At 70.4% G+C, this 56,767-nt stretch carries 53 protein-coding genes and 2 pseudogenes (2 of these 55 cut by a window edge); 41 read left to right on the forward strand and 14 right to left on the reverse strand.

Features of this window, described 5'->3' with window-relative positions:
* The 4 genes from leuC to ACZ7OO_RS21870 form a co-directional block, all read left to right on the forward strand.
* Positions 1-1,045 carry the 3' portion of a 3-isopropylmalate dehydratase large subunit gene (gene leuC / locus ACZ7OO_RS21855; protein WP_471506700.1) on the forward strand. It extends 386 nt beyond the left edge of the window, so the window shows 1,045 of its 1,431 coding nt (coding positions 387-1,431); its start codon lies beyond the left edge, outside the window; the stop codon is at positions 1,043-1,045.
* Positions 1,046-1,051: 6 nt separating this feature from the next.
* Complete coding sequence (gene leuD, locus ACZ7OO_RS21860) at positions 1,052-1,645, forward strand: 3-isopropylmalate dehydratase small subunit (protein WP_471506702.1); 594 nt, start codon at positions 1,052-1,054, stop codon at positions 1,643-1,645.
* Positions 1,646-1,933: 288 nt separating this feature from the next.
* Entirely contained in the window at positions 1,934-2,164 is a 231-nt protein-coding gene (locus tag ACZ7OO_RS21865; protein WP_352219355.1) for an SCO5555 family protein, read from the forward strand.
* 140 nt (positions 2,165-2,304) lie between these two features.
* On the forward strand, positions 2,305-2,928 hold the full coding sequence (locus ACZ7OO_RS21870; protein WP_471506704.1) for an HU family DNA-binding protein: 624 nt from the start codon (positions 2,305-2,307) through the stop codon (positions 2,926-2,928).
* Between the two features lie 158 nt (positions 2,929-3,086).
* On the opposite strand, the gene ACZ7OO_RS21875 is transcribed toward ACZ7OO_RS21870, so the two are convergent.
* Both ACZ7OO_RS21875 and cofC read right to left on the reverse strand, forming a co-directional pair.
* A complete protein-coding gene (locus tag ACZ7OO_RS21875) occupies positions 3,087-3,290 on the reverse strand; it encodes a hypothetical protein (protein WP_352219357.1) in 204 nt (67 codons plus the stop codon).
* A gap of 9 nt (positions 3,291-3,299) precedes the next feature.
* Complete coding sequence (gene cofC / locus ACZ7OO_RS21880) at positions 3,300-3,938, reverse strand: 2-phospho-L-lactate guanylyltransferase (protein WP_471506706.1); 639 nt, start codon at positions 3,936-3,938, stop codon at positions 3,300-3,302.
* Positions 3,939-4,115: 177 nt separating this feature from the next.
* Between cofC and ACZ7OO_RS21885 the strand changes: the two genes are divergently transcribed.
* The 3 genes from ACZ7OO_RS21885 to ACZ7OO_RS21895 are packed head-to-tail and all read left to right on the forward strand — an operon-like array spanning position 4,116 to position 7,104.
* Positions 4,116-4,880, forward strand: coding sequence for a lysophospholipid acyltransferase family protein (locus ACZ7OO_RS21885; RefSeq protein WP_471506708.1), 765 nt, complete (start codon positions 4,116-4,118; stop codon positions 4,878-4,880).
* Positions 4,877-5,887 carry an NAD(P)H-dependent glycerol-3-phosphate dehydrogenase gene (locus ACZ7OO_RS21890; RefSeq protein WP_471506710.1) on the forward strand — a complete coding sequence of 337 codons (1,011 nt, stop codon included), beginning with the start codon at positions 4,877-4,879 and terminating at the stop codon, positions 5,885-5,887. The genes ACZ7OO_RS21885 and ACZ7OO_RS21890 overlap by 4 nt, the downstream gene beginning before the upstream one ends.
* A 59-nt stretch (positions 5,888-5,946) precedes the next feature.
* Entirely contained in the window at positions 5,947-7,104 is a 1,158-nt protein-coding gene (locus ACZ7OO_RS21895; RefSeq protein WP_471506712.1) for a D-alanine--D-alanine ligase family protein, read from the forward strand.
* Between the two features lie 21 nt (positions 7,105-7,125).
* Here ACZ7OO_RS21895 and ACZ7OO_RS21900 read toward each other — a convergent pair whose 3' ends face one another.
* Both ACZ7OO_RS21900 and ACZ7OO_RS21905 read right to left on the reverse strand, forming a co-directional pair.
* Positions 7,126-7,611, reverse strand: coding sequence for a DUF3515 domain-containing protein (locus tag ACZ7OO_RS21900; protein ID WP_471506714.1), 486 nt, complete (start codon positions 7,609-7,611; stop codon positions 7,126-7,128).
* Between the two features lie 20 nt (positions 7,612-7,631).
* A complete protein-coding gene (locus tag ACZ7OO_RS21905) occupies positions 7,632-7,865 on the reverse strand; it encodes an Lrp/AsnC family transcriptional regulator (RefSeq protein WP_352219363.1) in 234 nt (77 codons plus the stop codon).
* Between the two features lie 205 nt (positions 7,866-8,070).
* Here ACZ7OO_RS21905 and ACZ7OO_RS21910 point away from each other — a divergent pair, with 205 nt between their 5' ends.
* Complete coding sequence (locus tag ACZ7OO_RS21910; protein WP_358922591.1) at positions 8,071-9,036, forward strand: thiamine-phosphate kinase; 966 nt, start codon at positions 8,071-8,073, stop codon at positions 9,034-9,036.
* Positions 9,033-9,830 carry a bifunctional hydroxymethylpyrimidine kinase/phosphomethylpyrimidine kinase gene (thiD, locus tag ACZ7OO_RS21915; RefSeq protein WP_471506716.1) on the forward strand — a complete coding sequence of 266 codons (798 nt, stop codon included), beginning with the start codon at positions 9,033-9,035 and terminating at the stop codon, positions 9,828-9,830. Before ACZ7OO_RS21910 ends, thiD begins: the two co-directional genes overlap by 4 nt.
* On the opposite strand, the pseudogene ACZ7OO_RS21920 reads toward thiD, so the two are convergent.
* Positions 9,771-10,186, reverse strand: a pseudogene (locus ACZ7OO_RS21920) (AfsR/SARP family transcriptional regulator); the annotation flags it as partial. The gene thiD and the pseudogene ACZ7OO_RS21920 sit on opposite strands and share 60 nt — an antisense overlap.
* A 116-nt stretch (positions 10,187-10,302) precedes the next feature.
* A complete protein-coding gene (rpmB, locus tag ACZ7OO_RS21925) occupies positions 10,303-10,488 on the reverse strand; it encodes a 50S ribosomal protein L28 (RefSeq protein WP_003993230.1) in 186 nt (61 codons plus the stop codon).
* A 260-nt stretch (positions 10,489-10,748) separates the two neighbouring features.
* On the opposite strand from rpmB, the gene ACZ7OO_RS21930 reads away from it, so the two are divergent.
* Positions 10,749-12,422 (forward strand): DAK2 domain-containing protein, encoded by a 1,674-nt coding sequence (locus ACZ7OO_RS21930; RefSeq protein ID WP_471506718.1) that lies wholly within the window; start codon positions 10,749-10,751, stop codon positions 12,420-12,422.
* A 19-nt stretch (positions 12,423-12,441) separates the two neighbouring features.
* Here the strand turns inward: ACZ7OO_RS21930 and ACZ7OO_RS21935 are convergent, their stop codons facing one another.
* Together ACZ7OO_RS21935 and ACZ7OO_RS21940 are read right to left on the reverse strand one after the other, a co-directional pair.
* The gene (locus ACZ7OO_RS21935) at positions 12,442-15,351 is read right to left on the reverse strand and encodes a tetratricopeptide repeat protein (protein ID WP_471506720.1); all 2,910 of its coding nucleotides are present in this window, start codon (positions 15,349-15,351) and stop codon (positions 12,442-12,444) included.
* A complete protein-coding gene (locus ACZ7OO_RS21940) occupies positions 15,351-17,198 on the reverse strand; it encodes an HSP90 family protein (protein WP_471506722.1) in 1,848 nt (615 codons plus the stop codon). The genes ACZ7OO_RS21935 and ACZ7OO_RS21940 overlap by 1 nt, the downstream gene beginning before the upstream one ends.
* A 169-nt stretch (positions 17,199-17,367) precedes the next feature.
* Between ACZ7OO_RS21940 and recG the strand changes: the two genes are divergently transcribed.
* From recG to mutM, 8 genes are all read left to right on the forward strand, one after another.
* A complete protein-coding gene (gene recG, locus ACZ7OO_RS21945) occupies positions 17,368-19,572 on the forward strand; it encodes an ATP-dependent DNA helicase RecG (RefSeq protein ID WP_471506724.1) in 2,205 nt (734 codons plus the stop codon).
* Positions 19,573-19,713: 141 nt separating this feature from the next.
* Entirely contained in the window at positions 19,714-20,301 is a 588-nt protein-coding gene (rsmD, locus tag ACZ7OO_RS21950) for a 16S rRNA (guanine(966)-N(2))-methyltransferase RsmD (protein ID WP_471506726.1), read from the forward strand.
* A gap of 26 nt (positions 20,302-20,327) precedes the next feature.
* Positions 20,328-20,807, forward strand: coding sequence for a pantetheine-phosphate adenylyltransferase (gene coaD, locus ACZ7OO_RS21955; RefSeq protein ID WP_352219372.1), 480 nt, complete (start codon positions 20,328-20,330; stop codon positions 20,805-20,807).
* A gap of 58 nt (positions 20,808-20,865) precedes the next feature.
* Entirely contained in the window at positions 20,866-21,963 is a 1,098-nt protein-coding gene (locus ACZ7OO_RS21960) for an ATP synthase F0 subunit B (RefSeq protein WP_471506728.1), read from the forward strand.
* Positions 21,964-22,125: 162 nt separating this feature from the next.
* Positions 22,126-22,776 (forward strand): YceD family protein, encoded by a 651-nt coding sequence (locus tag ACZ7OO_RS21965; RefSeq protein WP_471506729.1) that lies wholly within the window; start codon positions 22,126-22,128, stop codon positions 22,774-22,776.
* Between the two features lie 2 nt (positions 22,777-22,778).
* On the forward strand, positions 22,779-22,952 hold the full coding sequence (gene rpmF / locus ACZ7OO_RS21970; protein ID WP_003951102.1) for a 50S ribosomal protein L32: 174 nt from the start codon (positions 22,779-22,781) through the stop codon (positions 22,950-22,952).
* 8 nt (positions 22,953-22,960) lie between these two features.
* Positions 22,961-23,827, forward strand: a complete 867-nt coding sequence (rnc, locus tag ACZ7OO_RS21975) for a ribonuclease III (protein WP_471506731.1) — start codon at positions 22,961-22,963, stop codon at positions 23,825-23,827.
* 82 nt (positions 23,828-23,909) lie between these two features.
* Positions 23,910-24,770: a bifunctional DNA-formamidopyrimidine glycosylase/DNA-(apurinic or apyrimidinic site) lyase gene (gene mutM / locus ACZ7OO_RS21980; protein ID WP_352219376.1), complete on the forward strand. Its 861-nt coding sequence runs from the start codon at positions 23,910-23,912 to the stop codon at positions 24,768-24,770.
* On the opposite strand, the gene ACZ7OO_RS21985 is transcribed toward mutM, so the two are convergent.
* Complete coding sequence (locus ACZ7OO_RS21985; RefSeq protein WP_471506734.1) at positions 24,743-25,147, reverse strand: winged helix-turn-helix transcriptional regulator; 405 nt, start codon at positions 25,145-25,147, stop codon at positions 24,743-24,745. The genes mutM and ACZ7OO_RS21985 overlap by 28 nt on opposite strands.
* 83 nt (positions 25,148-25,230) lie before the next feature.
* Entirely contained in the window at positions 25,231-26,376 is a 1,146-nt protein-coding gene (locus tag ACZ7OO_RS21990; protein WP_471506736.1) for a CAP domain-containing protein, read from the reverse strand.
* 189 nt (positions 26,377-26,565) lie between these two features.
* Here ACZ7OO_RS21990 and ACZ7OO_RS21995 point away from each other — a divergent pair, with 189 nt between their 5' ends.
* The 4 genes from ACZ7OO_RS21995 to ACZ7OO_RS22010 all read left to right on the forward strand — a co-directional run bounded on the left by ACZ7OO_RS21995 (position 26,566) and on the right by ACZ7OO_RS22010 (position 32,983).
* Positions 26,566-26,847: an acylphosphatase gene (locus ACZ7OO_RS21995; RefSeq protein ID WP_352219379.1), complete on the forward strand. Its 282-nt coding sequence runs from the start codon at positions 26,566-26,568 to the stop codon at positions 26,845-26,847.
* Between the two features lie 383 nt (positions 26,848-27,230).
* A complete protein-coding gene (locus ACZ7OO_RS22000) occupies positions 27,231-27,434 on the forward strand; it encodes a hypothetical protein (RefSeq protein ID WP_390040801.1) in 204 nt (67 codons plus the stop codon).
* A 248-nt stretch (positions 27,435-27,682) separates the two neighbouring features.
* A complete protein-coding gene (smc, locus tag ACZ7OO_RS22005) occupies positions 27,683-31,306 on the forward strand; it encodes a chromosome segregation protein SMC (RefSeq protein WP_471506738.1) in 3,624 nt (1,207 codons plus the stop codon).
* A gap of 258 nt (positions 31,307-31,564) precedes the next feature.
* Positions 31,565-32,983: a sugar porter family MFS transporter gene (locus ACZ7OO_RS22010; protein WP_471506740.1), complete on the forward strand. Its 1,419-nt coding sequence runs from the start codon at positions 31,565-31,567 to the stop codon at positions 32,981-32,983.
* A gap of 333 nt (positions 32,984-33,316) precedes the next feature.
* Here ACZ7OO_RS22010 and ACZ7OO_RS22015 read toward each other — a convergent pair whose 3' ends face one another.
* Both ACZ7OO_RS22015 and ACZ7OO_RS22020 read right to left on the reverse strand, forming a co-directional pair.
* Entirely contained in the window at positions 33,317-34,288 is a 972-nt protein-coding gene (locus ACZ7OO_RS22015; RefSeq protein WP_471506742.1) for an LLM class flavin-dependent oxidoreductase, read from the reverse strand.
* 55 nt (positions 34,289-34,343) lie between these two features.
* Complete coding sequence (locus ACZ7OO_RS22020; RefSeq protein WP_471506744.1) at positions 34,344-35,816, reverse strand: cytosine permease; 1,473 nt, start codon at positions 35,814-35,816, stop codon at positions 34,344-34,346.
* Between the two features lie 131 nt (positions 35,817-35,947).
* Between ACZ7OO_RS22020 and ftsY the strand changes: the two genes are divergently transcribed.
* Positions 35,948-37,141 (forward strand): signal recognition particle-docking protein FtsY, encoded by a 1,194-nt coding sequence (ftsY, locus tag ACZ7OO_RS22025; RefSeq protein ID WP_471506745.1) that lies wholly within the window; start codon positions 35,948-35,950, stop codon positions 37,139-37,141.
* A 236-nt stretch (positions 37,142-37,377) separates the two neighbouring features.
* Here ftsY and ACZ7OO_RS22030 read toward each other — a convergent pair whose 3' ends face one another.
* Positions 37,378-38,034 (reverse strand): bifunctional DNA primase/polymerase, encoded by a 657-nt coding sequence (locus ACZ7OO_RS22030; RefSeq protein ID WP_471506747.1) that lies wholly within the window; start codon positions 38,032-38,034, stop codon positions 37,378-37,380.
* Positions 38,035-38,491: 457 nt separating this feature from the next.
* On the opposite strand from ACZ7OO_RS22030, the gene nsdA reads away from it, so the two are divergent.
* From nsdA to ACZ7OO_RS22060, 6 genes and pseudogenes are all read left to right on the forward strand, one after another.
* Positions 38,492-39,976, forward strand: a complete 1,485-nt coding sequence (nsdA, locus tag ACZ7OO_RS22035) for a transcriptional repressor NsdA (RefSeq protein WP_471506749.1) — start codon at positions 38,492-38,494, stop codon at positions 39,974-39,976.
* 333 nt (positions 39,977-40,309) lie between these two features.
* The gene (locus tag ACZ7OO_RS22040; RefSeq protein WP_352219387.1) at positions 40,310-41,647 is read left to right on the forward strand and encodes an ammonium transporter; all 1,338 of its coding nucleotides are present in this window, start codon (positions 40,310-40,312) and stop codon (positions 41,645-41,647) included.
* The gene (locus ACZ7OO_RS22045; RefSeq protein WP_471506751.1) at positions 41,644-41,982 is read left to right on the forward strand and encodes a P-II family nitrogen regulator; all 339 of its coding nucleotides are present in this window, start codon (positions 41,644-41,646) and stop codon (positions 41,980-41,982) included. Before ACZ7OO_RS22040 ends, ACZ7OO_RS22045 begins: the two co-directional genes overlap by 4 nt.
* Positions 41,983-42,017: 35 nt before the next feature.
* Entirely contained in the window at positions 42,018-44,474 is a 2,457-nt protein-coding gene (locus ACZ7OO_RS22050; protein ID WP_471506753.1) for a [protein-PII] uridylyltransferase, read from the forward strand.
* Positions 44,475-44,567: 93 nt separating this feature from the next.
* Entirely contained in the window at positions 44,568-46,115 is a 1,548-nt protein-coding gene (gene ffh, locus ACZ7OO_RS22055; RefSeq protein ID WP_471506755.1) for a signal recognition particle protein, read from the forward strand.
* Positions 46,116-46,333: 218 nt separating this feature from the next.
* Positions 46,334-47,208 (forward strand): annotated as a pseudogene (locus ACZ7OO_RS22060) (ATP-dependent metallopeptidase FtsH/Yme1/Tma family protein); the annotation flags it as partial.
* Between the two features lie 24 nt (positions 47,209-47,232).
* Here ACZ7OO_RS22060 and ACZ7OO_RS22065 read toward each other — a convergent pair.
* Positions 47,233-48,093, reverse strand: a complete 861-nt coding sequence (locus ACZ7OO_RS22065; RefSeq protein ID WP_471506757.1) for an SAM-dependent methyltransferase — start codon at positions 48,091-48,093, stop codon at positions 47,233-47,235.
* Between the two features lie 586 nt (positions 48,094-48,679).
* Here ACZ7OO_RS22065 and ACZ7OO_RS22070 point away from each other — a divergent pair.
* The 12 genes from ACZ7OO_RS22070 to ACZ7OO_RS22125 form a co-directional block, all read left to right on the forward strand.
* The gene (locus ACZ7OO_RS22070; RefSeq protein ID WP_352219393.1) at positions 48,680-49,282 is read left to right on the forward strand and encodes a hypothetical protein; all 603 of its coding nucleotides are present in this window, start codon (positions 48,680-48,682) and stop codon (positions 49,280-49,282) included.
* Between the two features lie 303 nt (positions 49,283-49,585).
* The gene (rpsP, locus tag ACZ7OO_RS22075; protein WP_471506759.1) at positions 49,586-50,005 is read left to right on the forward strand and encodes a 30S ribosomal protein S16; all 420 of its coding nucleotides are present in this window, start codon (positions 49,586-49,588) and stop codon (positions 50,003-50,005) included.
* 5 nt (positions 50,006-50,010) lie between these two features.
* A complete protein-coding gene (locus ACZ7OO_RS22080; protein WP_003973401.1) occupies positions 50,011-50,250 on the forward strand; it encodes an RNA-binding protein in 240 nt (79 codons plus the stop codon).
* Between the two features lie 107 nt (positions 50,251-50,357).
* On the forward strand, positions 50,358-50,900 hold the full coding sequence (gene rimM, locus ACZ7OO_RS22085; protein ID WP_471506761.1) for a ribosome maturation factor RimM: 543 nt from the start codon (positions 50,358-50,360) through the stop codon (positions 50,898-50,900).
* Between the two features lie 3 nt (positions 50,901-50,903).
* Positions 50,904-51,737, forward strand: coding sequence for a tRNA (guanosine(37)-N1)-methyltransferase TrmD (gene trmD / locus ACZ7OO_RS22090; RefSeq protein ID WP_471506763.1), 834 nt, complete (start codon positions 50,904-50,906; stop codon positions 51,735-51,737).
* Between the two features lie 140 nt (positions 51,738-51,877).
* Positions 51,878-52,228 carry a 50S ribosomal protein L19 gene (rplS, locus tag ACZ7OO_RS22095; RefSeq protein WP_352219397.1) on the forward strand — a complete coding sequence of 117 codons (351 nt, stop codon included), beginning with the start codon at positions 51,878-51,880 and terminating at the stop codon, positions 52,226-52,228.
* A gap of 47 nt (positions 52,229-52,275) precedes the next feature.
* A complete protein-coding gene (gene lepB / locus ACZ7OO_RS22100) occupies positions 52,276-52,971 on the forward strand; it encodes a signal peptidase I (protein WP_471506766.1) in 696 nt (231 codons plus the stop codon).
* Entirely contained in the window at positions 52,964-54,052 is a 1,089-nt protein-coding gene (lepB, locus tag ACZ7OO_RS22105; protein WP_471506768.1) for a signal peptidase I, read from the forward strand. The genes lepB (ACZ7OO_RS22100) and lepB (ACZ7OO_RS22105) overlap by 8 nt, the downstream gene beginning before the upstream one ends.
* Positions 53,943-54,974, forward strand: a complete 1,032-nt coding sequence (lepB, locus tag ACZ7OO_RS22110; protein ID WP_471506770.1) for a signal peptidase I — start codon at positions 53,943-53,945, stop codon at positions 54,972-54,974. The genes lepB (ACZ7OO_RS22105) and lepB (ACZ7OO_RS22110) overlap by 110 nt, the downstream gene beginning before the upstream one ends.
* 138 nt (positions 54,975-55,112) lie before the next feature.
* Complete coding sequence (gene lepB, locus ACZ7OO_RS22115; protein WP_471506772.1) at positions 55,113-55,898, forward strand: signal peptidase I; 786 nt, start codon at positions 55,113-55,115, stop codon at positions 55,896-55,898.
* Positions 55,888-56,415 carry an NUDIX hydrolase gene (locus ACZ7OO_RS22120; protein WP_471506774.1) on the forward strand — a complete coding sequence of 176 codons (528 nt, stop codon included), beginning with the start codon at positions 55,888-55,890 and terminating at the stop codon, positions 56,413-56,415. Before lepB (ACZ7OO_RS22115) ends, ACZ7OO_RS22120 begins: the two co-directional genes overlap by 11 nt.
* A gap of 56 nt (positions 56,416-56,471) precedes the next feature.
* A protein-coding gene (locus ACZ7OO_RS22125) for a DUF2469 domain-containing protein (RefSeq protein ID WP_043444228.1) crosses the window boundary here: on the forward strand, positions 56,472-56,767 show its 5' portion. 13 nt of this gene lie beyond the right edge of the window; the window shows 296 of its 309 coding nt (coding positions 1-296); it begins with the start codon at positions 56,472-56,474; its stop codon lies beyond the right edge, outside the window.

Below are 56,767 nucleotides of genomic sequence, written 5' to 3' on the forward strand. Positions count from 1 at the left end.
GCACACCTCCACGCACGGCGCCTTCGGCGCGCTCGCGTTCGGCATCGGCACCTCCCAGGTGGAGCATGTGCTGGCCACCCAGACGCTGCCGCTGGCCCGCCCGAAGACCATGGCCATCACGGTCGACGGCGAGCTGCCCGAGGGCGTCACCGCCAAGGACCTGATCCTGGCGATCATCGCCAAGATCGGTACCGGCGGCGGCCAGGGCTACATCCTGGAGTACCGCGGCTCCGCCATCGAGAAGCTCTCGATGGAGGCCCGCATGACCATCTGCAACATGTCGATCGAGGCCGGCGCCCGCGCGGGCATGATCGCCCCCGACGAGACCACCTTCGCGTACATCAAGGGCCGCGCCCACGCCCCCGAGGGCGCCGACTGGGACGCGGCGGTCGAGTACTGGAAGACCCTGCGGACGGACGAGGACGCGGTCTTCGACGCCGAGGTGCACATCGACGCCGCCGCCCTCTCGCCGTTCGTCACCTGGGGCACCAACCCCGGCCAGGGCGCACCGCTTTCGTCGCACGTCCCCGACCCGGCTTCGTACGAAGACGCTTCGGAGCGCCTCGCCGCCGAAAAGGCCCTGGAGTACATGGGGTTGGAGGCCGGCCAGGCACTGAGCTCCATCAAGGTGGACACCGTCTTCGTAGGCTCCTGCACCAACGGCCGTATCGAGGACCTGCGCGCCGCCGCCGCCGTGGTCGAGGGCCGCAAAGTCGCCGACGGCGTACGGATGCTGGTCGTCCCCGGCTCCGCGCGGGTCGGTCTGCAGGCCGTCTCCGAGGGCCTGGACGTCGTCTTCAAGGACGCCGGCGCCGAATGGCGGCACGCGGGCTGCTCGATGTGCCTGGGCATGAACCCCGACCAGCTGGCCCCGGGCGAGCGCTCCGCGTCCACCTCCAACCGCAACTTCGAGGGCCGGCAGGGCAAGGGGGGCCGTACCCACCTGGTGTCGCCGCAGGTCGCGGCCGCCACGGCCGTCCTGGGCCACCTGGCCTCGCCCGCCGACCTGTCCGACGCCGACGTTCGTACGCCCGCTGGAGTCTGATCAGCCATGGAAGCATTCACCACGCACACCGGCCGGGCCGTCCCGCTGCGCCGCTCCAACGTCGACACCGACCAGATCATCCCTGCTCACTGGCTCAAGAAGGTCACCAGGGACGGTTTCGAGGACGGGCTGTTCGAGGCCTGGCGCAAAGATCCCGAGTTCGTGCTCAACCGGCCCGAGCGGCAGGGGGCGACCGTGCTCGTCGCCGGCCCCGACTTCGGCACCGGCTCCTCCCGTGAGCACGCCGTCTGGGCACTGCAGAACTACGGCTTCAAGACCGTCATCTCGTCCCGCTTCGCCGACATCTTCCGGGGCAACTCGCTTAAGAACGGCCTGCTCACGGTGGTTCTGGAGCAGAAAATCGTGGACGCGCTCCAGGAGCTCACCGAGAACGACCCGCAGGCCGAGATCACGGTCGACCTCCAGGCCCGCGAGGTGCGCGCCGAGGGGATCACCGCCTCCTTCGAGCTGGACGAGAACTCCCGCTGGCGGCTGCTGAACGGGCTGGACGACATCTCCATCACCCTCCAGAACGAGGCCGACATCTCCGCGTACGAGGCCAAGCGGCCGTCGTACAAGCCGCAGACGCTCCAGGCCTGATCCGGAGCCCGCTTCCGGCCTGATCGACCACATCTGAATACGGCTGGTTTCAGCCACCGCCACACCCCGCCTGTACCCCCGATCGCCACGATTGGGGGTACAGCCATGTCTGCACCCGAACGGGCGCTCGCGTTGTCGCAGGTCTTGCCAACTTCCCACGTTAGGACGGATGTTGGATGGGTACGTGAGTGCTGTGTCCGTGCCTTCCGCAAGTGCCCGGAAGGCCATTTGAGGCGGCAGTTGCCCCCTGCGCAGGCGACAACTCGCCCCAGATGGCACAATCTGTGCATGGAACACGACGGCCAACTCCAGCTCTATGCGGCGGTCGCGGGCCAACTGAAGGAAGCGCACACAAGAGTGCGCGCACTGCAAGTCCCGGAGGGCGTACGGATGGCGCTGACCCGGAAGCTGCTGGTCATTACGGCCGCGGCCAAACACGACCTCGCCGACGCGGCAAGGCGGCTGGAACGGTTCAACACGGACCTCGAAGCGGGCCGATTCCCCGAAGAGGAACGCTGACTGGACCGTCCTGGACGACCGAGTCCGTTGCGGCACAAGGGTGATAAGCCCGTTTCGTGTTTGATTTGCGGTATATATCTGCCTAACGTGCGAAAAAGCTTGAACACTTTCGTTCTGGCGATGTCTCCGAAGGGGAAGACGTGAACAAGGCGCAGCTCGTAGAAGCGATTGCCGACAAGATGGGCGGCCGCCAGCAGGCCGCCGAAGCGGTCGATGCGGTTCTGGACGCCATCGTCCGCGCGACCGTCGGGGGGGACCGGGTCTCGGTCACGGGCTTCGGTTCCTTCGAGAAGGTGGACCGTCCGGCCCGTTACGCCCGCAATCCCCAGACGGGCGAGCGGGTTCGGGTCAAGAAGACCTCCGTGCCGCGCTTCCGTGCCGGTCAGGGCTTCAAGGACCTGGTGAGCGGCTCGAAGAAGCTCCCGCGGGGCGGCGAGGTCGCGGTCAAGAAGGCGCCCAAGGGCAGCCTGACCGGCGGTGCTTCGGCGACGGTCAAGAAGGCGGCGGCGAAGAAGAGCACCGCCAAGAAGGCGACCGCGGCGGCGAAGAAGACCACCGCGAAGAAGACGACGGCGAAGAAGACGACCGCCGCCGCCAAGAAGACCTCGGCGGCGGCGAAGAAGACCACCGCCAAGAAGACCTCTGCGACGGCGAAGAAGACGGCCGCCAAGAAGGCTCCGGCCCAGAAGGCCACCGCCAAGAAGGCGCCGGCCAAGAAGTCGACGGCTCGCAAGGCCACCGCGAAGAAGACCGCCGCTCGCTGAGAAGCGGGGGCGTCGGGGTACTCACGCGACGGGCCGGACTCCTGAGGGAGTCCGGCCCGCGGTGTGTCCTGGGTGAATTTCTGAGGCGGTTGAGTTCAAAGAGACCGCTGGTGGGGGCTTATCGCGCAGTTTCCGCGCCCCTTGCAGGCGCCTGACCCTCAGAACGTCTGCAGGGTCACCAGGGTGACGCGGAGATCGTCTCCGGTCCCCTCCGTCTCGATGCGTACCCGTTGCCCGGGGCGCAGCAGCCGTAGGCCCCCCGCCTCGAAAGCCGCCCCGTCGAAAGGCACCGGAGTCCCGTCGTCCAGGAGTACCTGGCCGCTTCTGCTGTCGGGGTCGTACGTGTATGCGGTCGCCTGCATGACGGCAGCCTACTGGTCCGGGATCAGCAGGCGGGCTGCCACCGCCGCCGTCCGCGGGCCCACGCCCAGGGCCAGTGCCGTTCGCAGGTCCGCGCCGGTGTCCACGTCCTGGCGTACCGACTCCACGCCGGCCAGCCGCAGTTCCGCGGCGCCCGAGGCGGTGTGGCGGGCGCGGGAATCCGGGCCGAATGCGGGCGCCAATTCATTGCCGGGGGACGCGGCCAGCAGGGTGGTGCCGATTGCCGCCGCGTCCGGGAGAAAAGCGCGCTGGAATTCCGCGGCCGCGTCGAGCACCCGGGACAATTCCAGCGGACGCAACGCCGGCAGGTCCGCGTTCAGGGCCGCCACCGCGCTTTCCGGACGCGATGCGCGTGCGACCGCCGTGCCGTGCCGCAGAGCGGCGTTCAGGCCGCTTTGGGGCGTGTCCGGGACGATGCGCGCGCCCAGCGCCGAAAGTTCGCGTCCGGCCAGCGTGTCGTCCGTGACGACCACCACATCCTTCACCGCCAGGCAGGCCAGGGCCGCGGCCACCGTGTCCTGGGCGAAGGCGAGGGCCAGTCCCGGACGCAAACCGTCCGTCGCGGTGTCCGCGAGCCTGCTCTTGGCTCGCGCCAGGGGCTTGAGGGGTATCACCAAGGTCCACTGCACCGACGTACCGTCCCTCCCTTGTTGCCTCATTGTCACCCGGGCCCCGAGGCGCGCGCGGCAGCGAGGCGTACGGTGTTCCTCGACAGACCGGCGGACCGGGGACACACTTCTCCCGGCCCCCGGTCCGGGAGAAGAAGTCCCGGAGACCGGGAAGATGTCCTAGAGGAAGGTGTGCGCGTGCCCCGCCGGAGAATCGGCTTCTGGTACCGCTTCGCTGCGGTGCTGTGCAAACCGCCGCTGGTGGTCATGATCAAGCGGGACTGGCGCGGAATGGAGAACATTCCGGCCGAGGGCGGATTTATCACCGCGGTGAACCACAATTCCCACATCGACCCCTTCGCCTACGCCCACTATCAGTACAACACCGGGCGCGTTCCGCGATTCCTGGCGAAGAGCGGGCTTTTCAAGAAGGGATTCGTCGGCGCCGCCATGCGGGGCACCGGACAGATCCCCGTCTACCGCGAGTCCACCGACGCGCTCAGCGCCTTCCGGGCCGCGATCGACGCCGTGGAACGCGGCGAGTGCGTCGCCTTCTACCCTGAGGGAACGATCACCCGCGACCCCGACCAGTGGCCCATGACCGCCAAGACCGGCGCCGCCCGGGTCGCGCTGCAGACCAAGTGCCCGGTGATCCCGGTCGCCCAGTGGGGCGCCAACGAACTGCTGCCGCCGTACGCGAAGAAGCTCAGGCTGCTGCCCCGCAAGACCCACCACGTCCTGGCCGGCCCGCCGGTCGACCTCTCGCGCTTCTACGACAAGGACATGACCCAGGACGTCCTGAAGGAGGCGACCGAGGTCATCATGGCCGCCATCACCCGCCAGCTGGAGGAGATCCGCGGCGAGAAGGCCCCCGAGACCCCCTACGATCCACGCCAGGTGCGGATCGAGCAGCGGCGCCGGACGCGTGCGCAGAGCGGTCTGGAAGAGGAGAGCGGCAAGTGAGCAAGCCTGCCAAGGCGGCGGTCTTCAGCGCGGGTTCGTGGGGTACGGCCTTCGGGATGGTGCTCGCCGACGCCGGGTGCGAGGTCACCCTGTGGGCGCGGCGGGCGGAGGTGGCCGAGGCCGTCAACTCCGGCCGTACCAACCCCGACTACCTGCCCGGCGTGGAACTCCCCGAGAACCTGCGGGCCACGACCGACCCCGCCGAGGCCGCGGCCGGCGCCGACTTCACGTTCCTGTCGGTGCCGTCCCAGACCATGCGGGCCAATCTCGCCGACTGGACGCCGCTGCTCGCGCCCGGCACGGTCCTCGTCTCCCTCATGAAGGGGGTCGAACTCGGCACCGCCATGCGGATGAGCGAGGTCATCGAGGACGTCACCAAGGTCGGCCAGGACCGCATCGCCGTCGTCACCGGCCCCAACCTCGCCCGCGAGATCGCCGCCCGAATGCCGGCCGCCGCCGTGGTCGCCTGCACCGACGAGACGGTCGCCCAGCGCCTCCAGACCGCCTGCCACACCCCGTACCTCCGGCCGTACACCGAGACCGACGTGGTCGGGTGCGAGCTGGGCGGTGCCGTGAAGAACGTCATCGGCCTCGCCGTGGGCATCGCGGACGGCATGGGCCTCGGCGACAACGCCAAGGGCTCGCTCATCACGCGCGGTCTCGCGGAGACCGCGCGGCTCGGCATGGCGCTCGGCGCCGACCCGCTGACCTTCTCCGGTCTCGCCGGCCTCGGCGACCTGGTGGCCACCTGTTCCTCGCCGCTGTCTCGCAACCACACCTTCGGCACCAACCTCGGCAAGGGCATGACCCTGGAGGAGACCATCGCGGTCACCCGGCAGACCGCCGAGGGCGTCAAGTCCTGCGAGTCCGTGGCCGATCTGGCCCGCCGGCACGGCGTGGAGATGCCGATCACCGAGACGGTGGTCGACATCGTGCACGAGGGCAAGCCGCCCGTGGTCGCCCTCAAGGAGCTCATGTCGCGCAGCGCGAAGCCCGAGCGACGCTGAGCGAACGCGCCCCGCGGACGCTGTCTCGGGGCCCTACCACCGGGTACTCTCAACGCGATATGAGCACCGAGAACCTCCCCCAGAGCCCTGAGCAGCCCGCTCGCAAGCCGCGTGTGGCCGTCGTGTTCGGCGGTCGCAGCTCCGAGCACGGGATCTCCATGGTCACCGCCGGAGCCGTCCTGAGCGCCATCGACCGGACGAAGTACGACGTCCTCCCGATCGGCATCACGAGGGAAGGCCGCTGGGTGCTCACGGCCGACGAACCCGAACGCATGGCGATCAGCGAGCGCCGTACGCCCGAGGTCGGCGACCTCGCCGAGTCAACCGAGGGCGGCGTGGTGCTCTCCGTCGACCCGGCCAACCGCGAGGTCGTCTACAGCGAGCCCGGCTCCGTGCCCAAGGCGCTCGGCGAGGTCGACGTCGTCTTCCCGATGCTGCACGGCCCCTACGGCGAGGACGGCACCCTCCAGGGCCTCCTGGAACTCTCCGGCGTCCCGTACGTCGGCTCCGGTGTGCTCGCCTCGGCCGTCGGCCAGGACAAGGAGTACATGAAGCGGGTGTTCACCTCGTTCGGGCTCAAGGTCGGCCCGTACCTGGTGATCCGTCCCCGCGAGTGGAAGCAGGACGAGTCCGCCGCCCGCAAGAGGATCGTCGACTTCGCGGGCGAGCACGGCTGGCCGCTGTTCGTGAAGCCCGCGCGGGCCGGCTCGTCGATCGGCATCACCAAGGTCGACGACCTCTCCGGCCTGGACGAGGCGATCGCCACCGCCCAGGCCCACGACCCGAAGATCCTGGTCGAGGCGGCGCTGCGCGGCCGCGAGATCGAGGTCGGCGTCCTGGAGTTCGAGGACGGCCCGCGCGCCTCGGTCCCGGCCGAGATCCCGCCCGCCGCCTCGCACGCGTACTACGACTTCGAGGCCAAGTACATCGACTCCACCCCCGGCATCGTCCCGGCCCCGCTGACCCCCCGGGAGACCGCCGAGATCCAGGCGCTCGCGGTGGACGCCTTCGAGGCCGCGTCCTGCGAGGGCCTGGTCCGCGCGGACTTCTTCCTCACCGAGGACGGCGATTTCGTCATCAACGAGATCAACACGATGCCGGGCTTCACCCCGATCTCGATGTATCCCCAGATGTGGCAGGCGACGGGAGTCGCCTACCCCGAGCTGATCGACCGCCTGATCCAGGCGGCGCTGAACCGTTCGACCGGCCTGCGCTGAAGCGCCCCGTCAGGGGCGCGCCTAGTCGGCGATCCCCTCCGGAATCGCCTTCTTGACGGCAGGCGCCAAACTCACCAGTGGCGCCACGCCGTCCCCCGTCCGCTCCTTCGGAATCGTCACCTCCACATACGCCTTCCGGAGCGTCGTCGTGAACCGGAACACCCCGCCGGCCTGCTGCTCCAGCAGCCACCCGACCCCGTTCACCTCCACCCCGTCGGCCTCCGGATCGGCCATCTTCGCAGGCCGTCCGACACCGCAGCGCAGTATGATCGCCGGGTCCCCCCAGCCCGCCGTCAGCGCGGACGAGGGCTCGGGGTCACGGCGGGTGAGTCCGTCCACCTTCTTCGGCAGCACCCCGTCGAGGCGGTCGCACAGTCTGGCAACGGTCGCGCCCGGGCTGGGAACCGCCGCCGACGGGGCGTCGTCTGCCGATGAGCAGCCCGCCGCCGCGATCATCAGCACGGCGAGCGCGGGCAGACCGAATGGCCGGTGACGGAAAATGTTCACCGGCCAAGCGTAGACGGGGGCTACAGATGGACGACCGGGCAGGTCAGGGTGCGCGTGATGCCCTCCACTTGCTGGACTCTCGCGACCACGAGGCGGCCGAGTTCGTCGACCGTCTCCGCTTGTGCGCGCACGATGACGTCGTACGGTCCTGTCACATCCTCGGCCTGGATGACTCCAGGGATCTTGCTGATGATCTCGGCGACGGTCGACGCTTTGCCGACCTCCGTCTGGATCAGGATGTACGCCTGTACCACGGAACCTCCAGGGCGGCCACGAGGATCATGTGGGGAAAAGGAACGCCACGGTATCGCGTCGCCGCTCACCGCGGGGAGACCTGCGCGGACAGGGGCTTGCGCGCCATGGTGCAGGCACGACAGAAGTTGACGGTCACCTCGACCGTAACCAGGACGAGAATGACGCGCGAGCGGGCACGGCAAGGCAGAGAAGGGGCGTAGGGCAATGAAGGGCACTGTTGGTGAGCTGGGGGAGTTCGGGCTCATCAGGGAGCTCACCTCCCGTCTCACCACCACTCCGGCGGTCCGGGTCGGCCCCGGCGACGACGCCGCGGTGGTCGCCGCCCCCGACCGCAGGGTCGTGGCGAGCACCGACATCCTGCTGGAGGGCCGGCACTTCCGCCGCGACTGGTCCACGGCCTACGACGTGGGCCGTAAGGCGGCCGCACAGAACCTCGCGGACATCGCCGCCATGGGCGCCGTGCCGACCGCGCTGCTGCTCGGCCTGGTCGTCCCCGCCGAACTGCCGGTGACGTGGCCCAGCGAGCTGATGGACGGCATCCGCGACGAGTGCCAGGTGGCCGGCGCCTCAGTGGTCGGCGGCGATGTGGTCCGCGGCGACACGATCATGGTCTCCATCACCGCGCTCGGCGATCTGCGCAACCAGGAGCCGGTCACCCGGGGCGGCGCCCAGCCCGGCGACCTGGTGGCCGTCACGGGCTGGCTGGGCTGGTCGGCGGCCGGCTACGCGGTGCTCTCCCGCGGCTTCCGTTCGCCGCGCGCCTTCGTGGAGGCGCACCGCCGCCCCGAGCCGCCGTACCACGCGGGCCCGGCCGCCGCGGGGCTCGGCGCGACCGCGATGTGCGATGTGAGCGACGGGCTGATCGCCGACCTCGGGCACATCGCGGAGGCCAGCAAGGTGCGGATCGACATCCGCTCCGGTGCGATCGACATCCCGTCCCAGATGAACGACATCGGGCAGGCCGTCGGCGTGGACCCGCTGCAGTGGGTGCTGAGCGGCGGCGAGGACCACGCGATCGTGGCGACCTTCCCGCCGGACGTGAAGCTGCCCGCCCGCTGGAAGGTGATCGGCGAGGTTCTCAACCCGTCCGCGCTGCCCCAGGTGACCGTCGACGGGGCGCCCTGGACCAGCAAGGGCGGCTGGGACCACTTCGGGGACATCGAGTCATGAGCCTCCCGCGCGTGCTGACGGTCGCGGGCTCCGACTCCGGCGGCGGGGCCGGGATCCAGGCCGACCTGAAGACCATGCTGGCGCTCGGCGCGCACGGCATGAGCGTGATCACGGCGGTGACCGCGCAGAACTCCGTGGGCGTGCAGGGCGCTTGGGAGCTGCCGGTGGCGGCGGTGCGCGCCCAGTACCACAGCGTCGTCGACGACATCGGCGTGGACGCGGTGAAGACCGGGATGCTCGCCTCGGCCGAACTCGTCGAGACCGTCGCGGAGTTGATCGCCGGGACCGACGCGCCCGTGGTCGTCGACCCGGTGGGCGTCTCCAAGCACGGCGATTCCCTGCTCGCCGCCTCCGCCCTGGACTCGGTCCGCACCCGGCTGCTCCCGCTGGCCACCGTGGCCACGCCCAACCTGGACGAGGTGGCCCAACTGACCGGCGTGCACGTCGAGTCGGAGGCGGATCTGCGCCGGGCCGCGGCGGCCGTACTGTCGTACGGGCCGAAGTGGGTGCTGGTCAAGGGCGGGCATCTGCCTGGCGAGGCCGTGGACCTGCTCACGGACGGCACGGACGAGTTCCGGCTGCGCGCCCCCCGCCACGACAACCGGCACACGCACGGCACGGGCTGCACCCTCGCGTCTGCGATCGCGTCGCAGCTCGCGAAGGGGCAGTCCGTGCCGGAGGCGGTGGCGGCGGCCAAGGAGTACGTCACCGGCGCGATCGCGGCCGGGTTCGCACTCGGCGCGGGGATCGGGCCGGTGGACCACGGCTGGGCCCTGAGCAGGGGCCCTCAGTAGGGGTACTCCCGCAGCTTGATGTCGGTGGCCGCCTTCTCCGTCATCTTCTCGAAGAAGCGGGCCAGCAGGCGCGAGCTGGGGGCGACGGCGGCTCGTCAACCGGCGGCAGTGGCCTCGATCTCGGCGTGCGGCGCCAGGCGTCTGCGCAGCCGGGAGATCTGGGACTGGAGGGCGTTGGCCGCCCCGGCGGGCGGCTCGGCGCCGTACAGGCCGTCGGTGCGGCGCTGTGCGGAGACCGCGCGGCCGGCGTCCAGGAGCAGCAGGGTGAGCAGCGCGCGGGGGCGGGGGCCGCCGGGGTCGACGGGGGTGCCGTCGTCGGTGCGTATGTCCAGGGAGCCCAGAATGCCGAAGCGCATGGTCGGGATTCTGACAGGTAGGCCAGGAAGCAGGCACGGCAAAAAGCCGGCCCACCCTTCGGTGGACCGGCTCTGTGCAGCGAACCAGCAGTGGCCGCGCGCTCAGCAGCAGTGCGTCAGCGCGAGACCTTGCCGGCCTTGATGCACGAGGTGCAGGCGTTCACGCGCTTCGGCGTCCCGCCGACCACGGTACGCACACGCTGGATGTTCGGGTTCCAGCGACGGGACGTACGGCGGTGCGAGTGCGAGATGTTGTTGCCGAAGCCCGGCCCCTTGCCGCAGACGTCGCAGTTGGCAGCCACCGGTCACTCCAAAGACTTCAGATGCACTTACGGTTGGATCCCGGCGTGCCGGGATCGAGATCCAGGGGATCCGAGATCTTGAGTGGCGTTGCCAGGGGTAGTGGCCCGATGAGATCGGGCAACCGGAGCAGCATACAACGGCTGCGTCGGTTAGACGAAACTAGCATGGCAGCTCAGGGGCCGGCTCCCGGCCCGCTTCCGGTGGACACCCTCCCGGGGTCTACGCTGCGACCACGTCGGGCCAGCTCAAGGAGGCGCAGGTGGCGCAGGTGCCGCAGACATTCCTCGATGCTCTCGCGGTGCGCACCTGGTGCGGTCTCGCGCTCGGGGCGATCGGCCGGGCGCGCGAGGAGATCGACGCGATCAATGTCTACCCGGTGGCCGACGGCGACACGGGCACGAACCTCTATCTGACGGTGGAGTCGGCCACGGGGGCCGTGGAGGCCGTCTTCGCCGGTTATGAGCTGGGTGAAGAGGTCCCCACGCTGGCCGACGCCGTGCGCGCGATGGCGCACGGGGCCCTCATAGGCGCGCGCGGCAACTCCGGCACGATCCTGGCGCAGCTGTTGCGCGGCATGGCCCATGTCCTCACCGAGGGTGAGGCCACTCACATCGACGGCGAGGGGCTGCGGCTCGCCCTGCGGCACGCCGCCGACGCCGCCCGCCGGGCCGTGGCCCACCCCGTCGAGGGCACGGTGCTGTCGGTCGCGGCGGCAGCGGCCGACGCCGCCGAAGCGGCCGAGGGCGACTGCGGGACGATCGCGCGGGCCGCCTACGAAGGCTCGTGCAAGGCGCTCGCGGAGACCCCGGGACAGCTGGCCGCCCTGGAGCGGGCCGGGGTGGTCGACGCCGGCGGGCTGGGCCTGGTCGCGGTGCTCGGGGCGCTGGTGGAGGCGTTCACCGGGGAGACACCGACGGCTTTCGACGTGCACGCCTACGGGGCGGTCCCGATCGTGCACGCGCGCGTGGACGCCGTTTCCGACGCTCGCGCGGAGGCCTGCGCCGAGTCGGCCGGGGGCCCCGCCTTCGAGGTCATCTACCTCCTGGAGGCCGAGGACGCCGCCGTGGACCGGCTGCGGGCCCGGCTCGACGCCCTCGGCGACTCCCTGGTCGTGGTCGGCGGCGACGGCCTGTGGAACGTCCATGTGCACGTCGACGACGCCGGCGCCGCCGTGGAGGCGGGCGTCGAGGCGGGGCGGCCGTACCGGATCCGGATCACGCACTTCGGCGCGGGGGACGTGCACACCGGCGGGGAGCCGCCGCGCGAGCGGGTACAGCGCGCCGTGGTGGCCGTGGTGCCGGGGGAGGGGCTGGTCGGGCTGTACACCGAGTCCGGCGCGACCACCGTGCTCGCGCGCCCCGGGGAGCCGCCCGCCAGCGGGGAGCTGGTGGACGCCGTACGGCGCGCCCACGCGCGCGAGGTGGTGCTGCTGCCCAACGACGCCGACCTGCGGCACACGGCGGCCGCGGCGGCCGAGCAGGTCCGCGCGGAGGGTATCCGGGTCGCCCTCATCCCGACCCGCTCGGCGGTCCAGGGCATCGCCGCGCTCGCGGTGCATCAGCCGGACCGCCGCTTCGACGAGGACGTCGTCCAGATGACCTCGGCTGCGGGCGCCACCCGCTACGCCGAGGTCGTGGTCGCGGAACGGCAGTCCTGGACCATGGCCGGCATCTGCCAGGCCGGGGACGTGCTGGGCCTGATCGACGGTGATGTGGCGGTGATCGGCTCGGACGTGACGGCCACCGCCGAGACAATCCTCGACCGCATGCTCCAGGCCGGTGGCGAGCTGGTCACTCTCGTCCTCGGCGACGAGGCGCCCGAAGGCGTCGCCGAACGCCTGGAGGCACGGGTGCGCGAGACGTACCTGGCCGTCGACACGGTGGTCTACGACGGCGGCCGGCAGGGGGCCCCGCTCCTCATCGGCGTCGAGTGAGCCCCCTGCGCACGCCCCTTCACGCCTCCGTGGGCTCCAGCAGCTGACGTGCCTCCGCCCGCCGGGCCCGGACCGTGTCGTCGTCCGGGTCGGCGCCCTCGTAGGCGTCCAGTACGGCACGCGCGCGTGCGGCCGCGTCCGCCGGCCGGCTCAGGTCGGCCTCCAGCCAGCCCGCCGCGAGTTCGGCGCCGGTACGGCTGTGCAGCCCGTCCTCGCCCAGCCCGGCGAAGAGGGCGATCGCCGCCGTCATCTCGGCCAGCGCCGCCTCGAACGCGTCCTGGATCGCCGCGTCCTCCGCGTCCTCGGGCACGGACCGTGCCAGCAGATCACCGAACTGCCGGTGAGTGTGGCCGAGTTCACCGGTGAGCCGCTCCCGGTCCGCCGGATTGGCGAGCGCCGCCAGCGCCGTCTCGCACTCCGCCACCGCGGCCGCCATCAGCCTCCGCGCACCCTCCGTCCCCGCCTCCGTGCGCAGCGCCAGCCACGCGCGGGCCCGCAGCGAGCGGACCAGGAAGTGCACGTTGCCCATCGCCCGCCACAACTCGCCCGCGCGCGTGTACGCCTGGTCCGCCTCGGCGGGCAGCCCCGCGTTGCCCAGCGACTCCGCGGCCAGGTGCGCGAGGGTGGCGTGGTCGTGCTGCTCGGGCCAGTGCCGGGCGATCTCGGCGGCTTTCAGCCGCCGTTCGGCCGCCGCGTGGTGCTCGCCGAGCTCGCTCAGGCAGTCCCCGAGCCACCACTGGGTCTGGACGACCGCGCCGTCGCCGTGCGTCTCGGCGCTCAGGTCGGCCAGCGCCGACTCCAGCACCTCGGCGGCCTCCGCGAACCGCCTCTGCCGCAGCAGGAAGCCGCCCAGCTGGTGCCGCGCCCAGGCGCCCAGGGTGCCGCTCTCCCCGGCCTCGTCGGCCCAGTGGGCGGCCTCCAGGGCGTGCTCGGCGGCCTCCTCGGCCTTGCCCCGGCCGCCGAGGACCTCGGCGAGCTGGAGATGCAGCTGGGCCCGCCCGACCGGCTCCACATACGGGCCGCCGTGCTCCAGGGCCGCGCGCAGCGCCCGCTCCGCCTCGGCCATGTCGCCCTGCTCATGGGCGAGCGCGGCCACCCGCACCTCGTACTCCACCGCGAACCACGGCAGCTCCGCACCGACGAACTGCGCCGACGCCTGCCGGAACAGCTCGCCCGCCCGCTCCCCGTCCCCGGCGTGCTCGGCCAGTTCGGCGAGCATCGCCCGCCCCTCGGCCGCCCGGGACACCAGCCGGACATCGGAGCCACCGCGCCCACCGACGAGCGCCAGCAGCTCCCGTACGGCCTGCTCGGCGTCGGCGGCGCCCTCGGACCGCTCGTGCACCCACCGCATCAGGATCCGCGCCCGGCTCATCAGCACGGACGCCGTCTGCCGCACGCCGGTGGCGTCGTCGGCGTACAGCGCGAGGATCCGGTCGTACGGCTCGACGATCGCGTCCGTCGCCTCGTCGAGCTCCCCGGACAGGGCGCGTACGTAGGCGGCACGCGCGCGTGCCGCGATCGCCTCCCCCTCGTCGCCCGCCTCCGCGTACAGTTCCGCGGCCCGCTCGAACAGCTCGACGCCCTCCGGGCCACGGCCCATCGCCGTGTGGTCGGCGATCTCCGCGTGGACATAGGTGTCCACCTCGGCGCTCTCGGCGGCCTCCGCGACCGCCGCCCAGGCCTCCAGGGCGTGCGGCTGGAGTGTGTCCGACAGCCGGCGCGCCTCGGCGAGCAGCGCGGGCAGCGAAGGCTGCTCCGGCGCGGGCGCCTGCACGACCGGCGCGACCGGCCCGGCGGGCGCCGTCCGCACCGCCCGCACGCCCAGCGGCAGCCGGTCCACCAGCGGCCGCTGCGCCATGCGCTCGCGCAACTGGTCGCCGACATAGGAGGTGCCGTTGCGGGCGTCGAACCGCGCGGCCAGCTCCAGGGCCTCCGCGCGCGCGTGGCCGGCGAGTTCCCCGGCGTTCCACACCCGCCCGGCCGGGCCCGGTACCCGCTGGTCACCGAGGCCCAGCTCGGTCAGCCGCTCCATCAGCAGCGTCACCACCGCCATGAAGTCCATCCGGCTGCGCGGCTGCCCGGTGTCCGTGAAATAGGCGGGACGTTCCGCCAGCAGCTCAAGACCGCGCGCCTCGTTGCCGGTCAGCGCGCAGAACTCCACATGGTCCGCGTAAGCGCCCCGCATGCTCTCCATGGGGCGGACCAGCCGGAAGCCGCGCAGATGGTGGGCGCGGGCCTCGTCGGCCCGGCCGAGCCGCAGCAGCGGGGCCAGGGAGGAGGCGAGGACCGTGTGCGGCTCATGGGCGCAGCTGTACTCGCCCTCCAGGACCGGCCCCCACAGCTCCAGCGCCTCGGCGTCCCGGCCGTTCCGCAGCTGCCAGCCGCCCTGCCCGTGCAGCTCGCACGCATGGCAGTCGGCCATCCGGTCCCGGTCCGCCGCCAGCCAGGCCGTGTACGCCCGCTCCGCGCGCGGGAAGTCGCCGATGTGCCCGGCGACACTGAACTCGGCGCTGCGCACCGCCCGCTCGGAGTGCCCGGCGAGCCGGTAGCGGTGCTCCATCTCGCCCAGCCACTTCTCGATCGAGGCGAGCGGAATGTGCGGCTGGTCGAGCATGCCGGCCGTCATCCACTTGAAGACCCAGTACAGCGAATGCGTCTCGTACTCGTCGAAGTCCCCGGGCCGCTCGTCCCACAGGCGCAACAGCCGCGCGAACGGGACGAACATCTTGTCCTTCTCGGAGCTGTAGTTGTAGACCTTCAGCTGGTGCCCGAGCGCCTCGATCACGGCGAGCGGGATGTTCAGCTTCTCGGCCTCCACCAGCAGCTGCTCCGCGCGCGCGTTGCGGGCGGGCCCCTCCGGCTCCTCGGAGTTCTCGGCCATCGCGCGGCGCAGCGAGTCGAAGTCCGCGATCCCGCCGGTTTCGCCCATCAGCGGTCACCCTCTCCGTGCTCTCGTCCGTGCTCTCGATAAGTCGCCCATTCCAGGAGGCCGATGAACGAGCGGTTGATCAGCGCCGAGTCGGCGGGCCGCAGCGGGCGCTGGGCCATGAGCAGCGCCTGCCCGTAGAGCGATTCGCTCGCGGTGCCGATCAGCTCCGGGTCCTTCAGGGAACTGATCCGCCGGATCAGCGGGTTGAGGTGGTTGAGCACCAGACGCGCCCGGGGTGCGCTGCCGCGCAGCGAGCCCAGGATGCCCGCCCACAGGTCGTCGGCCTGTTCCTCGGCCTTCGCGCGGGCCTGCTCGTGCCGGGCCGCGCGGTCGTCCAGGTGCAGCGCGGGCACGGAGAGGGGGTGGAAGGCGCGCAGGACGACATCACAGCCCAGCGGGTCCAGCTTCGCCCGCGCGGCCGCGAGAAAGCCCGCCAGCGCCAGCTCCTCCGCGGGATCCACCGCGTCCAGATGCGCGGTCACGGTGTCGGCGTCCAGCTCCGCGACCACCGTCCCGGGCCGCACCGACGGCAGCGCCTCGACCAGCTCACTGTCGTACGTGTAACCGCCGTTGATCACCCCGACGCCCTGCGCGGAGGCGATCGGCGCGACCTGCCGGTACTCCTCGACCGTCCGCGTGAAGTGCACCACCGGGTGGCGCTGTGCGAACTCCTCCAAGGACAACTGCCCGTCGGTGGTCTCGAAGGGGAGCCACGGCAGCATCGTGCGCAGCATCTCCTGGTCGTGCCGGGCGAGGGACTTCACACCCAGGTGGTGCACGGACAGGAAGGCGGAGAGCCGTTCCGGATCACCGGCCGCCAGTCCGGTCAGCCAGGACCGGATCCTTTCGCCGAGCGCCTCCCGTACGGCTGCCAGCGTCTCGTCCTCGTACAGCGACTCGCGCGAGGCGGTCGGCCGCAGGCTGTCCGTGTCCAGGACACAGCGCACGAAGAACGCCCAGTCGGGCAGCAGCTGTTCGGCCCGCTCGGTCAGCAGCATGCCCTTGAGGTGCACACGATGGGTGGCCCGCTGGGCGGGACTGACCGCCGACGGCAGCACATACGCCACCCCCCGGATCCCGGCCAGCGGCACGTCAAGGGCGATCGAGTCCAACGGCGTGAACCCGAACAGCTCGTGACAGTGCCTGGCCAGCGCCACCCGGCGGGTACTGGGGGAGGGGTACGGCCGGTCCCAGGGCGCGGGCAGATCGGTGACCGCCTCGTCGCCCACCCGGACGTCGTACGGCAGCAGCGAACCGAAGTCCCGCGCCAGCGCGAGCACCCGCCGCTCGTCCAGCCACTCCGCCGCACCCGCCCGCGCCACCAGATGCACGGTGGTGCCGGGCTCGGGACGGGCCTCGGGCGCCAACGTCCTTACGGTGTACGACCCGTCGTCGCGTGCCGTCCACTCCACGGGCGGCGCGTCCGGGGTGCGGGCACTGCGGCTGACCACCCGGATCCGCTCGGCGACCACGAAACAGGCCAGCAGTCCGATGCCGAACTGGCCCAGGAAGTCGGAGCGGGCCTCCTGCAGCCCCTCCGCCCGCTTGGAGCTGCGCCCGATGGTCGCGAGCAGGCTGTGCACGTCCGACTCGGTGAGCCCGACGCCGCTGTCCTCCACCCGAAGGGCACCGCCGTCGGCGTACAGCCGCACCCGCGCGGGTGCGTCGGGCTGCTCGGCCCGTCTGGCGGTGATGGCGTCCACCGCGTTCTGCAGCAGCTCGCGGAGATAGACCTTGGGGCTGGAGTACAGATGATGGGAGAGCAGGTCCACCAGACCACGCAGGTCGACCTGGAACGTATGAGGTGACTGTGATGCCTGTGATGACTGTGAGGTCTGGGAGTCCATCGTCGCTACGCCGGAGGGGGGAAGAGGTGGTCGGCGCGGGGTCGGGCGGTCCCTGGTGGGGTGGTGACCGCGGAAGGATGGCCGGAGCGCGCCATCCTATGACTCAAAACGGCCGTCTGACCAGGGGTTTCCCGAGACGTATACGGCATTGTCAGTGGGGTGGTGTGCAATGGATCTCGTGCCCGCACTGGAAGAACCACTGAAGAAGGTGCTCGGCCCAGCCACCGCGAAGGTGATGGCCGAGCATCTCGGCCTGCACACCGTCGGCGATCTGCTGCACCACTACCCCCGCAGGTACGAGGAGCGTGGCCAGCTCACCCACCTCGCCGACCTGCCCATGGACGAACACGTCACGGTGGTCGCCATGGTCGCCGACGCCCGACTGCACACGTTCGCCTCCTCCAAGGCGCCCCGCGGCAAGGGCCAGCGGCTGGAGGTCACGATCACCGACGGCAGCGGCCGGCTCCAACTGGTCTTCTTCGGCAACGGCGTCCACAAGCCCCACAAGGAACTCCTGCCGGGCACCCGCGCGATGTTCGCCGGCAAGGTCTCGGTCTTCAACCGCCGCCTCCAACTGGCCCACCCCGCCTACGAACTGCTCCGCGGCGACGACCCGGCCGAATCGGTGGAGACCTGGGCCGGAGCCCTCATCCCCCTCTACCCGGCCACCGCCAAGCTGGAGTCCTGGAAGATCGGCAAGGCGGTCCAGACGGTGCTGCCGAGCGTCCAGGAGGCCCTGGATCCCCTCCCTCCCACCCTCCGTGAGGGCCGCGGCCTCGTCCCCCTCCCCGAGGCCCTCCTCAAGATCCACCGCCCACACACCAAGGCGGACATCGCGCAGGCCCGCGACCGCCTCAAGTGGGACGAGGCCTTCGTCCTCCAGGTCGCCCTGGCCCGCCGCCGCCACACCGACGCCCAACTCCCCGCGGTGGCTCGCAGGCCCAGCCCCGACGGTCTCCTCGCGGCCTTCGACGACCGTCTCCCGTTCACCCTCACGGACGGCCAGCAGAAGGTCTCGAAGGAGATCTTCGACGACCTGGCGACGGAGCATCCGATGCACCGCCTTCTGCAGGGCGAGGTCGGCAGCGGGAAGACGCTCGTCGCCCTGCGCGCCATGCTCGCCGTGGTCGACGCGGGCGGCCAGGCTGCCATGCTCGCGCCCACCGAGGTGCTGGCCCAGCAGCACCATCGCTCGATCACCGAGATGATGGGGGAGCTGGCGGAAGGCGGCATGCTGGGCGGCGCCGAGCATGCCACCAAGGTCGTCCTGCTCACCGGCTCGATGGGCACGGCCGCCCGCCGCCAGGCGATGCTGGACCTCGTCACCGGGGACGCCGGCCTGGTGATCGGCACGCACGCGCTGATCGAGGACAAGGTCCAGTTCCACGACCTGGGCCTGGTGGTGGTGGACGAACAGCACCGCTTCGGAGTCGAGCAGCGCGACGCCCTGCGCGGCAAGGGAAAGCAGCCGCCCCACCTCCTCGTCATGACCGCGACCCCCATCCCGCGCACGGTCGCGATGACGGTCTTCGGCGACCTGGAGACCTCGGTCCTGGACCAGCTCCCGGCCGGCCGCTCCCCGATCGCCACCCATGTCGTCCCCGCTGCCGACAAGCCCCACTTCCTGGCCCGCGCCTGGGAACGGGTCCGCGAGGAAGTCGCCAAGGGCCACCAGGCTTATGTGGTCTGCCCCCGCATCGGCGACGAGGAGGAGGACCCGAAGAAGGCGAAGAAGACGGCCGAGGACGAAGCCGAGAAACGCCCCCCGCTGGCCGTCCTGGACGTGGCCGACCACCTCACCAAGGGCCCGCTCAGCGGCCTGCGGGTGGAGGTCCTGCACGGCAGGATGCACCCGGACGACAAGGACGCGGTGATGCGCCGCTTCGCGGCGGGAGACACGGACGTCCTGGTGGCCACGACGGTCATCGAGGTCGGCGTGAACGTCCCGAACGCCACCGCCATGGTGATCATGGATGCCGACCGCTTCGGCGTCTCCCAGCTCCACCAGCTGCGCGGCCGAGTGGGCCGAGGCTCCGCCGCCGGTCTCTGCCTCCTGGTCACCGAGATGCCCGAGGCGAGCGCGGCCCGCCAGCGTCTGACGGCGGTGGCCTCGACCCTGGACGGCTTCGAGCTGTCGAGGATCGACCTGGAGCAGCGGAGAGAGGGCGACGTCCTGGGCCAGGCCCAGTCGGGAGCCCGCTCCAGCCTCCGCGTCCTGGCGGTGATCGAGGACGAGGAGATCATCGCGGAGGCGAGGGAGGAGGCGACGGCCTTGGTGGCCCGCGACCCCGAGCTGACGGACCTCCCGGGCCTACGAACGGCCCTGGACGCCCTCTTGGACGAGGAAAGAGAACAGTTCCTGGAAAAGGGCTGAGGCGCATCGCCCCTGAAGGGGCGCGGGGAACCGCGCCACCAGCCACATCACACCCGCAGCCGCCGGCTTCGGCCAGGCACCCACCCCCCGTAGGCCTGCCAGACTGAACGGGTAAAGCCGTCCACGACGAAGGACCCTCGAATGACCCGCGTGATCGCCGGCGCAGCCGGTGGACGTCGGCTGACCGTGCCGCCCGGCACGGGAACCCGGCCAACATCCGACCGCGCACGCGAGGGCCTGTTCTCCACCTGGCAGTCCCTCCTCGACGGCCCCCTGGACGGCGAACGCGTCCTCGACCTCTACGCCGGTTCCGGCGCCGTGGGCCTGGAGGCCCTCTCCCGGGGCGCCGGCCACACCCTCCTCGTGGAGGCCGACCCCAGAGCCGCCCGTGTCGTACGTGAAAACGTGAGGAACCTGGGCCTGCCCGGCGCCGAAGTGCGGGCGGGCAAAGCCGAACAGATCATCCGGACACCGGCGCCGGCTCAGCCGTACGACATCGTCTTCCTGGACCCCCCGTACGCCGTCTCGGACGACGATCTTCGGGAGATTCTCCTCACACTCCACTCGGGGGGCTGGCTAGCGCCGGATGCCCTCGTCACCGTGGAGCGCAGCACCAGAGGCGGCGTCTTCCACTGGCCGACCGGTTTCGAGGCCCTCCGGTCCCGTCGCTACGGCGAGGGAACGTTTTGGTACGGTCGCGCCGCCTCTACGTGCGAAGACGCACGATGACCGGACCGGAGAGCGAGGGATCACAAGTGCGCCGCGCCGTCTGTCCCGGGTCGTTCGACCCGATCACCAACGGACATCTCGACATCATTGCCCGGGCGTCCCGTCTCTACGACGAGGTCTACGTCGCGGTGATGATCAACAAGTCCAAGAAGGGCCTGTTCGAGATCGACGAGCGGATCGACCTGATCCGCCAGGTCACCGCCGACTACGGAAACGTCCGCGTCGAGGCGTTCCACGGCCTCCTCGTCGACTTCTGTAAGCAGCGCGACATCCCGGCCATCGTGAAGGGCCTGCGGGCCGTCAGCGACTTCGACTACGAGCTGCAGATGGCCCAGATGAACATCGGCCTGTCGGGCGTGGAGACGCTCTTCGTGCCGACCAACCCCACCTACAGCTTCCTCTCGTCCTCCCTGGTCAAGGAGGTCGCCCAGTGGGGCGGGGACGTCTCCCACCTGGTTCCGGAGGCCGTTTTCGAGGCCCTCAACAAGCGTATTCGCGGGGACTGATGGGGCTACAGTCGTCCCGTCCGTCTCCAACACAGCTGTAGAGAGTGGCGAGCGCAGGGTGGACGTACAGAAGAAGCTCGACGAGATCGTGGCCACGGTCGCCGGTGCCCGGTCCATGCCCATGTCGGCGTCGTGCGTGGTCAACCGTGCCGACCTGCTCGCGATGCTCGAAGACCTGCGCCAGGCGCTGCCCGGCTCCCTCGCCCAGGCCCAGGAGCTGATCGGCGACCGCGAGCAGATGGTCGAGCAGGCCCGCATGGAGGCCGAGCGGATCATCGAGACCGCGCACGCCGAGCGCGGCTCGCTGATCTCCGGCACCGAGGTGGCCCGCCGCTCCCAGGCGGAGGCCGACCGGATCATCGCCGAGGCCCGCAGGGAGGCCGAGGAGGTCCGCGCCGACGCCGACGACTACGTCGACTCCAAGCTCGCCAACTTCGAGGTCGTCCTCACCAAGACCCTCGGCTCTGTCGGCCGTGGCCGCGAGAAGCTCCTGGGCACCGGCCCCGGCCTGGACGAGCAGGGCTACGAGGACGAGGACGCCCCCGAGCGCAGCCACGACCCCGAGACCCTGCGCCGGGACGCCGACGCCTATGTCGACGTCAAGCTCGGCGCGTTCGAGGCGGTCCTCGCCAAGACCCTGGAGGCCGTCGGCAAGGGCCGCGCCAAGCTGCACGGCCGGATCGCCTCCGACGACCTCGGCGCCCTGGCCGACGACACCACGACGTTCCAGCACTCCAGCGACGCCGACTACCTCGCCGACCTCGCGGCCCTCGCCGACCAGGACGCCCAGACGGCCCAGGCGGCGCAGGCCGAGCAGCAGCAGGCCGTCGCCGCCCAGCAGCAGCCGCAGTACGACCAGCAGCCGATGCAGCAGCCCGTCGTACCGCAGCAGGATCCGTACGGGTATCCGCAGCAGCAGCAGCAGCCCGCCTACGCCCAGCAGGACGCGTACGGCTACCAGCAGGACCCCTACGGCTATCAGCAGGCCGACCCCTACGCCTACCAGGGCTACGACACCGGCCAGCAGCCCGTCTACGACCCCCAGCAGCAGCCGGCCCAGCACCAGTCGTACGCCCTCGACGAGACCAGCCTCTTCGACACCGGCATGATCACGCCGGAGCAGCTGAGGGCGTACGAGCAGGGCCGGGGCCTCTAGACCGGGCCGCAGGCCTGGGAAAGCGGCCGCAGGCCAGCGGATTGGGCCGACAGCGAAAGGTCCAGTATCCTGACTGTTCGGTCGCGTCTACGTCTGCGATCAACGCTGCCCGGAGGAAAACTCCGGACGGCGGCCCTCTGAACTCGAAGATCGAAAGCAGGAATGGCTCCTCACGCACGCCTCGACCACCGCAACCCGTTCGTGTTCGACACACACGAGCTGGGGCGGCGTCCTGGCGCGCTGCAGCGCCTGACCCGCACGATCGACGCTCCCAAGGATCTCGGTATCCAGGGGGTCATCGGAGTGCCGGAAGGCGCCCCGGTGGAGCTCGACCTCCGGCTCGAGTCGGTCATGGAAGGGGTGCTCGTCACAGGCACCGCCCGTGCACAGGCCGAGGGGGAGTGCGTAAGGTGTCTGGAGCCGGTCGAGCAGGAGCTCGAAGCGGACCTCCAGGAACTGTTCTCGTACCCTGACGCCGACGACCGGGGCCGCGTGATCGCGGAACCGGGCGACGACGCCGAGGACGACGAGGACAGGTACTTCATCGAGGACGGCTTGTTCGACCTCGAACCCGTGCTGCGTGATGCGGTGGTGCTCGCACTGCCGATGCAGCCGGTGTGCCAGGACGACTGTCCAGGGCTGTGCTCCGAGTGTGGAGTTCGCCTTGCGGACGACCCTGGCCACCACCATGACGCCGTCGACATCCGTTGGGCGGCTTTGCAGGGACTCGCCGGATCCACGAAGGACGGCGAGAAGGACGAGATGAGCGGCGCTGACGCGGAAGCGGGCGTCGACGAGAAGCAGGAGAAGTAGCCGTGGCTGTTCCGAAGCGGAAGATGTCGCGCAGCAACACGCGCCACCGCCGGTCGCAGTGGAAGGCTGCGGTCCCCACCCTGGTTGCGTGCGAGCGCTGCCACGAGCCCAAGCAGCAGCACATCGCGTGCCCGTCTTGCGGCACCTACAACAAGCGCCAGGTCCTCGAAGTCTGAGCGGCCAGGTGAGAGGCACTGTGTCCAGTCCCAAGAAGGCGGATGACGCCAAGGCGGACCCATCCGCCAAGAAGAAAACGGACAACACGGCCTCGTCCCACACGCTTCTGGAAGGGCGGCTCGGCTACAAGCTCGAGTCCGCCCTTCTGGTGCGTGCTCTGACCCACCGTTCCTACGCGTACGAGAACGGCGGCCTGCCGACGAACGAGCGGCTGGAGTTCCTCGGTGACTCCGTCCTCGGCCTCGTCGTCACGGACACGCTGTACAAGACCCATCCGGACCTGCCCGAAGGCCAACTGGCCAAGCTCCGGGCAGCGGTGGTGAACTCGCGTGCGCTCGCGGAAGTGGGCCGCGGTCTCGACCTGGGTTCCTTCATCCGGCTCGGCCGCGGTGAAGAGGGCACGGGCGGCCGGGACAAGGCGTCCATCCTCGCCGACACCCTGGAAGCGGTGATCGGCGCGGTCTATCTCGACCAGGGCCTCGACTCGGCGTCCGAGCTGGTGCACCGGCTCTTCGACCCGCTGATCGAGAAGTCCTCGAACCTCGGAGCCGGCCTGGACTGGAAGACCAGTCTCCAGGAGCTCACCGCGACGGAGGGGCTCGGCGTGCCCGAGTACCTGGTCACGGAGACCGGCCCCGACCACGAGAAGACCTTCACTGCTGCCGCCCGCGTCGGAGGCGTCTCGTACGGCACCGGCACCGGCCGCAGCAAGAAGGAGGCGGAACAGCAGGCCGCCGAGTCCGCCTGGCGCGCCATCCGCGCCGCGGCGGACGAGCGAGCCAAGGCAGCCAAGGCAGCCAAGGCGGCAGCGGCAGCCGAACAGGCCGCCGCGGCCGAAGAGGACGACGGCTCGTCGTCCGCCGCCTCCGCCTGAAGAACAGCGCGATGATCCGAGCGCCCGGCCCCTTCCCAGGGCCGGGCGCTCGAATCGTCCAGGGTCCTGCACGGGAGACGCGATGCCCGAATTGCCCGAGGTCGAGGTCGTACGGCGTGGCCTGGAGCGATGGGTCGCCCATCGGGTCGTAGCCGAGACCGAAGTGCTGCATCCGCGTGCCGTACGACGGCACCTCGCCGGCGCGGACGACTTCGCGCACCGGCTCAAGGGCCACCGTGTGGGGGTCCCGAGCCGGCGGGGAAAGTACCTGTGGCTGCCGCTGGAGGACACCAACCAGTCGATCCTCGCCCACCTCGGCATGAGCGGTCAGCTGCTGGTGCAACCGCACGAGACACCGGACGAGAAGCACCTCAGAATCCGCGTCAGATTCGCCGACGGCCTGGGTACCGAACTCCGTTTCGTCGACCAACGCACCTTCGGCGGGCTGTCGTTGCACGACAACACCCTTGAGGGACTGCCGGACGTCATCGCGCACATCGCCCGCGACCCCCTTGACCCGCTCTTCGACGACGAGGCCTTCCACCAGGCGCTCCGCCGGAAGCGGACCACCATCAAAAGGGCGCTGCTCGACCAGTCGTTGATCAGCGGAGTCGGCAACATCTACGCGGACGAGGCCCTTTGGCGGGCCCGTGTCCACTACGAACGCCCGACCGCCGGCCTCACCCGACCGCGCACCGCCGAACTCCTCGGCCATGTACGGGACGTGATGAACGCGGCGCTCGCCGTCGGCGGCACCAGCTTCGACAGCCTCTACGTCAACGTCAACGGCGAGTCGGGGTACTTCGACCGCTCACTGGACGCGTACGGCAGGGAGGGGCTGCCCTGCCGGCGGTGCGGTACGCCGATGCGCAGACGGCCCTGGATGAACCGGTCCAGCTACTTCTGCCCGAAGTGTCAGCGGGCGCCGCGGGTCTCGTCGTAACGTTCGCGGGCGGCCAGCACCTCGTCCATCCGGCTCTCCACGAAGTGGACGACGGACAGCAGGCGCTCGGCGACCTCGCGGCCGAGCGGGGTGAGTTCGTAGTCGACGCGCGGCGGGTTGGTCGGCTGGGCCTCGCGGCGCACCAGGCCGTCGCGCTCCAGCGCCTGGAGGGTCTGGGAGAGCATCTTCTCGCTGACGCCGTCCACGCGCCGGCGCAGCTCGTTGAAACGGAACGACCCCTCGTGCAGCGCGCTCAGCGTCAGCCCGCCCCAGCGGCCCATGACATGTTCGAGCGTGGTGCGCGAGGGACAGGCCCGGGCGAAGACGTCGTACGGAGGATGCGTCTCCTCGGGACGGTCCTGGATGCTGGTGGTCATGCGTCAAGAGTAAGGGAGCACAGCGCTAACCGACAGGGGGCGCTAACTGTTGGTTAGCGTCCCTCCGGGGGGGCCGGGACGGCTCAGTACCCGAAGTCCTGCGTCCACCAGGGGCCGCCCGAGCCGAAGTGGACCCCGACCCCGAGGGTCTTGAAGTCGCAGTTCAGTATGTTGGCGCGGTGGCCCTCGCTGTTCATCCAGGCGTCCATGACGGCCTGGGCGGTTGCCTGGCCCCGGGCTATGTTCTCGCCCCCCAGGTTGGCTATGCCGTCGGCCGCGGCCCGGTCCCACGGCGTCTTGCCGTCCGGGTCGGTGTGGTCGAAGAAGCCCCGTGCGGCCATGTCCTCGCTGAACGACTCGGCCAGCTTGGTCAGCGAGGAGTTCGCTGACAGCGCGCTGCAGCCGACCTTGGCCCGCTCCTCGTTCACCAGCTTGAGCACCTCGGCCTCGGCGGCGGCCGCCTCGGACACGGTGATCGGCGCGGACGTCCTCACCGGCGCGTTGGTGGCCGTCTTGGTCGGAGTGGGCGTCGCCTTCCTGGAGGGCGTCGCCCTGGGCGTCGGCTTCTTGGTCGCCGTCTTCGTCGGGGTGGGCGACGCGGAGGCGGAGGTGGAGGCCGAGGCGGACGCGGAAGCGGATGCCGTCGCCGTCGGCGAGGTGGAACGCCGGGTGCCACGGCCGGCCGAGGAGCCGGTGTCCTGGCTCTCGGCGCTGCCGGAGGTGCCGCCCTGCTCGGCGGCCGTGTTGCTGGGCACCCCGTCGGCCTGTACCTGGTCGCCGCCGGTGGTGCTGGTGCTGCCGCCGAGCTTGTAGTTCTCCAGGCCCGGCACCACACCGGTGGCGACCGCGACGGTGCCGATGGCGACGGCGGCCGAGACCCCGAGCAGACCCGTGCGCACGGGCCGTCCGGCCTTCTTCCTGCGCCGGTGCCCGCTGCCGCCCGACGGGGAGCCGCCGACGACCGGGGCGAACTCCTCGGTGGAGAAGACGGCCGTGTCGTCGGCCCGGGCGTAAGGGTCTTCGGTCGCGTACAGGTAGGCGGAGCTGCGCGCGTTGGCGTCGGCGTACTCCTCCTGGTGCAGGTAGGCCGCAGTGCCCGTACCGAAGCGGAGGCCCGCGAAGGAGTCCTGCGGGTCGTGGCCGCCCATGTACGGGCCGTCGTTCTCCGTGACCCCCGTGGCGCGGCCCGTGGCGGCGCGGCCGGCGGCGGAGCGTCGGTGGCGTCCCATGTCCTTGCCTTCTTCCCTCGTCCTCGCGGTCAGGGTCGACCAGGGGCCGGTGTGGCCAATGACTCCTTCTGGTCAACCAGACTCACTCGATCGAGTGAGTTTCAGATGAGATTCATTGGGTCGGGACGGTACCGCATGGCGGTGAAGGCGGAAGTGTTCCGAGTGACATTGGCCGGTTAGGTTGCACCCATGAGCGAGGATGTACGACTGGTCGCCTGGGTCCGTGGACGCGTACAGGGCGTGGGATTCCGCTGGTTCACGCGGGCCAAGGCACTGGAGATCGGCGGCCTGAGTGGTTTTGCTCTCAATTTGGGCGACGGCCGCGTGCAGGTGGTCGCGGAGGGCTCACGGGCGGGCTGCGAAGGGCTGCTCGACTGGCTCCAGGGCGATGACACGCCCGGGCGGGTGGAGGGTGTCACCGAGATCTGGGACACACCCCGCGGCGGTTACGACGGCTTCGCCATCCGCTGACCCCGTTGCGCAAAGCCCCGCAGGTGGAGGTGGAGCGAACTGCCACCGGCATGTGCCCGAAGTAGAAATGTCCTGGTGGTTGCCAAGAATCGCTTGTCGTGGCAGGCTCCGCAGACAAAGGTGATCGCCAAGCCCCGAGGGCCCCGCAGGAGTCGCAGCGCCGCCGGTCCTGAGCCGCGCACGCCCGGGTTCGCCCGCCAATACAGGGCGTGATCGTGTTGACCGTCAAACTTTTTGGTGAGACGCTGAAAGCCCCGCGCACCTTAGCTGTTTGGCATGGAGCAACAGGCGAGTAACACTCGGATGTGTCAAGCACAGCGGGTGCGAATCCCTCACGACCCACACCGCTTCGGTCGGTCACTCAATGTGGAGGACCATCCATCATGGCAAAGGCGCTTCTCGGTTACGTCGGCGGCTCCGACCCGCGACTCCTCGCCGAGATGCGACGGCTCCAGCAGCGTGTCCAGGACCTCGAATCCGAGCTGGTACGGATTCAGGCCGAGAACGACGCGCTGACGGCTGCCGCTTCTCCCGACAGGATCATGGAGAGCATCGACGCAAACCAGGCGGAGCCTGCGTTCACCTGATCGCTGCATCGCTCCACAACAGCACATGCGGCGGTTGGGCAGCTCTTTCAACCGCTAAGTTCTCAAGATTTGCAAGGGACGCCTCGGCGTCCCTTCTTTCTTGCCTGCCCCCCGCGCCCGGCCCTTTCAGCCCCGCGCATCCTTTCACCTTCTTTAACGTCTGGTGTGCCCTGCATGTTCATGCGCGAAACCGCGAGGTTGCGAGGGTTCGTGGAGTGCGGTAGCGCCGCCGGGTAAAGTCCGACGGCGTGCATCTCAAGGCCCTGACCCTTCGGGGGTTCAAGTCGTTCGCCTCGGCGACCACGCTCCGGTTCGAGCCGGGGATCACGTGTGTCGTCGGTCCGAACGGCTCGGGCAAGTCCAACGTGGTGGACGCGCTCAGCTGGGTCATGGGCGAACAGGGTGCCAAGTCGCTGCGCGGCGGCAAGATGGAGGACGTCATCTTCGCCGGCACCACCGGCCGGCCGCCGCTGGGCCGCGCCGAGGTGTCCCTGACCATCGACAACTCCGACGGCGCGCTGCCCATCGAGTACGCCGAGGTCACCATCACGCGGATCATGTTCCGCAACGGCGGCAGCGAGTACCAGATCAACGGCGACACCTGCCGACTCCTCGACATCCAGGAGCTGCTCTCCGACTCCGGTATCGGCCGTGAGATGCATGTCATCGTCGGCCAGGGCCAGCTCGACTCCGTCCTGCACGCGGACCCGATGGGCCGCAGGGCCTTCATCGAAGAGGCGGCCGGCGTCCTCAAGCACCGCAAGCGCAAGGAGAAGGCGCTCAGGAAACTGGACGCGATGCAGGCCAACCTCGCGCGCGTGCAGGACCTCACCGACGAACTCCGCCGCCAGCTCAAGCCCCTCGGCCGCCAGGCGGCGGTGGCTCGCAGGGCAGCCGTCATCCAGGCCGACCTGCGCGACGCGCGCCTGCGCCTGCTGGCCGACGACCTCGTACGGCTGCGCCAGGCGCTGCAGACCGAGATCGCGGACGAGGCCGCCCTCAAGGAACGCAGGGAAGCCGCCGAGCAGGAGCTGAAAAAGGCACTCCAGCGGGAGGCGCTCCTGGAGGACGAGGTACGGCAGCTCACCCCGCGCCTCCAGCGCGCACAGCAGACCTGGTACGAGCTGTCCCAGTTGGCCGAGCGGGTGCGCGGCACCATCTCGCTGGCTGACGCCCGGGTGAAGAGCGCCACCTCCGCGCCGCCCGAGGAGCGGCGCGGCCGCGACCCCGAGGACATGGAGCGGGAGGCCCACCGGATCCGTGAGCAGGAGGCCGAGCTGGAGGCGGCCCTGGAGGCGGCCCAGCACGCCCTCGACGACACCGTCGCGCACCGCGCCGAACTGGAGCGCGAACTGGCCCAGGAGGAGCGCCGCCTGAAGGACGTGGCCCGCTCCATCGCCGACCGCCGTGAGAGCCTGGCCCGACTGAACGGCCAGGTCAACGCGGCCCGTTCGCGCGCCGGTTCCGCCCAGGCCGAGATCGACCGCCTCGCCGCCGCCCGTGACGAGGCCCAGGAACGGGCGGTCTCGGCGCAGGAGGAGTACGAGGCACTCAAGGCGGAGGTCGACGGCCTCGACGCCGGCGACGAGGAACTGGGCGACCAGCACGAGAAGGCCAAGCTGCGGCTCGCCGAGGCGGAGGCGGCCCTGACCGCGGCCCGTGAGGCGACCACCGCGGCGGAACGCAGCCGCGCCGCGACCCAGGCCCGCCACGAGGCGCTGGCACTGGGCCTGCGCCGCAAGGACGGCACCGGCATACTGCTCGGCGCCCGGGACCGCCTCACCGGGATCCTGGGTCCGGCGGCGGAACTGCTGACGGTGACCCCGGGCCATGAGGTCGCCCTGGCGGCGGCCTTCGGCACGGCAGCGGACGCGATCGCCGTCACCACGCCGTCCGCGGCAACCGACGCGATCCGCCTCCTACGCAAACAGGACGGAGGCCGAGCAGCTCTGCTCCTGTCGGGGGCCCCCGAGGCGCCCCGAGCTGAGGCGCCCCCATGGGGCGCGGGGAACGGCGCGCTCAGCCACGACGGCGGGGCACCCGACCGACGACCCACCACGGCACCCCTTTCAGGGGCCTACGCCGCCGACCTCGTCCGCGGCCCCGCCGACCTCATGCCCGCCGTCCGCCGCCTCCTGCACGGCATCGTCGTGGTCGACACCCTCGAAGCCGCCGAGGAACTCGTCCACCGCCACCCCCACCTCACGGCCGTCACCGCCGAAGGCGACCTCCTCGGCGCGCACTTCGCCCACGGCGGCTCCGCCGGCGCCCCCAGCCTCCTCGAAGTACAGGCCTCCGTCGACGAGGCCGCCGCCGAGCTGGAAGAGCTGGCGGTCCGCTGCGAGGCGCTGACCGAGGCCCAGCGGACGGCCCAGGAACACCGCAAGGCGTGCACGGCACACGTCGAGGAGCTGGCGGAACGCCGCCGCGCCGCCGATCGGGAGAAGTCGGCCGTGGCCCAGCAGCTCGGCCGGCTCGCCGGACAGGCACGCGGCGCCGCCGGCGAGGCGGAACGTTCCACGGCGGCCGCCGCCCGCGCCCAGGAGTCCCTCGACAAGGCCCTGGAAGAGGTCGAGGAGCTGGCGGAGCGGCTCGCCGTGGCCGAGGAGATGCCGGTCGAGGAGGAGCCGGACACCTCCGTGCGGGACCGTCTGGCCGCCGACGGCGCCAACGCCCGCCAGACCGAGATGGAGGCCCGCCTCCAGGTCCGTACCCACGAGGAGCGGGTCAAGGGACTCGCCGGCCGCGCCGACTCCCTCGACCGCGCCGCCCGCGCGGAACGCGAGGCACGCGCGCGTGCGGAGCAGCGCCGGGCCCGGCTGCGCCACGAGGCGGCCGTCGCGGAGGCCGTCGCCGCCGGCGCCCGCCAGCTGCTCGCGCACGTCGAGGTCTCGGTCGGCCGGGCCGACCGGGAACGGGCCGCCGCCGAGGCCGCGAAGGCCCGGCGCGAGCAGGAACTGACCGCCGCCCGCAAAACCGGCCGCGACCTCAAGGGAGAACTCGACAAACTCACGGATTCAGTTCACCGGGGTGAGGTACTCGGCGCCGAGAAACGGCTGCGGATCGAGCAGCTGGAGACCAAGGCGCTGGAGGAGCTCGGTGTGGAACCGGCGGGGCTCGTGGAGGAGTACGGTCCGCACCAGCCGGTGCCGCCCTCGCCCCCCGCCGAGGGCGAGCTGCTGCCGGAGGACCCCGAGCACCCGCGCAACCAGCCCAAGTCCTTCCACCGGGCCGAACAGGAACGCCGGCTCAAGGCGGCCGAGCGTGCCTACCAGCAGCTCGGCAAGGTCAACCCGCTAGCCCTGGAGGAGTTCGCGGCCCTCGAGGAACGGCACAAGTTCCTCAGTGAGCAGCTGGAGGACCTGAAGAAGACCCGCGCCGACCTGCTTCAGGTGGTGAAGGAGGTCGACGAACGTGTCGAACAGGTCTTCACGGAGGCGTTCAGGGACACGGCGAGGGAGTTCGAGGGCGTCTTCAGCCGTCTCTTCCCGGGCGGCGACGGGCGGCTGATCCTGACCGACCCCGACAACATGCTCACCACGGGCGTGGACGTCGAGGCCCGTCCGCCGGGCAAGAAGGTCAAGCGGCTCTCCCTGCTGTCGGGTGGCGAACGCTCGCTGACGGCCGTCGCGATGCTGGTGTCGATCTTCAAGGCGCGGCCCAGCCCGTTCTATGTCATGGACGAGGTCGAGGCGGCCCTGGACGACACCAACCTCCAGCGGCTGATCCGCATCATGCAGGAGCTCCAGGAGTCCTCCCAGCTCATCGTGATCACCCATCAGAAGCGCACGATGGAGGTTGCGGACGCGCTGTACGGCGTCTCCATGCAGGGCGATGGTGTGTCGAAGGTCATCAGCCAGCGGCTCCGCTGACCTTGCGTGCGCCGTACATCAGCCAGCCCTGCCTGACCTGCGCAACCCCTTCATGACTTCAACTACTGAACACAAAGACCTTCACTGTGCCTTCAAGCTCACAGTGAAATGCGTATTGACTTAGAAACTTGAAGGCATAGTCTCTGCAACGTTGCTTTTGCCTTCAGGTGTGAGTGGCGTGAAGTCGTGCGCCACTTGAACCTGAGAGGGCTCACCCCCACCCCCGGCAGCGCTGCCGGGTGGCCCGAGGAGTTTCTTGTGACCAGCACTGCGCAGGCACCCAATTCAGGAGCCGGGACGGCTCACCCCGATCATCTCGGGCATGTCATCTTCATCGCGGCGGCCGCCGCGATGGGCGGTTTCCTCTTCGGCTACGACAGCTCCGTCATCAACGGCGCCGTCGAGGCCATCCGAAGCCGCTATGACGTCGGGTCCGCCGCCCTGGCCCAGGTCATCGCCGTCGCCCTGATCGGCTGTGCCATCGGCGCCGCGACCGCCGGCCGGATAGCCGACCGGATCGGCCGTATCCGCTGTATGCAGATCGCAGCCGTGCTGTTCACGATCAGCGCCGTCGGTTCGGCGCTGCCCTTCGCCCTGTGGGACCTCGCCTTCTGGCGGATCATCGGCGGCTTCGCCATCGGTATGGCCTCCGTGATCGGCCCCGCCTACATCGCCGAGGTCGCCCCGCCCGCCTACCGCGGCCGCCTCGGCTCCTTCCAGCAGGCCGCGATCGTCGTCGGTATCGCCATCTCGCAGCTGGTCAACTGGGGTCTGCTCAACGCCGCCGGCGGCGACCAGCGCGGCAAGCTGATGGGCCTGGAGGCCTGGCAGGTCATGCTGGGCGTCATGGTGATCCCGGCCGTCCTCTACGGCCTGCTCTCCTTCGCCATCCCCGAGTCCCCGCGCTTCCTGATCTCCGTGGGCAAGCGCGACCGTGCCCGCGAGATCCTCGAAGAGGTCGAGGGCGACAAGATCGACCTGGACGCCCGCGTCGCCGAGATCGAGCACGCGATGAAGAGCGAGCGCAAGTCGACGTTCAAGGACCTGCTCGGCGGCTCCTTCTTCTTCAAGCCGATCGTCTGGATCGGTATCGGCCTCTCGGTCTTCCAGCAGTTCGTCGGCATCAACGTCGCGTTCTACTACTCCTCGACGCTGTGGCAGTCGGTCGGTGTCGACCCGACGGACTCGTTCCTCTACTCCTTCACGACGTCGATCATCAACATCATCGGCACCGTGATCGCCATGATCTTCGTGGACCGTATCGGCCGTAAGCCGCTGGCCCTCATCGGCTCGGTCGGCATGGTCGTCGGCCTCGCCCTGGAGGCATGGGCCTTCTCCTACGACTTGGTCGACGGCAAGCTCCCGGCCGCACAGGGCTGGACCGCGCTGATCGCCGCCCACGTCTTCGTCCTCTTCTTCGCCCTGTCCTGGGGTGTGGTCGTCTGGGTCTTCCTCGGTGAGATGTTCCCGAACAAGATCCGCGCCGCCGCGCTGGGCGTGGCCGCCTCCGCACAGTGGATCGCCAACTGGGCCATCACCGCGAGCTTCCCGTCGCTGGCCGACTGGAACCTCTCCGCGACCTACGTGATCTACACGATCTTCGCGGCCCTCTCCATCCCGTTCGTCCTCAAGTTCGTCAAGGAGACGAAGGGCAAGTCCCTGGAAGAGATGGGCTGACCCTCCCAACGAGGCCCCCGAACTCGAGGAGAAGGGCCAAGTCCCCGCTGCCCTTCTCCTCGTACCCCCCCCGCCGCCCCGCCCGGTCACTGCCCGGGCGGGGCGGCGGTTCACAGCCACCCGACTGCTCGACCGACTCGCAGAACACCCCGACGTCTCGACCGCCCGCCGAGTCTCCCTGCCGCAACGGCGCTTCTGCGCCTCCCTGATCGCGACTTCCGCTGCCCCATGTGACCTCCGCCGCCCCATGTTCGTCCGCCGCCACGGCGCTCAGCCACGACGGCGGTGGCCGGCGGTGTCCGCTTTCCGTGCGCCCCCGCGGGCAGCCCCCCACTACGCCGCCAGCGCCGGAAGCACCGCCTCCGCGAACAGCCGCAGGCTTCGCCAGCCCTCCTCCAGGGGCATGCCGCCCGCCAGGGGGTGCAGGACCAGGTTGTCCAGACCGGCCGCCACGCACTCCTCCGGCGTGAGAATGCGGTAGACGCCCTCCGCGCGAAGTTCCTCCACCGTCGTGGCCGACGAGCGCACCGCCGAGTGGATGTCGCCGGACTGCCAGGACGCGTAGGTCCGGGCCTCGTGCAGGAAATGCTCGCCGTACTGTGCCCACGCCCGGGTCGGATCCTCGGCGATGTGCAGCAGCGGCGTCTCCGCCGTGGGCATCATCGTCCAGCCCTCGGTGCCGTACTCGGTGAGCTTCTCCTTGTAGTACGCCTCCAGCTTGGGGAGATGCGCGCTGGGGAAGAACGGCAGGCCGAGGCGGGCGGCGCGGCGGGCGGCGGCCTTGGAGGAGCCGCCGACCAGCAGCAGGGGGTGCGGATCGGTGAAGGGGCGCGGTGTGACCCGTACCGTACGGCCCCGGTACTCGAACTCCTCCCCGGTCCACGCCTTGAGTACCGTCTCCAGTACCTCGTCCTGCAGCCGCCCCCGCCGCTTCCACTCCACGCCGAACAGGGCGTACTCCTCCGGCCGGTAGCCGATCCCGGCCACCGTCACCAGCCGCCCTCCGCCGAGCAGGTCCAGCACCGCGATGTCCTCGGCCAGTCGCAGCGGGTCGTGCAGCGGGCCGATCACCGCCGACACGGTCACCGCGATGTTCCGCGTCGCCCCGAACACGGCGCCCGCGAAGGCGAACGGCGACGGCAGCCAGTTGTTGTCGACCCCGTGGTGTTCCTCGGTCTGGACCGTGGTGACCCCGTGCTCGTCGGCGTACGCGGCCATCTCCACGGCGGCCCGGTAACGGGCGCCCAGGGAAGCTGAGTCGGCCCCGGGCTCGACGAGGTTGAAGCGAACGACCGAGACGGGCATGAGAGTCCCCTTCACCTTGGCAGGGCGGCTGTCGGGGACAGTAGCTGACGGTACGTCAGACAGCCAGGGCTGTGCGCTCCTCGGCCGCCGTCGGCACCACCGCCGGCTTCGGCAGCACCGCATACAGCAGACCCGCGACGACGATCGTCGCGATCCACCCCAGCCCGTACCTGCCGACGGGGTTGTTCGCGGCGAGCGGGCCGGTGAACCAGTCGGACGCGGTGAACAGGAGCCCGGCCAGCAGTCCGAGCACCCAGGCCGTCACGGCGGCGGGGGAGAAGCCCGCCCGGTACCAGTAGGCGCTGGTGCGGGTGGTGTCGAGGAGTGCCGTGGCGTCGTACTCCCGACGCCGGAGCATGTCGACGCCGAACACGCCCACCCACGCCGAGAACGCCACCGCCAGCAGGGACAGGAAGGCGATGAACGAGCCCATGAACGAGGTCACCGCCAGCATCAGGATCCCGCCGAGGACCAGCGAGATCGCCGCGTTGACGGAGACCGCCCAGTGGCGGGGGAGCCGGAAACCGAGCGTCTGTGCGGTGAAGCCCGCCGAGTACATCGACATCGCGTTGATCAGGAGCATGCCGACCAGGGCGATGAGCAGATAGGGGGCCGCGAGCCACAGCGGGAGGATCTCGCCGAGGAAGGAGACCGGGTCGCTCGCCTTGGCGAGTTCAGGCGTCCCGGACGCCATCACCGCGCCCATCAGGACCATGGGGAGTACGACGATCCCGGCACCGCCGACCGTGTTGCGTACGATCGCCGCCGAGGACGCCGTGCCCGGCAGATACCGCGTGAAGTCCGGCGAGGCCGGCGCCCAGCTCATCCCGCCCGCCGCGATCAGCCCGACACCGGTGACCATCGCGGCCGTGGGCCCGGCGTGCCGCCCGAACACCTCGCTCCAGTCCGTCTCCACGATCAGATAGCCGAGGACCAGCAGGGAGAAGGCGCCGAACAGCCAGGTCGCCCACCGGTTGCAGCGCTGCACCGCATTGATGCCCATGCCCGAGATCGCGAACGTGGTGATCACGAAGAGCAGCAGGGTGACGATGATCAAGGCGGTGTTGCTCCTGATCCCGAAGACGATGTCCAGGACCGTCAGCAGCGCATAGGCGCCGGTCACCGCGTTGATCGTCTCCCAGCCCCAGCGTGCCACCCAGATCAGCGCGCCGGGCAGCAGATTGCCGCGTTGCCCGAAGACCGCGCGGGAGAGGGCCATGCCCGGTGCGCCACCCCGTTTGCCCGCGATGCCGATCAGCCCGACCAGGCCGTACGACACGATCGGCGCGGCGGTGCCGACCACCAGGGCCTGCCAGAAGTTCAGTCCGAACGAGACCGCGAGGCCTGCGCCCATGGTGAGCAGCAGGACACTGATGTTGGCGGCGATCCAGGTGGGCAGCAGTCCCCGGGGTGTCGCGGTGCGCTCGGAGTCGGGGACCGGTTCGATGCCCCGGGTTTCGAGGCCGTGGTGCTCCAGCGACTCTTCGAGATGTTCGAGGGCGCCATCGTGGTGGGCGGTGGTGCTCATGGGCAGTCATCATACTTTAGTCTGATGAATACCCCTAAAGGGGTCATCCGAATTATTCGGAGGATCATCCAGAGACTCTCTCGCGAGGGAGCAAAGTCGTGCCCGGGGGAGGGATGGATACTGGACGGGTTATGGAAACCGTCATCCTTGCTGTAGTCATCGCCGTGGTCGTGCTCGGCGCGCTCGGCGGGCTGGTCATCGGCAGCCGGCGCAAGAAGCCGCTGCCCCCGCCGCCCCCGTCCGCGCCCGACATCACCGCGCCCCCGGCCGAGCCGCACGTCGGCGACGAGGCCGAGACGCCACGCGACGAACCGCGCCGGACGATAGAGGAGGTCGACCTTCCCGACGGCTCGGCCCCCGTCGTCGTAGAGGAGCCCCCGGCTCCCGAGATCGAGATCCCCGAGCCCACGGCCGGCCGTCTGGTGCGGCTGCGTGCCCGGCTCTCCCGCTCCCAGAACGCCCTCGGCAAGGGGCTGCTCACGCTGCTCTCGCGCGAGCACCTCGACGACGAGACCTGGGAGGAGATCGAGGACACCCTGCTCACCGCCGACGTCGGTGTGCAGCCCACCACCGAGCTGGTCGACCAGCTGCGCGAGCGCGTCAAGGTGCTCGGCACCCGCACCCCCGAGGAACTGCGCGGGCTGCTGCGCGAGGAGCTGCTCAAGCTGGTCGGCACCGACGCCGACCGCATCGTGAAGACCGAACCCGCCGACCGCAAGCCGGGCATCGTGATGGTCGTCGGCGTGAACGGCACCGGCAAGACCACCACCACCGGAAAGCTCGCACGCGTGCTCGTCGCCGACGGCCGTACGGTCGTCCTCGGCGCCGCCGACACCTTCCGGGCCGCCGCCGCCGATCAGCTCCAGACCTGGGGTGAGCGCGTGGGCGCCTACACCGTGCGCGGGCCGGAGGGCGGCGACCCCGCCTCCGTCGCCTTCGACGCGGTGAAGGAGGGCAAGGAGATGGGCGTCGACGTGGTGCTCATCGACACCGCCGGGCGGCTGCACACCAAGACCGGCCTCATGGACGAGCTGGGCAAGGTCAAGCGGGTCGTCGAAAAGCACGCCCCGCTGGACGAGGTGCTGCTCGTCCTCGACGCCACCACCGGCCAGAACGGGCTGGTCCAGGCCCGGGTGTTCGCCGAGGTCGTCGACATCACCGGCATCGTGCTCACCAAGCTGGACGGCACCGCCAAGGGAGGCATCGTGATCGCGGTCCAGCGCGAACTGGGTGTCCCCGTCAAGCTCATCGGGCTCGGCGAGGGCGCGGACGACCTGGCACCGTTCGAGCCGGAGGCGTTCGTCGACGCCCTTATCGGTGACTGACCGCCAGGGAATGGACTTACCACCCTCCGGACCGTGGAGCAGCGCCCGATCCCCGAAGAGCAGCTGGGGACGGGCGCTGCTGTCGTCCTGGGGGCCTGATCGGCGCCGCTCCCGCGGGCCCGGTTGTTCCGCCGTGGTTTCTCGGCGGAAGGGTGCGGTAGCCGGCCGGCACGAAGAAGAGCCCCGCCGCATGGTGCAGATGCGGTGGGGCTCCCCGCTGTCGGCCGCCGTGGCGGCTAAGCCCGGGACCGGTGGGCCACGTAGGCCAGCGTCCCCAGCAGCAGCCGGCCGGCCGGCGGCTTCGTCGCCGAGTCCAGGGCCGGTGGCCGCAGCCAGCGCACCGGGCCCAGGCCGCCCCGGTCGGACGGCGGTGCGGTGATGTACGTGCCCGGGCCGAGGCCGCGCAGGTCCAGGGAGGTCGGGTCGTCCCAGCCCATGCGGTAGAGGAGTCCGGGAAGTTCCGCGGCGGCGCCGGGGGCGACGAGAAACTGGGCGCGGCCCTCCGGGGTGGCGGTGACCGGGCCGAGCGGCAGGCCCATACGCTCCAGTCGGACCAGGGCCCGGCGCCCGGCGGGCTCGGCGACCTCGACGACGTCGAACGCGCGGCCGACCGGCAGCATCACCGCGGCGCCCGGGAACTCCCCCCAGGCCTTGGTGACTTCGTCGAGCGTGGCCCCGGCGGACACCTGGGGCGCGAAGTCCAGCGGATGCGCTCCCGGCGCGGGACAGTCGGTGTGCCCGCACGAACACGCGCCGGCCGCGGCCCGAGCACCTGGGACCACATCCCAGCCCCACAGACCGGTGAACTCGGCGACGGCGGTGCAATCCGATGAACGACCGCGCCGGCGCGTGCCGGAGCGGATGTCGCGAATGCCGCCGATCGTGAAGCCCATGCCCCCTCCAACGGGTCCGGCGCGCCGGTGGTTACGACACGGAACGAGACGGAAACGGAACGTGACGCTACGGCTCCGCCTTCCCTCTCGCGCGCAAGGTCAAGGCGGCGCCTGGAAGCGCCTCCGGTGGTGCACCTGGGGCAGTGCGCCCCCGAGTGCATCGCTCCGCCTACTCCCGGCCGTCCTATGTCAAGTGAATCGCGCCAAGGCCACCGTGAGTTCATTCGAAGGGGTGGCGAATGGTGGCGTTTCCGGGATCGCCATGGCAGGAGCAGTGATCGTAGGATTACTTTGAGTGCACGAGGCCTGGGGGCACATGCTCCCGTGGGTATGCCGGAGGCAACTCGGCATCCCGTTCGAAGGGTGAGAACTACCGGACGGGCAGCCGTATTTACCGGCATTCTGATAGGGCTTGGCGCATCCGGCATCAAGTGGTCTCAGGGATGGGGGCGTTCCAGTGGGCGGCAACGACGGAAGCGGGACGACCGCGACCAGTACGGACAAGCGCCCCAATGAGCTGCTCAACTCGTGGTTCGTGCGCAGCGGCTGGTCCAAGGGCGAGCTGGCGCGGCAAGTGAACCGCAGGGCACGCCAGTTGGGGGCCAACCACATCTCGACGGACACGTCGAGGGTGCGCCGCTGGCTCGACGGGGAGAACCCGCGCGAGCCGATCCCGCGGATCCTCTCCGAGCTCTTCTCCGAGCGCTTCGGCTGTGTCGTCTCGGTCGAGGACCTCGGTCTGCGGGCCGCCCGCCAGTCACCCTCCGCGACCGGCGTCGACCTGCCCTGGACGGGCCCGCAGACGGTGGCCCTGCTCAGCGAGTTCTCGCGCAGCGACCTGATGCTGGCGCGGCGCGGCTTCCTCGGAACCTCGCTGGTCCTGTCGGCGGGCCCGTCCCTCATCGAGCCCATGCAGCGCTGGCTCGTCCCCTCGCCCGCCGGCCCGCAGCCGGTCCCCGAGCAGGCGGCCGACTCCCGCCGCCCGGGCCGCCTCTCCAAGCCCGAGCTGGAGCTCCTGGAGTCCACCACGGTGATGTTCCGCCAGTGGGACGCCCAGTGCGGCGGCGGTCTGCGCCGCAAGGCGGTCGTCGGCCAGCTGCACGAGGTCACCGACCTCCTCCAGGAACCGCAGCCCGAGGCGACCACCCGCAAGCTCTTCCAGGTCGCCGCCGAACTGGCCGAGCTGGCCGGCTGGATGTCGTACGACGTCGGGCTCCAGCCCACCGCCCAGAAGTACTTCGTGCTCGCCCTGCACGCGGCCAAGGAGGCCGGTGACAAGCCGCTGGGCTCGTACGTCCTCTCCAGCATGAGCCGCCAGATGATCCACCTCGGCCGCCCCGACGACGCCCTGGAGCTGATCCACCTCGCCCAGTACGGCAGCCGGGACTGCGCGAGCCCGCGCACCCAGTCGATGCTGTATGCGATGGAGGCCCGCGCCTACGCCAACATGGGCCAGCCCGGAAAGTGCAAGCGGGCGGTCCGGATTGCCGAGGACACCTTCGCCGAGGCCGACGAATGGGACGAGCCGGACCCCGACTGGATCCGCTTCTTCTCCGAGGCCGAGCTCTACGGCGAGAACAGCCACTCCTTCCGCGACCTCGCCTATGTCGCCGGCCGCAGCCCCACCTACGCCTCGCTGGCCGAGCCCCTGATGCAGCGAGCCGTGGAGCTGTTCGCCAAGGACTGCGAGCACCAGCGGTCGTACGCACTGAACCTCGTCGGCATGGCCACCGTGCACCTGCTGCGGGGCGAGCCCGAGCAGAGCACGGTTCTCGCCTCCGAGGCCATGGGCGTCGCCAAGAAGGTGCGCTCCGAACGCGTGAACACTCGTATTCGAAAGACGGTGGATTCGGCCGTCCGTGACTTCGGCGATCTCGCCGCGGTCGTCGACCTCACCGAACAGCTCGCCGTCGACCTTCCGGAGACCGCCGAGGCGGTCTGACCCCCGGCACTTCCCAGACCCCGGCCGCGGCCGGCCCTCCCGAACTGCCCGACTCGGCTCCCCCATGCCAGGTCAGCGGAAGGCCGCCCGGCCGGTTCCATTCCTCCGGGACCAGGTTGCGCCACGATAACGATCCCGCAGCCGGACATCTCGCAGTTCATCTACGCGTAACACGCCAGGCGCCTTCGTCACTCCGGCGAAACAACGAGGGGCACCGACCGAAACCGCGCTGCGCCAATCTCATGGCGCATAACCGGCCCACCCCCCGCTTGACCGGACCGCTCTCAGGCATCGCCCGCACGCAGGGCCGTACCAATCGACGAGGAGACGCCGATGGCACCAGCCATCATGCTTGCCGCGGAGGCACCCAAGCTGTCTGCCGCGAACACAGGCTTCATGCTCATCTGTTCCGCCCTGGTGCTGCTCATGACGCCGGGACTCGCCTTCTTCTACGGGGGCATGGTCCGCGTCAAGAGCACCCTGAACATGCTGATGATGAGCTTCATCAGCATCGGGATCGTCACCATCCTGTGGGTTCTCTACGGCTTCTCCCTTGCCTTCGGTTCCAGCAACGGCTTCATCGGCTTCAACTCCGACTGGCTGGGTCTCAGCAACATCGGGCTGACGGAACTCTGGGACGGCTACACGATCCCGATCTTCGTCTTCATGGTCTTCCAGATGATGTTCGCGGTCATCACACCGGCCCTGATAAGCGGCGCCCTCGCGGACCGTGTGAAGTTCTCGGCCTGGGCGCTCTTCGTCGCCCTGTGGCTCACGATCGTCTACGTCCCGGTCGCCCACTGGGTGTGGGGCGCCGACGGCTGGGCCTACAAGCTCGGTGTGATCGACTTCGCCGGTGGTACCGCGGTCCACATCAACGCCGGTGCCGGCGCCCTCGGTGTGATCCTGGTCATCGGTAAGCGCGTCGGCTTCAAGAAGGACCCGATGCGCCCGCACAGCCTCCCGCTGGTCATGCTCGGCGCCGGTCTGCTGTGGTTCGGCTGGTTCGGCTTCAACGCCGGCTCCTGGCTCGGCAACGACGACGGCGTCGGCGCGCTGATGTTCGTCAACACGCAGGTCGCCACCGCCGCCGCCATGCTGGCCTGGCTCGCCTACGAGAAGATCCGCCACGGCGCGTTCACCACCCTGGGCGCCGCCTCCGGCGCGGTCGCCGGCCTGGTCGCGATCACCCCGTCCGGCGGCGCGATCAGCCCCATGGGCGCGATCGCCGTCGGCGCGATCGCCGGTGTCGCCTGCGCCGCGGCCGTCGGACTGAAGTTCAGGTTCGGCTACGACGACTCCCTCGACGTCGTCGGCGTCCACATGGTCGGCGGCATCATCGGCTCCCTGCTCATCGGCTTCTTCGCCACCGGCAAGGGCCAGTCCGCCGCGACCGGCGTCTTCTACGGCGACCACTCCTTCACCCAGCTGTGGAAGCAGTTCGCCGGTGTCGGCGCGGTCCTCGCCTACTCCCTGGTCGCCTCCGCGGTCCTCGCCTTCCTCCTCGACAAGACCATCGGTATGCGGGTCTCCGAGGACGAAGAGGTCTCCGGCATCGACCAGGCCGAGCACGCCGAGACTGCATACGACTTCAGCGGGGCGGGCGGCGGTGTCCTCGGCACCGTCTCCGCCGCGGCCCTGGCCGGCACGAGCAAGAAGGTGGACGCATGAAGCTCATCACCGCCGTCGTGAAGCCCCACCGGCTCGACGAGATCAAGGAGGCCCTGCAGGCCTTCGGCGTGCACGGTCTCACGGTCACCGAGGCCAGCGGCTACGGTCGGCAGCGCGGCCACACCGAGGTCTACCGTGGTGCCGAGTACACGGTCGACCTGGTGCCCAAGATCCGCATCGAGGTACTTGCCGAGGACGAGGACGCCGAGGGTCTGATCGACGTCATCGTCAAGGCCGCCCGCACAGGCAAGATCGGTGACGGCAAGGTCTGGTCGCTCCCGGTCGAGACCGCCGTACGGGTCCGCACGGGTGAGCGCGGACCGGACGCACTGTAGAACAGAACCATCTGAATACAGGCAGGAGTCGCTGGGTGACGGGTACGGATGTTCGGAACGACGCAGAGGACTCGGGACCCAGCGGTTACGCGGCGGCCCGGCTGCGCCTCCTCACCGAGGGGGCGCGGTCCGGGCCGTCGCGCCGTACCGCCCTCTCCGAACTGACGGACGACTGGCTGACCGGCCTGTTCGCCGCGGCCACCGAGGGCATCCCAGGTGGCGTCTGCCTGGTCGCCGTCGGCGGCTACGGCCGCGGCGAGCTCTCCCCGCGCAGCGACCTGGACCTCCTGCTGCTGCACGACGGCGGCGACGCCGGCGCGGTGGCCGCCGTCGCCGACCGGCTCTGGTACCCCGTCTGGGACCTGGGCCTGGCCCTCGACCACTCCGTGCGCACGCCCGCCGAGGCCCGCAAGACCGCCGGCGAGGACCTCAAGGTCCAGCTCGGCCTCCTCGACGCCCGCCATATCGCCGGCGACCTGGGCCTGACCTCCGGACTGCGCACCGCGATCCTCGCCGACTGGCGCAACCAGGCGCCCAAACGCCTCCCGGAACTCCAGGAGCTCTGCACCGAGCGCGCCGAACGCCAGGGCGAGCTGCAGTACCTCCTGGAGCCGGACCTGAAGGAGGCCCGCGGCGGGCTGCGGGACGCCACCGCGCTGCGTGCCGTCGCCGCCTCCTGGCTGGCCGACGCCCCGCGCGAGGGCCTCGCCGAGGCCCGTCGGCGCCTGCTCGACGTCCGTGACGCCCTGCACCTCACGACAGGGCGCGCGACCGACCGCCTGGCGCTCCAGGAGCAGGACCAGGTGGCGGCCGAACTGGACCTCCTCGACGCCGACACCCTGCTGCGCCAGGTCTACGAGTCCGCGCGCGTCATCTCGTACGCCAGTGATGTCACCTGGCGTGAAGTGGGGCGCGTGCTGCGCTCGCGCGCCGCGCGGCCGAGGCTGCGCGCCATGCTGGGCGGCGGCAAGCCGGTCGCCGAGCGCTCCCCGCTCGCCGAAGGGGTGGTGGAGCAGGACGGCGAGGTGGTGCTCGCCCGCGCCGCGCGCCCCGAACGCGACCCCGTGCTCCCGTTGCGCGCCGCGGCCGCCGCCGCGCAGGCCGGCCTCCCGCTCTCCCTGCACGCCGTACGGCGCATGGCCGCCACCGTGCGCCCCCTGCCCACGCCCTGGCCCGCCGAGGCGCGTGAGCAGCTGGTCACGCTCCTCGGCTCCGGCAGCCCGACCGTCGACGTCTGGGAGGCGCTGGAGGCGGAGGGCCTGATCACCCGGTTGCTTCCCGACTGGGAGCGGGTGCGCTGCCGACCGCAGCGCAACGCCGTGCACATCTGGACCGTCGACCGGCACCTCATCGAGACCGCCGTCCGCGCCTCCGAGTTCGCCCGCCGTGTCCACCGCCCCGACCTGCTCCTGGTCGCCGCGCTGCTGCACGACATCGGCAAGGGCTGGCCCGGCGACCACTCGGTGGCGGGCGAGATCATCGCCAAGGACGTGGCGGCCAGGATCGGCTTCGACCGCGCGGACGTGGCGGTCCTGTCGACGCTCGTCCGACACCACCTGCTGCTCATCGAGACCGCCACCCGGCGCGACCTCGACGACCCGGCCACGGTCCGCCTGGTCGCCGACGCGGTCGGCTCCCAGGGCACCCTGGAGCTGCTGCACGCCCTCACCGAGGCCGACGCGCTGGCCACCGGCCCGGCCGCCTGGTCGTCCTGGCGCGGCTCGCTCGTCGCCGACCTGGTCAAGCGGGTCTCGGCGGTCCTCGCCGGGGACGCCACCGACGAGCCCGAGCCGGGCGCGCCCACGGCCGAGCAGGAGCGGCTGGCCATCGAGGCCTTCCGTACCGGCAGTCCGGTGCTGGCCCTGCGCGCCCAGACCGAACCGGCGGCCACGGACGAGGAGCCGGCCGGCGACCCCGAGCCGCTCGGCGTGGAGCTGCTCATCGCCGTACCGGACCAGCCGGGCGTCCTCCCGGCCGTCTCCGGCGTCCTCGCCATGCACCGCCTCGCCGTCCGCACCGCCGAGCTGCGCTCCCTCCAGCTCCCCGACGACGTCGACGACGGGGCCGTCCTGCTGCTGGACTGGCGGGTGGCGGCCGAGTACGGCTCGCTGCCCCAGGCGGCCCGCCTGCGCGCGGACCTGGTCCGCGCCCTGGACGGCTCCCTGGACATCGCAGGACGCCTCGCCGAGCGGGACGCGGCCTACCCGAGGCGCCGGGGCTGGGTGGCCCCGCCACCGCGCGTGACGGTGGCCTCGGCGGCCTCCCGGCACGCCACGGTGATCGAGGTCCGTGCCCAGGACGCACCCGGGCTCCTGTTCCGGATCGGGCGGGCGCTGGAGGACGCCGAGGTACGGGTCCGCAGCGCACATGTCAGCACCCTGGGGTCGAACGCCGTCGACGCCTTCTATGTGACCGGCTCCGACCACTCACCGCTGCCCGCCGAGGAGGCCACCTCCGTGGCGCGCAAACTGGAAGAGACACTGAGGGCCTGACCACAGGGTTGTGCAAGGCGGGGACTACTTCCTTGCGCGGCCGGATACCCTGGAAGACGCTCACCGCCCCCGACTCCGAGGACCGACGCCGCCGTGTTCGACACTCTCTCCGATCGCCTTTCAGCGACCTTCAAGAATCTGCGCGGCAAAGGGCGTCTGAGCGAAGCGGACATCGACGCCACGGCCCGGGAGATCCGCATCGCGCTTCTCGAAGCCGACGTGGCCCTCCCGGTCGTCCGCACGTTCATCAAGAACGTCAAGGAGCGGTCCCTCGGCTCCGAGGTCTCCAGGGCCCTGAACCCGGCCCAGCAGGTCCTGAAGATCGTCAACGACGAGCTGGTCACCATCCTCGGCGGCGAGACGCGGCGGCTGCGCTTCGCCAAGCAGCCGCCCACCGTGATCATGCTCGCCGGTCTCCAGGGTGCCGGTAAGACCACCCTCGCGGGCAAGCTCGGCCACTGGCTCAAGGGGCAGGGCCACTCCCCGCTCCTGGTCGCCGCCGACCTCCAGCGTCCCAACGCCGTCAACCAGCTCAGCGTCGTCGCCGAGCGCGCCGGGGTCGCCGTCTACGCGCCCGAGCCGGGCAACGGCGTCGGCGACCCGGTCAAGGTCGCCAAGGACTCCATCGAGTTCGCCAAGCAGAAGGTCCACGACATCGTGATCGTGGACACCGCCGGCCGCCTCGGCATCGACCAGGAACTGATGCAGCAGGCCGCCGACATCCGGGACGCGGTCAGCCCCGACGAGATCCTCTTCGTCGTCGACGCCATGATCGGCCAGGACGCCGTCACCACCGCCGAGGCCTTCCGCGACGGCGTCGGCTTCGACGGTGTCGTCCTCTCCAAGCTCGACGGTGACGCCCGCGGTGGTGCCGCCCTCTCCATCCGCCAGGTCACCGGCAAGCCGATCATGTTCGCCTCGAACGGCGAGAAGCTCGACGACTTCGACGCCTTCCACCCGGACCGGATGGCCTCCCGCATCCTCGACATGGGTGACCTGCTCACCCTGATCGAGCAGGCGGAGAAGACGTTCAGCCAGGAAGAGGCCGAGAAGATGGCCTCCAAGCTGGCGTCCAAGAAGGGCCAGGACTTCACCCTGGACGACTTCCTGGCCCAGATGGAACAGGTCAGGAAGATGGGCAGCATCAGCAAGCTGCTCGGCATGCTGCCCGGCATGGGGCAGATCAAGGACCAGATCAACAACCTGGACGAGCGGGACGTCGACCGCACCGCCGCGATCATCAAGTCGATGACCCCGGGCGAGCGCCAGGACCCCACGATCATCAACGGCTCCCGCCGCGCCCGAATCGCCAAGGGCTCCGGTGTCGAGGTCAGCGCGGTCAAGGGGCTCGTCGAGCGGTTCTTCGAGGCCCGCAAGATGATGTCCCGCATGGCCCAGGGCGGCATGCCGGGCATGCCGGGGATCCCGGGCATGGGCGGCGGCCCCGGCCGGGCCAAGAAGCAGCCGAAGAAGGCCAAGGGCAAGCAGCGCTCCGGGAACCCGATGAAGCGCAAGCAGCAGGAGCTGGAGGAGGCCCAGCGCCGCGAGGCCGCCGGACAGGGCGGAGGCGCCTTCGGGCTGCCGCAGCAGGGCGCTCAGGACTTCGAGCTGCCGGACGAGTTCAAGAAGTTCATGGGCTGAGTTCACCCGTGCGCGCGCCAGGGGTTGGTCTGTGTCGTACCGTCCCGCTATGACCAACCCCGCGCCGCCGCGCAAGTCACCCGACCAGCCCTGGCGTACGGAGCCGCCCCCGAGGAGCCGCCGAAGCCGCCGCCGGGCGGGCCGAGGATGCGCGGGGGCTGGTGGCGGTTGGTCCTGACCGCTCTGGTGGTGTACCTGCTCGCCGACCTGGTGCTGTCCTACTTCGACCAGGCCAACGAACCGACGATCTAGTGGTCCAGGTCTCGCCCCCGGACCGCACCGGCCGCGAGGCGATCCTCCGGATCCACACCCGCGAGATCCCGCTCGCCCAGGACGTCGACCTCGCCCAGGTCGCCCGTACGACCCCCGGCATGACCGGTGCGGACTGGCCAACCTCGCCAACGAGGCCGCCCTGCTCGCCGTCAAGCGCCAGCAGGACAGCGTGACCCAGTCCGACCTCTCGGAGGCCCTGGAGAAGGTCCAGCTCGGTGCCGAACGGCCGCTGGTGATGCCCGAGGAGGAGCGGCGCAGGACCGCCTACCACGAGAGCGGACACGCCCTGCTCGGCATGCTGCAGCCCGGTGCCGACCCGGTCCGCAAGATCACCATCGTGCCGCGCGGCCGCGCCCTCGGCGTCACCCTGTCCACGCCGGACGCGGACAAGTACGCGTACACCGAGGAGTACCTGCGCGGCCGGATCATCGGCGCGCTCGGCGGAATGGCCGCCGAGCATGTCGTCTACGACGTGATCACCACCGGTTCGGAGAGCGACCTGGAGCAGGTCACCAACATCGCGCGCGGGATGGTCTCCCGCTGGGGCATGAGCGAGGAGGTCGGCCGGCTCTCCGCGCTCCCGAACGACGTCCAGCAGGCCTACGGACTCGCCGCCGCGCCCCAGACCCTCGACGTGATCGACACCGAGATGCGCCGGATCGTCGACGAGTGCTACGAGGAGGCGTGCCGCAAACTCCGCGACCACCGGGACCGGCTGGACGCGCTGGCCCAGGCTCTGCTGGAGCGCGAGACGCTGGAGGAGGCGGACGCCTACCGGATCGCCGGGATCACACGGCTCGCCAAGGACACCGAGTCCTGAAGCAGCGCCCTTGCGGCGGAACGCTCAGCGCACGCGGGCGATCAGGTAGCGGAAGACGTTCGGCATCCACACCGTGCCGTCCGGGCGCTGGTGCGGGTGGAGCGCCTCGGTCAGCTCCTTGCCGACCTGCTCATGGTCGGTCGCCGCGATCGCCGCGTCGAACAGCCCGGTCGACAGCAGCCCGCGTGCGGCGCTGTCCGTGTCGGCGTACCCGAACGGGCAGGAGACCCGCCCGGACCCGTCGATCCGCAGCCCGGCCCGCTGGGCGGCCTCTTCCAGGTCGTCGCGGCAGGCCGGCCGCCAACTTCCCGCGCTGCGCAAAGGATCGGCCAATTTCGCGGCCACCCGCAGGACGGACGAGGTCGCGCAGCGCTCCGGCGGACCCCAGCCGGCCAGCACCACGGCTGCCCCGCGCGCCGCCAAGGGCCTCGCCTCGGCGAGCACTCCACCGAGCCGTTCGGCGTCGCCCGCCAGGCAGCCGATGGGGTCGAAGGCGGTGATCAGGTTGTACGCCGGTGCCTGCGCGTCCGCCGCGTCCGCCGGGCCGCCCTCGACGATCCGGGCGGTACGGCCACGCGCGCGTGCCCCGGGTGCCCGCTCGGGCAGCAGACGCTCACGGGCGAGGGCGAGGCGTTCGGGGGAGGAGTCGACACCGGTCACCGCGGCCCCTCTGGCCGCCGCCATCAGCAGGGCGAGACCGGAACCGCAGCGCGTGCCGAGCAGCCGGGTGGCCGGGCCCACTTCGAGTCGCTCGTGGACGGTCTCGTAGAGCGGCACCAGCATCCGCTCCTGGATCTCTGACCAGTCACGCGCGCGTGCGCCCAGGTTCACGCGGGGTGCGGAGTCCGCGTGAGACGGGTGATGCCGCACGAGCGTAGGTGTCATAGGTAAGCGCCCCAATCCGCCGAGAGTTACGCACTGACCGATTCCGTGGCCCCCGTGTCGTGCGCTCGCACTTCCCACGTATGCCAGGTAACTCCCGGCTCGCGGTGGCGTCCAGAGGTCGCGGGCCCAAGCTTGTGCGTGCGCTGTGACGGTGGCGAGATTTCACGTCCCCGCAACTTGTGGCTCTACCATCGGTCCCGCGACATGACGGTTCTGGCCATGGTCGGCCGACACGGTGACCGTACGGTGTCTGGCCGCCGGAGACGGGCCGGTGCCGGTGACGACGGGATCCGGGTAACGTCGGGACCGTCGCGAGCGCTGACCGAGGTGACGTCCTCCGCCGGAAGAGCGACCGAAAGGCCTCTTGCGTATCCGCCGACCACAGCCGTTCCGGTCCCTACGCCCGGGGTACGCGTCGGGTCGTACGTCAGACTACGCACCGGCTTGGTACGAGCTGTGAGGCTTCTCCGCAGATCAGCGCACCCGTACTCGTCTCCACGCATCAGCGGCAACTGACGGGTACGTGCAAATTATTTGGGATGCCCCGGAATAGGAACACAGTGGCACTCCCGCTCGTTCTCATTACGTGAGCACGACACAGACACCACCTGTTCTCGCCGCAGAGCTGGCAGAGGCGTGGGCCGACATTCAGCGGTACCACCCCGAGCTGCCCGACCTTGCCGCGCCAGAGTCCCTGATCGGAGAGTCGTCGTCCGCGTGCGGACACGAGCTCTCCTTCGAACGACTGCTCCATGAGGCAGTCCACGGCATCGCCGCCTCCCGTGGCGTGCGCGACACCTCCCGGGCCGGCCGATACCACAACCGCAGATTCCTCGCGATCGCCGAGGAGCTGGGCCTGGACCACCCCGACGAACCGCACCCCAGCAGCGGCTTCTCGCTGGTCACGCTCAACCCCGAGGCCAAGCGCCGCTACCGCCCGACCATCGAGAGACTGCAGCGCGCTCTCAAGGCCCACACGGTGGCTACCTCCGCCGACACATCCCGCACCTTCCGCGGCCCGGCCGCCCGCCACGGCTCGTCCGGTGGCGGCGTCCGCGTCAAGGCGGTGTGCGACTGCGGCCGCAACGTCCGGGTGGTGCCGTCGGTCCTGGCCCAGGCCCCCATCGTGTGCGGCGGCTGCGGCAAGCCGTTCCGCATCCCGGAGATCGTGGGCGCGGCGGCGAGCTGAGCACACGGCTGCTCGTGGCAGCCGTAGCCCTTGACCGTCGCCACACCCCGGTCTCCCCGCGGGCAGCGCACCCGACGTACCTCACCTCCACGCCGGGTGCGCTTTCGGCATGCCCCGGCGCCCCTCACCTCACCGTCGGCCAAAGCGACCCGCAGGGTGTGGCACAATGGCTAGCTGTACTCGACAGCCGCATAGGACCCCTCTCTCCTCCGGCTGACGCGTCCATCGGGCACTCGGGTACCGCAACCCCACGCGGCCAACTCGCCGTGCCCAAACACGTCAAATCCAGGAGAACCCACTCCAGTGGCAGTCAAGATCAAGCTGAAGCGTCTGGGCAAGATCCGTTCGCCTCACTACCGCATCGTCGTCGCCGACTCCCGCACCCGCCGTGACGGGCGTGCGATCGAGGAGATCGGCAAGTACCACCCGACCTACAACCCGTCGGTCATGGAGGTGGACGCCGAGCGCGTGGCGTACTGGCTCGGCGTCGGTGCCCAGCCGACCGAGCCCGTGCTCGCCATCCTGAAGAAGACCGGCGACTGGCAGAAGTTCAAGGGCGAGCCCGCCCCGGCGCCGCTGCTCGTCGCCGAGCCGAAGGCCGCGCGTCCCACGTTCGAGGCGCTCGGCGGTGACGACGAGGGCAAGGGTGAGGCGATCACCCAGAAGAAGAAGGCTGAGAAGAAGGACGAGGCCGCGGCTGAGTCCGAGTCGACCGAGGCCTGAGCAGCATGCTCGAAGAGGCGCTTGAGCACCTCGTGAAGGGCATCGTCGACAACCCGGACGATGTGCAGGTCGCCTCGCGCAACCTGCGTCGCGGGCGCGTGCTGGAGGTCCGGGTGCACCCCGACGACCTCGGCAAGGTGATCGGCCGCAACGGCCGTACCGCCCGCGCCCTGCGCACCGTCGTGGGCGCCATCGGCGGTCGGGGAGTCCGCGTCGACCTCGTCGACGTGGACCACGTCCGCTGACGCTTCATCGCAGCCGGCCCCACGGGCCGGGGAGGGCCCACTGGGCCCTCCCCGGCCCGTAGTCGTATGGCTGGTCGTATGAGTCGCAGGACAGGAGAGCAAGCACAGTGCAGCTGGTAGTCGCACGGATCGGCCGCGCCCACGGCATCAAGGGCGAGGTCACCGTCGAGGTACGTACCGACGAGCCGGAACTCAGGCTCGCACCCGGCGCCGTACTCGCCACCGATCCCGAGGACGTGGGACCGCTCACCATCGAGACCGGCCGCGTGCACAGCGGCCGTCTGCTCCTGCGCTTCGAGGGCGTCAAGGACCGCACCGGCGCCGAGGCCCTGCGCAACATCCTCCTGATCGCCGAGATCGACCCGGAGGAGCTGCCCGAGGACCCGGACGAGTACTACGACCACCAGCTCATGGACCTGGACGTGGTCACCGCGGACGGCACCGAGGTCGGCCGGATCACCGAGATCTCGCACCTGCCCTCCCAGGACCTGTTCATCGTCGAGCGCCCCGACGGCAGCGAGGTGATGATCCCGTTCGTCGAGGAGATCGTCACCGAGATCGACCTGGCCGAGCAGAAGGCGGTCATCACGCCCCCGCCCGGCCTGATCGACGACCGGGCCGAGATCGCGTCCTCGCGGGAAGAGTCGTAAGGGATGCGCCTCGACGTCGTCACGATCTTCCCCGAGTACCTCGAGCCGCTGAACGTCTCGCTCGTCGGCAAGGCACGCGCGCGTGGGCAGCTCGATGTGCGGGTGCACGACCTGCGGACCTGGACCTACGACCGGCACAACACGGTGGACGACACCCCGTACGGCGGCGGACCCGGCATGGTCATGAAGACCGAGCCCTGGGGCGACGCCCTCGACACGGTCCTCGCCGAGGGCTACGAGACCGGTTCGCGCACGCCCGCGCTCATCGTGCCCACCCCGAGCGGCCGTCCCTTCACCCAGGAACTCGCGGTCGAGCTCTCCGAGCGGCCCTGGCTGATCTTCACACCGGCCCGCTACGAGGGCATCGACCGGCGTGTCATCGACGAGTACGCCACCCGGATGCCGGTCTACGAGGTGTCCATCGGCGACTATGTGCTCGCCGGCGGCGAGGCGGCCGTACTCGTCGTCACGGAGGCCGTGGCCCGGCTGCTGCCCGGCGTCCTGGGCAACGCCGAGTCGCACCGGGACGACTCCTTCGCGCCCGGCGCGATGGCCAACCTCCTGGAAGGGCCCGTCTACACCAAGCCGCCGCAGTGGCGGGGACGCGAGATCCCGGACGTGCTGCTCAGCGGCCACCACGGGAAGATCGCCCGCTGGCGCCGCGACGAGGCCCTGAAACGTACGACCGCGCACCGGCCCGACCTGATCGAGCGCTGCGACCCCAAGGCGTTCGACAAGAAGGACCGCGAGATGCTCTCCATCCTGGGCTGGGAACCGGACCCGGAGGGGGAGCCCCGGGGCCGATTTTGGCGCCAGGCCCACGGCGTGGAAGAATAGGCGGCTGTTGTGCTGTGAACCGTCCGGTGTGCGCCCCTGCCACAGGGGGAGACGACGCCCGCCCCGACGTCACGGCCCACTTCCGAAGAACACCTAGTTCCGTTGATGACCTGTGGCATCAGCGAAGAAAGCAGACGAAAATGTCTCACCTGCTCGACACCGTCGACTCCGCGTCGCTGCGCAGCGACGTCCCGGCTTTCCGCCCGGGTGACACCGTCAACGTCCACGTCCGCGTCATCGAGGGCAACCGCTCTCGTGTGCAGCAGTTCAAGGGCGTTGTGATCCGCCGTCAGGGCAGCGGTGTCCGCGAGACCTTCACGGTCCGCAAGGTCTCCTTCTCCGTCGGCGTCGAGCGCACCTTCCCGGTGCACACCCCGATCGTCGAGAAGATCGAGCTCGTCACCCGCGGTGACGTGCGTCGCGCCAAGCTGTACTACCTGCGCGACCTGCGCGGCAAGGCCGCGAAGATCAAGGAGAAGCGCGAGAAGTGATCTCGCGCGGAGGGGTTCTTACGGGGGCCGGATAACATCTGGCCCCGATGGACACCGAAGCACAGCCGACGGAGCGCGACCGCTCCTCCAGCCCCGAACCAGAGGCCGCGGAGGACCGGTCGCGTTTCGCGTTCCTGTCGCGGGTCACCGACTGGCTGCCGGGCGGCTGGATCACCCTGACCCTCTTCGCCTGCCTGGCGTTTTTGCTCGTCCTCAACGCTTTCGTGGCGCAACCATTCCAGATTCCCAGCGGATCCATGGAACAGGGATTGAGGATCGGGGACCGCGTTCTCGTAAACAAGTTGGCGTACCGTTTCGGTGCCGAGCCGCGCCGGGGCGATGTCGTCGTTTTCGACGGCACCGGGTACTTCGGGGACGCCGACTACATCAAACGCGTTGTCGGTGTGGGAGGAGACCGTGTGGTCTGCTGCGACAAGGAGGGGAGGATCGAAGTGAACGGCCGGTCGGTCGACGAGACCGCGTTCCTGTACCCCGGGGACACCCCGTCCACCGTGCCCTTCTACGTCGAGGTCCCCGACGGCACGCTCTTCGTCCTCGGTGACCACCGCAGCGACTCCAGCGACTCCCGCGACCATCTGGGCTCGCCCGGCGGCGGCATGATCCCCGTCAAGGACGTGATCGGCCGGGCCGACTGGATCGTCTGGCCGTACGCCCACTGGACCCACCTCACCCGTCCCGCCGCCTACGCGCGCGTGCCGGCGGTGGGAGGGGCACATGGGTAACCGCGGCAAACCGCGCGGCGTGCCCACGGACGCCACCGCCGATCTGCTGCCCACCGGGGCCAGGCGCGCCTCCAGCGCGACAGGTGGCCGGTCCCGCGCGGAGCGGCGCAAGCTGCAGCGCAAGGTCAAGCGCAAGCGCCGGCGCGGCGCGATGCGGGAGATACCGCTGCTGGTCGGTGTGGCCGTCCTGATAGCGCTCGTGCTGAAGACGTTCCTCGTCCAGGCCTTCGTGATCCCCTCGGGTTCGATGGAGCAGACGATCCGGATCGGCGACCGCGTCCTGGTCGACAAGTTCACCCCCTGGTTCGGCTCCAAGCCGCACCGCGGGGACGTCGTCGTCTTCCACGACCCGGGCGGCTGGCTGGCGGACGAGCAGACCACCAAGACGAACGACCCGATCGTGGTCAAGCAGATCAAGGAAGGGCTCACCTTCATCGGTCTGCTGCCCTCCGCCAACGAGAAGGACCTCATCAAGCGGGTCATCGGCGTCGGCGGCGACCACGTCAAGTGCTGCGACGCGCAGGGCCGGGTCACGGTCAACGGCGTACCGCTGACCGAGGGTGACTACCTCTATCCCGGGAACGCCCCGTCCACCACCGAGTTCGACATCACCGTCCCGCAGGGGCGGCTGTGGGTGATGGGCGACCATCGCGGCAACTCGGCCGACTCCCGGGCGCACCAGGACACCGACTACGGCGGCACGGTCCCGGTGAGCCTGGTGGTGGGCCGGGCCAAGTGGATCGGCTGGCCGTTCGGGCACTGGGCGTCGCTGGACGAACCTAAAACCTTCGCAAGCGTTTCGAACTCCGTGTCGGGGTCGACCGCGGCTCCCCAGGCGTCGCATAGGGTTGCCCCCGACGATCCGAACGGATACGTCCAACTCCCGACCCCTGCGGAACTCCCGCTCGTTATGGGAGTGGTGGGTCTGCGCCGGGGATGGCGCGGGCGGCGGCACGGAGTAAGGAGTTGGCGTGGGGGATGTGGCGGTTGGCGCACGGTCGGGACACGACGGCGAGGAGCACAGCGGGCGCCCCGTGGAGAACGTCCCCCCCGTCGACGGTGGTTCCACCTCCGGGAATGACGGCGGTGGTCCGGCCGGGGACGGTGGTCCGGCGAACGGTCCCTACCCCGGCGGTGACGGCGGGGGCACGGACGGGGGTGCGGGCGACTCGGCGGCTCCCGCACCGAAGAAGCCCCGCTCCTTCTGGAAGGAGCTGCCGATCCTGATCGGTATCGCGCTGGTACTGGCGCTGCTGATCAAGACGTTTCTGGTGCAGGCGTTCTCGATCCCGTCGGACTCGATGCAGAACACCCTCCAGCAGGGTGACCGCGTCCTGGTCGACAAGCTCACCCCCTGGTTCGGCTCCAAGCCGGACCGTGGCGAGGTGGTCGTCTTCCACGACCCGGACGACTGGCTGGCGGGCGAGCCCGCGGCCCAGCCGAACGCGATCCAGACCTTCCTCAGCTGGATCGGCCTGATGCCGTCCGCCGAGGAGAAGGACCTCATCAAGCGGGTCATCGGCGTCGGCGGGGACACCGTCTCCTGCAAGGGCAGCGGCCCGCTCATGGTCAACGGCCATGCGCTGAACGAGCCCTATGTGTACCCGGGCAACACCCCGTGCAGCGTCGACGACCAGGGCGGCCAGTTCACGGTGAAGGTGCCCAAGGGCTACATCTGGGTGATGGGCGACCACCGCCAGAACTCCCGCGACTCGCGCTACAACCAGTCCGACAAGCACCACGGCATGGTCCCGGTCAAGGAGGTCGTCGGTCGCGCCATCGTCAAGGCCTGGCCGATCAACCGCTGGGGCACCCTGCCCGTCCCGGACACCTTCGACCAGAGCGGCATCAACACGCAGTCGTCCGCCTCGGCCTCCCTCTCGGTGGCCCCGGAGGGCGTGGCCGTCGCGGCCGTCCTGCCGATCGCGGTGTGGCGCCGCCGGCGGGGCGACCGGATCGAGTCGAAGTTCGAGCAGCGGTCGGCGGCCGCCGGAAAGCGCTGACCGGCCCGGGCTGGGCGGCTGCGCGCCGGTACTGACCGACCCGTGTGAAACCCTTTGTGAAACCCTTGGGGAGCTTGTGACCAGGGGCGGGAAAGAAGGGCTGCCCCTGCCCGGTACCGCCGGGTAGGGTGCGACCTCATGGGTGGCGAGAGCACGATACGTACGGCCCCGCGCAGCGGAGGCACCAGCACCGGCACGGCGCAGGCCGGCAGCACGCTCGGAAACCGTTTGTCCGGGATCGCCGTCGCGCTGGGCATCGTCCTGTTCCTCGGCGGGTTCGCCTGGGGAGCGGTCGTCTACCGGCCGTACACCGTGCCCACCGGTTCGATGACACCGACCATCGACGCCGGGGACCGGGTCCTCGGCCAGCGCATCGACGGCAGCGAGGTGCGACGGGGCGATGTCGTGGTCTTCCACGACACGAGCTGGGTCACCAACGCGGACGTCGTCAAGCGTGTCGTCGCGGTCGGCGGGGACACGGTCTCCTGCTGCACGAACGGCAAGCTGACCGTCAACGGCAAGGCGATCGACGAGCCCTATCTGCCCGCGGGCAGTCTGGCCGAGCTCCAGGGCTTCCCGACCGTCACCGTCCCCAAGGGGCGGCTCTTCCTCCTCGGTGACGAGCGCCAGGGCTCCCTGGACTCCACCGCCCACCTCACGGACGCGGCGAAGGGCACGGTCGCCCGCAGCGCCGTGAGCGCCCGCGTAGACTCCGTCATCTGGCCCATGAAGGGCCTCCTCAAGCGCCCGACCGGTTTCGAGACGCTCGGCGCCCTCTCCCAGCCGGGCCCGCTGCGCGTCATCGAGTTCATGATCGTGGGCGGTGCTGTGCTGGTCCTCGCAGGCGGCGCCTACAGCCCGATCGCCGGCCTGCTGGGGCGCTCCCGTGCCCGCGGGCGCACGGAGCCCGCCGGTGCCCGCTGAGGCGCTGCCGGAGGGCGTCGTCCCGCGCGCGCCGCGCAAGGTGGCCCGCGTGGTCCTCCTGGACCCCGACGACCGCATCCTGCTCCTGCACGGCCATGAACCGGACGACCCGGCCGACGACTGGTGGTTCACACCCGGCGGCGGACTGGAGGGCGAGGAGACCCGTGAGCAGGCCGCCCTGCGGGAACTCGCAGAGGAGACCGGCATCACGGACGTCGAACTCGGCCCGCTGCTGTGGCGCCGGATGTGTTCCTTCCCGTTCGCCGGCCGCCGCTGGGACCAGGACGAGTGGTACTACCTGGCCCGGACGGCGCATACGTTTGAGGTGATGCCCGAGGCCAGAGCCCTGACCGAGCTGGAGCGACGCAGTGTCGCAGGAGCACGTTGGTGGACGTGCCAGGAACTGACCCGGGCACATGAGACGGTGTATCCGACCAGACTCGCCGAGCTGTTCCGTAGGCTGCTCGACGAAGGTCCCCCCGTCAGGCCCGTCACCCTGGACACGGAAATCGTCTAGGGACGCGCGGGACTGGCGCACAATGGTGGGATCGCACGGCTGAAGGGGAACATGCCATGAGCGCCGAGGACCTCGAAAAGTACGAGACCGAGATGGAGCTGAAGCTCTACCGGGAGTACCGCGATGTCGTCGGTCTGTTCAAATTCGTGATCGAGACCGAGCGGCGCTTCTACCTCACCAACGACTACGAGATGCAGGTGCACTCGGTCCAGGGTGAGGTGTTCTTCGAGGTGTCCATGGCGGACGCCTGGGTCTGGGACATGTACCGGCCGGCCCGCTTCGTGAAACAGGTCCGCGTTCTCACGTTCAAGGACGTGAATATCGAGGAGCTGAACAAGAGCGATCTGGAGCT

The organism is Streptomyces sp. NPDC111744 (assembly GCF_055634995.1).

Excerpts from the sequence above, each read along its gene's own strand:
- ACZ7OO_RS21865 (WP_352219355.1), top strand. The coding sequence starts at position 1,934 with ATGGAACACGACGGCCAACTCCAGCTCTATGCGGCGGTCGCGGGCCAA.
- recG (WP_471506724.1), top strand. The coding sequence starts at position 17,368 with ATGGATCTCGTGCCCGCACTGGAAGAACCACTGAAGAAGGTGCTCGGC.
- ACZ7OO_RS21875 (WP_352219357.1), bottom strand. The coding sequence starts at position 3,290 with ATGCAGGCGACCGCATACACGTACGACCCCGACAGCAGAAGCGGCCAG.
- ACZ7OO_RS22040 (WP_352219387.1), top strand. The coding sequence starts at position 40,310 with ATGGCACCAGCCATCATGCTTGCCGCGGAGGCACCCAAGCTGTCTGCC.
- trmD (WP_471506763.1), top strand. The coding sequence starts at position 50,904 with ATGCGCCTCGACGTCGTCACGATCTTCCCCGAGTACCTCGAGCCGCTG.
- lepB (WP_471506768.1), top strand. The coding sequence starts at position 52,964 with ATGGGTAACCGCGGCAAACCGCGCGGCGTGCCCACGGACGCCACCGCC.
- ACZ7OO_RS22045 (WP_471506751.1), top strand. The coding sequence starts at position 41,644 with ATGAAGCTCATCACCGCCGTCGTGAAGCCCCACCGGCTCGACGAGATC.
- lepB (WP_471506766.1), top strand. The coding sequence starts at position 52,276 with ATGGACACCGAAGCACAGCCGACGGAGCGCGACCGCTCCTCCAGCCCC.
- ftsY (WP_471506745.1), top strand. The coding sequence starts at position 35,948 with ATGGAAACCGTCATCCTTGCTGTAGTCATCGCCGTGGTCGTGCTCGGC.
- ACZ7OO_RS21985 (WP_471506734.1), bottom strand. The coding sequence starts at position 25,147 with ATGACCACCAGCATCCAGGACCGTCCCGAGGAGACGCATCCTCCGTAC.
- ACZ7OO_RS21995 (WP_352219379.1), top strand. The coding sequence starts at position 26,566 with ATGAGCGAGGATGTACGACTGGTCGCCTGGGTCCGTGGACGCGTACAG.
- ACZ7OO_RS21895 (WP_471506712.1), top strand. The coding sequence starts at position 5,947 with ATGAGCACCGAGAACCTCCCCCAGAGCCCTGAGCAGCCCGCTCGCAAG.
- ACZ7OO_RS22000 (WP_390040801.1), top strand. The coding sequence starts at position 27,231 with ATGGCAAAGGCGCTTCTCGGTTACGTCGGCGGCTCCGACCCGCGACTC.
- ACZ7OO_RS22065 (WP_471506757.1), bottom strand. The coding sequence starts at position 48,093 with ATGACACCTACGCTCGTGCGGCATCACCCGTCTCACGCGGACTCCGCA.
- ACZ7OO_RS21940 (WP_471506722.1), bottom strand. The coding sequence starts at position 17,198 with ATGGACTCCCAGACCTCACAGTCATCACAGGCATCACAGTCACCTCAT.
- ACZ7OO_RS22030 (WP_471506747.1), bottom strand. The coding sequence starts at position 38,034 with ATGGGCTTCACGATCGGCGGCATTCGCGACATCCGCTCCGGCACGCGC.
- ACZ7OO_RS22015 (WP_471506742.1), bottom strand. The coding sequence starts at position 34,288 with ATGCCCGTCTCGGTCGTTCGCTTCAACCTCGTCGAGCCCGGGGCCGAC.
- thiD (WP_471506716.1), top strand. The coding sequence starts at position 9,033 with ATGAGCCTCCCGCGCGTGCTGACGGTCGCGGGCTCCGACTCCGGCGGC.
- ACZ7OO_RS21990 (WP_471506736.1), bottom strand. The coding sequence starts at position 26,376 with ATGGGACGCCACCGACGCTCCGCCGCCGGCCGCGCCGCCACGGGCCGC.
- rplS (WP_352219397.1), top strand. The coding sequence starts at position 51,878 with ATGTCTCACCTGCTCGACACCGTCGACTCCGCGTCGCTGCGCAGCGAC.
- ACZ7OO_RS21965 (WP_471506729.1), top strand. The coding sequence starts at position 22,126 with ATGGCTCCTCACGCACGCCTCGACCACCGCAACCCGTTCGTGTTCGAC.
- ACZ7OO_RS22080 (WP_003973401.1), top strand. The coding sequence starts at position 50,011 with ATGCTCGAAGAGGCGCTTGAGCACCTCGTGAAGGGCATCGTCGACAAC.
- ACZ7OO_RS21935 (WP_471506720.1), bottom strand. The coding sequence starts at position 15,351 with ATGGGCGAAACCGGCGGGATCGCGGACTTCGACTCGCTGCGCCGCGCG.
- mutM (WP_352219376.1), top strand. The coding sequence starts at position 23,910 with ATGCCCGAATTGCCCGAGGTCGAGGTCGTACGGCGTGGCCTGGAGCGA.
- leuD (WP_471506702.1), top strand. The coding sequence starts at position 1,052 with ATGGAAGCATTCACCACGCACACCGGCCGGGCCGTCCCGCTGCGCCGC.
- ACZ7OO_RS22020 (WP_471506744.1), bottom strand. The coding sequence starts at position 35,816 with ATGAGCACCACCGCCCACCACGATGGCGCCCTCGAACATCTCGAAGAG.
- rsmD (WP_471506726.1), top strand. The coding sequence starts at position 19,714 with ATGACCCGCGTGATCGCCGGCGCAGCCGGTGGACGTCGGCTGACCGTG.
- ACZ7OO_RS21910 (WP_358922591.1), top strand. The coding sequence starts at position 8,071 with ATGAAGGGCACTGTTGGTGAGCTGGGGGAGTTCGGGCTCATCAGGGAG.
- lepB (WP_471506772.1), top strand. The coding sequence starts at position 55,113 with ATGGGTGGCGAGAGCACGATACGTACGGCCCCGCGCAGCGGAGGCACC.